The organism is Acidimicrobiia bacterium (genome assembly GCA_040878325.1).
In the GTDB taxonomy this organism is placed as follows: domain Bacteria; phylum Actinomycetota; class Acidimicrobiia; order Spongiisociales; family UBA11373; genus JAUYIV01.
The window spans coordinates 180824-237210 of the sequence record JBBDMM010000012.1; the positions used below are offsets into that span (position 1 = coordinate 180824).

Annotated in this window: 65 protein-coding genes and 1 pseudogene (1 of these 66 cut by a window edge); 40 read left to right on the forward strand and 26 right to left on the reverse strand. The window is 68.2% G+C overall.

From position 1 onward, the window contains the following. Window positions 1-262, reverse strand: partial view of a division/cell wall cluster transcriptional repressor MraZ gene (gene mraZ, locus WD184_07675; GenBank protein ID MEX0826607.1) — the 5' portion only. It extends 170 nt beyond the left edge of the window; the window shows 262 of its 432 coding nt (coding positions 1-262); its start codon is at window positions 260-262; its stop codon lies beyond the left edge, outside the window. Window positions 263-516: 254 nt separating this feature from the next. On the opposite strand from mraZ, the gene WD184_07680 reads away from it, so the two are divergent. Continuing rightward, window positions 517-1242, forward strand: a complete 726-nt coding sequence (locus tag WD184_07680; protein ID MEX0826608.1) for an SDR family NAD(P)-dependent oxidoreductase — start codon at window positions 517-519, stop codon at window positions 1240-1242. Between the two features lie 8 nt (window positions 1243-1250). Here the strand turns inward: WD184_07680 and WD184_07685 are convergent, their stop codons facing one another. The 4 genes from WD184_07685 to WD184_07700 form a co-directional block, all read right to left on the reverse strand. Beyond that, entirely contained in the window at window positions 1251-1766 is a 516-nt protein-coding gene (locus tag WD184_07685; GenBank protein MEX0826609.1) for a recombinase family protein, read from the reverse strand. Between the two features lie 205 nt (window positions 1767-1971). Further along, complete coding sequence (locus WD184_07690; GenBank protein ID MEX0826610.1) at window positions 1972-2472, reverse strand: HNH endonuclease; 501 nt, start codon at window positions 2470-2472, stop codon at window positions 1972-1974. A gap of 54 nt (window positions 2473-2526) precedes the next feature. Further along, window positions 2527-2841, reverse strand: coding sequence for a hypothetical protein (locus tag WD184_07695; protein ID MEX0826611.1), 315 nt, complete (start codon window positions 2839-2841; stop codon window positions 2527-2529). Between the two features lie 36 nt (window positions 2842-2877). Beyond that, window positions 2878-3627 (reverse strand): hypothetical protein, encoded by a 750-nt coding sequence (locus WD184_07700; protein MEX0826612.1) that lies wholly within the window; start codon window positions 3625-3627, stop codon window positions 2878-2880. A gap of 197 nt (window positions 3628-3824) precedes the next feature. On the opposite strand from WD184_07700, the gene WD184_07705 reads away from it, so the two are divergent. Genes WD184_07705 through WD184_07715 form a run of 3 tightly spaced genes read left to right on the forward strand, consistent with a single transcriptional unit; the run spans window position 3825 to window position 8325 of the window. Further along, window positions 3825-4790 carry an AAA family ATPase gene (locus WD184_07705; protein ID MEX0826613.1) on the forward strand — a complete coding sequence of 322 codons (966 nt, stop codon included), beginning with the start codon at window positions 3825-3827 and terminating at the stop codon, window positions 4788-4790. Continuing rightward, the gene (locus WD184_07710) at window positions 4790-5959 is read left to right on the forward strand and encodes a DUF58 domain-containing protein (protein ID MEX0826614.1); all 1170 of its coding nucleotides are present in this window, start codon (window positions 4790-4792) and stop codon (window positions 5957-5959) included. The genes WD184_07705 and WD184_07710 overlap by 1 nt, the downstream gene beginning before the upstream one ends. After that, window positions 5944-8325: a DUF3488 and transglutaminase-like domain-containing protein gene (locus WD184_07715; protein MEX0826615.1), complete on the forward strand. Its 2382-nt coding sequence runs from the start codon at window positions 5944-5946 to the stop codon at window positions 8323-8325. Before WD184_07710 ends, WD184_07715 begins: the two co-directional genes overlap by 16 nt. Window positions 8326-8360: 35 nt before the next feature. On the opposite strand, the gene WD184_07720 is transcribed toward WD184_07715, so the two are convergent. Continuing rightward, window positions 8361-8849 (reverse strand): MerR family transcriptional regulator, encoded by a 489-nt coding sequence (locus tag WD184_07720; protein ID MEX0826616.1) that lies wholly within the window; start codon window positions 8847-8849, stop codon window positions 8361-8363. A 75-nt stretch (window positions 8850-8924) separates the two neighbouring features. Continuing rightward, window positions 8925-9257: a DUF3040 domain-containing protein gene (locus tag WD184_07725; GenBank protein ID MEX0826617.1), complete on the reverse strand. Its 333-nt coding sequence runs from the start codon at window positions 9255-9257 to the stop codon at window positions 8925-8927. A gap of 168 nt (window positions 9258-9425) precedes the next feature. On the opposite strand from WD184_07725, the gene WD184_07730 reads away from it, so the two are divergent. The 3 genes from WD184_07730 to WD184_07740 all read left to right on the forward strand — a co-directional run bounded on the left by WD184_07730 (window position 9426) and on the right by WD184_07740 (window position 11228). After that, window positions 9426-10058, forward strand: coding sequence for a histidine phosphatase family protein (locus WD184_07730; protein ID MEX0826618.1), 633 nt, complete (start codon window positions 9426-9428; stop codon window positions 10056-10058). A 130-nt stretch (window positions 10059-10188) separates the two neighbouring features. Next, window positions 10189-10950 carry a hypothetical protein gene (locus WD184_07735; protein ID MEX0826619.1) on the forward strand — a complete coding sequence of 254 codons (762 nt, stop codon included), beginning with the start codon at window positions 10189-10191 and terminating at the stop codon, window positions 10948-10950. After that, window positions 10947-11228, forward strand: coding sequence for a hypothetical protein (locus WD184_07740; protein ID MEX0826620.1), 282 nt, complete (start codon window positions 10947-10949; stop codon window positions 11226-11228). The genes WD184_07735 and WD184_07740 overlap by 4 nt, the downstream gene beginning before the upstream one ends. Before the next feature lie 39 nt (window positions 11229-11267). On the opposite strand, the gene fabF is transcribed toward WD184_07740, so the two are convergent. The 15 genes from fabF to WD184_07815 form a co-directional block, all read right to left on the reverse strand. Then, on the reverse strand, window positions 11268-12524 hold the full coding sequence (fabF, locus tag WD184_07745) for a beta-ketoacyl-ACP synthase II (protein ID MEX0826621.1): 1257 nt from the start codon (window positions 12522-12524) through the stop codon (window positions 11268-11270). 1 nt (window position 12525) lies between these two features. Then, entirely contained in the window at window positions 12526-12771 is a 246-nt protein-coding gene (gene acpP, locus WD184_07750) for an acyl carrier protein (GenBank protein ID MEX0826622.1), read from the reverse strand. Window positions 12772-12794: 23 nt separating this feature from the next. Further along, a complete protein-coding gene (gene fabG, locus WD184_07755; protein ID MEX0826623.1) occupies window positions 12795-13538 on the reverse strand; it encodes a 3-oxoacyl-[acyl-carrier-protein] reductase in 744 nt (247 codons plus the stop codon). After that, window positions 13535-14605 carry a beta-ketoacyl-ACP synthase III gene (locus WD184_07760; protein ID MEX0826624.1) on the reverse strand — a complete coding sequence of 357 codons (1071 nt, stop codon included), beginning with the start codon at window positions 14603-14605 and terminating at the stop codon, window positions 13535-13537. Before WD184_07760 ends, fabG begins: the two co-directional genes overlap by 4 nt. Before the next feature lie 54 nt (window positions 14606-14659). Beyond that, window positions 14660-15592, reverse strand: coding sequence for an ACP S-malonyltransferase (gene fabD / locus WD184_07765; protein MEX0826625.1), 933 nt, complete (start codon window positions 15590-15592; stop codon window positions 14660-14662). A 7-nt stretch (window positions 15593-15599) separates the two neighbouring features. After that, a complete protein-coding gene (locus WD184_07770; GenBank protein MEX0826626.1) occupies window positions 15600-16283 on the reverse strand; it encodes a LiaF domain-containing protein in 684 nt (227 codons plus the stop codon). After that, window positions 16280-16648: a DUF1232 domain-containing protein gene (locus WD184_07775; GenBank protein ID MEX0826627.1), complete on the reverse strand. Its 369-nt coding sequence runs from the start codon at window positions 16646-16648 to the stop codon at window positions 16280-16282. The genes WD184_07770 and WD184_07775 overlap by 4 nt, the downstream gene beginning before the upstream one ends. Continuing rightward, window positions 16645-17556, reverse strand: a complete 912-nt coding sequence (locus tag WD184_07780; GenBank protein ID MEX0826628.1) for an ROK family protein — start codon at window positions 17554-17556, stop codon at window positions 16645-16647. The genes WD184_07775 and WD184_07780 overlap by 4 nt, the downstream gene beginning before the upstream one ends. A 115-nt stretch (window positions 17557-17671) precedes the next feature. Then, window positions 17672-17857, reverse strand: coding sequence for a hypothetical protein (locus tag WD184_07785; protein MEX0826629.1), 186 nt, complete (start codon window positions 17855-17857; stop codon window positions 17672-17674). After that, the gene (locus WD184_07790; GenBank protein ID MEX0826630.1) at window positions 17850-19022 is read right to left on the reverse strand and encodes a TRC40/GET3/ArsA family transport-energizing ATPase; all 1173 of its coding nucleotides are present in this window, start codon (window positions 19020-19022) and stop codon (window positions 17850-17852) included. Before WD184_07790 ends, WD184_07785 begins: the two co-directional genes overlap by 8 nt. After that, complete coding sequence (locus WD184_07795; GenBank protein ID MEX0826631.1) at window positions 19019-19468, reverse strand: SRPBCC family protein; 450 nt, start codon at window positions 19466-19468, stop codon at window positions 19019-19021. Before WD184_07795 ends, WD184_07790 begins: the two co-directional genes overlap by 4 nt. Window positions 19469-19525: 57 nt before the next feature. Continuing rightward, on the reverse strand, window positions 19526-20290 hold the full coding sequence (locus WD184_07800) for a metallophosphoesterase (protein ID MEX0826632.1): 765 nt from the start codon (window positions 20288-20290) through the stop codon (window positions 19526-19528). A gap of 8 nt (window positions 20291-20298) precedes the next feature. Beyond that, entirely contained in the window at window positions 20299-21402 is a 1104-nt protein-coding gene (gene queG, locus WD184_07805; GenBank protein MEX0826633.1) for a tRNA epoxyqueuosine(34) reductase QueG, read from the reverse strand. A 53-nt stretch (window positions 21403-21455) separates the two neighbouring features. After that, window positions 21456-21647 carry a hypothetical protein gene (locus WD184_07810; protein ID MEX0826634.1) on the reverse strand — a complete coding sequence of 64 codons (192 nt, stop codon included), beginning with the start codon at window positions 21645-21647 and terminating at the stop codon, window positions 21456-21458. A gap of 116 nt (window positions 21648-21763) precedes the next feature. Next, window positions 21764-22990 (reverse strand): NYN domain-containing protein, encoded by a 1227-nt coding sequence (locus WD184_07815; GenBank protein ID MEX0826635.1) that lies wholly within the window; start codon window positions 22988-22990, stop codon window positions 21764-21766. Between the two features lie 56 nt (window positions 22991-23046). On the opposite strand from WD184_07815, the gene WD184_07820 reads away from it, so the two are divergent. The 20 genes from WD184_07820 (at window position 23047) to WD184_07915 (ending at window position 43192) form a co-directional block, all read left to right on the forward strand. Then, window positions 23047-24519 carry a M1 family metallopeptidase gene (locus WD184_07820; GenBank protein MEX0826636.1) on the forward strand — a complete coding sequence of 491 codons (1473 nt, stop codon included), beginning with the start codon at window positions 23047-23049 and terminating at the stop codon, window positions 24517-24519. Window positions 24520-24573: 54 nt separating this feature from the next. After that, window positions 24574-26025 (forward strand): decarboxylating NADP(+)-dependent phosphogluconate dehydrogenase, encoded by a 1452-nt coding sequence (gene gnd, locus WD184_07825; protein ID MEX0826637.1) that lies wholly within the window; start codon window positions 24574-24576, stop codon window positions 26023-26025. A gap of 2 nt (window positions 26026-26027) precedes the next feature. After that, window positions 26028-27422: a glucose-6-phosphate dehydrogenase gene (zwf, locus tag WD184_07830; protein MEX0826638.1), complete on the forward strand. Its 1395-nt coding sequence runs from the start codon at window positions 26028-26030 to the stop codon at window positions 27420-27422. Continuing rightward, the gene (locus tag WD184_07835) at window positions 27404-27826 is read left to right on the forward strand and encodes a TIGR03668 family PPOX class F420-dependent oxidoreductase (GenBank protein ID MEX0826639.1); all 423 of its coding nucleotides are present in this window, start codon (window positions 27404-27406) and stop codon (window positions 27824-27826) included. Before zwf ends, WD184_07835 begins: the two co-directional genes overlap by 19 nt. A gap of 56 nt (window positions 27827-27882) precedes the next feature. Then, entirely contained in the window at window positions 27883-28998 is a 1116-nt protein-coding gene (locus WD184_07840) for an NAD(P) transhydrogenase subunit alpha (GenBank protein MEX0826640.1), read from the forward strand. Further along, window positions 28998-29297, forward strand: coding sequence for an NAD(P) transhydrogenase subunit alpha (locus WD184_07845; protein MEX0826641.1), 300 nt, complete (start codon window positions 28998-29000; stop codon window positions 29295-29297). The genes WD184_07840 and WD184_07845 overlap by 1 nt, the downstream gene beginning before the upstream one ends. Beyond that, window positions 29294-30664: an NAD(P)(+) transhydrogenase (Re/Si-specific) subunit beta gene (locus tag WD184_07850; GenBank protein MEX0826642.1), complete on the forward strand. Its 1371-nt coding sequence runs from the start codon at window positions 29294-29296 to the stop codon at window positions 30662-30664. The genes WD184_07845 and WD184_07850 overlap by 4 nt, the downstream gene beginning before the upstream one ends. Beyond that, the gene (locus WD184_07855) at window positions 30664-31236 is read left to right on the forward strand and encodes a nitroreductase family protein (protein ID MEX0826643.1); all 573 of its coding nucleotides are present in this window, start codon (window positions 30664-30666) and stop codon (window positions 31234-31236) included. The genes WD184_07850 and WD184_07855 overlap by 1 nt, the downstream gene beginning before the upstream one ends. Window positions 31237-31310: 74 nt before the next feature. Then, the gene (metK, locus tag WD184_07860; protein MEX0826644.1) at window positions 31311-32495 is read left to right on the forward strand and encodes a methionine adenosyltransferase; all 1185 of its coding nucleotides are present in this window, start codon (window positions 31311-31313) and stop codon (window positions 32493-32495) included. Window positions 32496-32509: 14 nt separating this feature from the next. Beyond that, window positions 32510-33613, forward strand: coding sequence for an ATP-binding cassette domain-containing protein (locus tag WD184_07865; protein ID MEX0826645.1), 1104 nt, complete (start codon window positions 32510-32512; stop codon window positions 33611-33613). Next, the gene (locus WD184_07870) at window positions 33610-34275 is read left to right on the forward strand and encodes an ABC transporter permease (GenBank protein MEX0826646.1); all 666 of its coding nucleotides are present in this window, start codon (window positions 33610-33612) and stop codon (window positions 34273-34275) included. The genes WD184_07865 and WD184_07870 overlap by 4 nt, the downstream gene beginning before the upstream one ends. After that, complete coding sequence (locus WD184_07875) at window positions 34275-35003, forward strand: ABC transporter permease (protein MEX0826647.1); 729 nt, start codon at window positions 34275-34277, stop codon at window positions 35001-35003. Before WD184_07870 ends, WD184_07875 begins: the two co-directional genes overlap by 1 nt. Window positions 35004-35107: 104 nt before the next feature. Then, window positions 35108-36031 (forward strand): ABC transporter substrate-binding protein, encoded by a 924-nt coding sequence (locus WD184_07880; GenBank protein ID MEX0826648.1) that lies wholly within the window; start codon window positions 35108-35110, stop codon window positions 36029-36031. Between the two features lie 91 nt (window positions 36032-36122). Then, on the forward strand, window positions 36123-36746 hold the full coding sequence (locus tag WD184_07885) for a DUF1684 domain-containing protein (protein ID MEX0826649.1): 624 nt from the start codon (window positions 36123-36125) through the stop codon (window positions 36744-36746). Further along, a complete protein-coding gene (locus WD184_07890; GenBank protein ID MEX0826650.1) occupies window positions 36743-37102 on the forward strand; it encodes a nitroreductase/quinone reductase family protein in 360 nt (119 codons plus the stop codon). Before WD184_07885 ends, WD184_07890 begins: the two co-directional genes overlap by 4 nt. A 37-nt stretch (window positions 37103-37139) precedes the next feature. Further along, complete coding sequence (locus WD184_07895) at window positions 37140-39470, forward strand: TPM domain-containing protein (protein ID MEX0826651.1); 2331 nt, start codon at window positions 37140-37142, stop codon at window positions 39468-39470. Next, entirely contained in the window at window positions 39467-40300 is an 834-nt protein-coding gene (locus tag WD184_07900) for an RNA methyltransferase (protein MEX0826652.1), read from the forward strand. Before WD184_07895 ends, WD184_07900 begins: the two co-directional genes overlap by 4 nt. Further along, window positions 40300-41121, forward strand: a complete 822-nt coding sequence (locus WD184_07905) for a hypothetical protein (GenBank protein ID MEX0826653.1) — start codon at window positions 40300-40302, stop codon at window positions 41119-41121. The genes WD184_07900 and WD184_07905 overlap by 1 nt, the downstream gene beginning before the upstream one ends. A 23-nt stretch (window positions 41122-41144) precedes the next feature. Next, window positions 41145-41510: a cupin domain-containing protein gene (locus WD184_07910; protein ID MEX0826654.1), complete on the forward strand. Its 366-nt coding sequence runs from the start codon at window positions 41145-41147 to the stop codon at window positions 41508-41510. A 53-nt stretch (window positions 41511-41563) separates the two neighbouring features. Next, window positions 41564-43192 carry a DEDD exonuclease domain-containing protein gene (locus tag WD184_07915; GenBank protein ID MEX0826655.1) on the forward strand — a complete coding sequence of 543 codons (1629 nt, stop codon included), beginning with the start codon at window positions 41564-41566 and terminating at the stop codon, window positions 43190-43192. 13 nt (window positions 43193-43205) lie between these two features. Here WD184_07915 and WD184_07920 read toward each other — a convergent pair whose 3' ends face one another. Next, window positions 43206-44177, reverse strand: coding sequence for a threonine/serine dehydratase (locus WD184_07920; GenBank protein MEX0826656.1), 972 nt, complete (start codon window positions 44175-44177; stop codon window positions 43206-43208). A gap of 81 nt (window positions 44178-44258) precedes the next feature. Here WD184_07920 and WD184_07925 point away from each other — a divergent pair, with 81 nt between their 5' ends. The 10 genes from WD184_07925 (at window position 44259) to WD184_07970 (ending at window position 51735) form a co-directional block, all read left to right on the forward strand. Beyond that, window positions 44259-44747 carry a thioredoxin domain-containing protein gene (locus WD184_07925; protein MEX0826657.1) on the forward strand — a complete coding sequence of 163 codons (489 nt, stop codon included), beginning with the start codon at window positions 44259-44261 and terminating at the stop codon, window positions 44745-44747. After that, window positions 44747-45439, forward strand: coding sequence for a prolipoprotein diacylglyceryl transferase family protein (locus WD184_07930; protein ID MEX0826658.1), 693 nt, complete (start codon window positions 44747-44749; stop codon window positions 45437-45439). The genes WD184_07925 and WD184_07930 overlap by 1 nt, the downstream gene beginning before the upstream one ends. 44 nt (window positions 45440-45483) lie before the next feature. Further along, a complete protein-coding gene (locus WD184_07935) occupies window positions 45484-46131 on the forward strand; it encodes an ABC transporter ATP-binding protein (protein MEX0826659.1) in 648 nt (215 codons plus the stop codon). Continuing rightward, entirely contained in the window at window positions 46131-46790 is a 660-nt protein-coding gene (locus tag WD184_07940; protein ID MEX0826660.1) for a heme exporter protein CcmB, read from the forward strand. The genes WD184_07935 and WD184_07940 overlap by 1 nt, the downstream gene beginning before the upstream one ends. After that, window positions 46787-47494 (forward strand): cytochrome c biogenesis protein CcsA, encoded by a 708-nt coding sequence (gene ccsA / locus WD184_07945; protein MEX0826661.1) that lies wholly within the window; start codon window positions 46787-46789, stop codon window positions 47492-47494. The genes WD184_07940 and ccsA overlap by 4 nt, the downstream gene beginning before the upstream one ends. Window positions 47495-47606: 112 nt before the next feature. After that, window positions 47607-48026, forward strand: a complete 420-nt coding sequence (locus WD184_07950) for a cytochrome c maturation protein CcmE (GenBank protein ID MEX0826662.1) — start codon at window positions 47607-47609, stop codon at window positions 48024-48026. Continuing rightward, window positions 48023-49987 carry a heme lyase CcmF/NrfE family subunit gene (locus tag WD184_07955; GenBank protein MEX0826663.1) on the forward strand — a complete coding sequence of 655 codons (1965 nt, stop codon included), beginning with the start codon at window positions 48023-48025 and terminating at the stop codon, window positions 49985-49987. Before WD184_07950 ends, WD184_07955 begins: the two co-directional genes overlap by 4 nt. Beyond that, entirely contained in the window at window positions 49980-50432 is a 453-nt protein-coding gene (locus tag WD184_07960; protein ID MEX0826664.1) for a cytochrome c-type biogenesis protein, read from the forward strand. Before WD184_07955 ends, WD184_07960 begins: the two co-directional genes overlap by 8 nt. Beyond that, a complete protein-coding gene (locus WD184_07965; protein ID MEX0826665.1) occupies window positions 50429-51157 on the forward strand; it encodes a hypothetical protein in 729 nt (242 codons plus the stop codon). Before WD184_07960 ends, WD184_07965 begins: the two co-directional genes overlap by 4 nt. After that, window positions 51154-51735, forward strand: coding sequence for a redoxin domain-containing protein (locus tag WD184_07970; protein ID MEX0826666.1), 582 nt, complete (start codon window positions 51154-51156; stop codon window positions 51733-51735). Before WD184_07965 ends, WD184_07970 begins: the two co-directional genes overlap by 4 nt. Window positions 51736-51745: 10 nt before the next feature. Here the strand turns inward: WD184_07970 and WD184_07975 are convergent, their stop codons facing one another. The 3 genes from WD184_07975 to WD184_07985 all read right to left on the reverse strand — a co-directional run bounded on the left by WD184_07975 (window position 51746) and on the right by WD184_07985 (window position 54330). Then, window positions 51746-52462: a hypothetical protein gene (locus tag WD184_07975; protein ID MEX0826667.1), complete on the reverse strand. Its 717-nt coding sequence runs from the start codon at window positions 52460-52462 to the stop codon at window positions 51746-51748. Window positions 52463-52578: 116 nt separating this feature from the next. Further along, window positions 52579-53133 (reverse strand): AAA family ATPase, encoded by a 555-nt coding sequence (locus WD184_07980; protein ID MEX0826668.1) that lies wholly within the window; start codon window positions 53131-53133, stop codon window positions 52579-52581. A gap of 45 nt (window positions 53134-53178) precedes the next feature. Beyond that, window positions 53179-54330, reverse strand: a complete 1152-nt coding sequence (locus tag WD184_07985; GenBank protein MEX0826669.1) for a DUF222 domain-containing protein — start codon at window positions 54328-54330, stop codon at window positions 53179-53181. Between the two features lie 103 nt (window positions 54331-54433). Between WD184_07985 and arr the strand changes: the two genes are divergently transcribed. The 3 genes and pseudogenes from arr to WD184_08000 all read left to right on the forward strand — a co-directional run bounded on the left by arr (window position 54434) and on the right by WD184_08000 (window position 56196). Continuing rightward, the gene (gene arr, locus WD184_07990) at window positions 54434-55057 is read left to right on the forward strand and encodes an NAD(+)--rifampin ADP-ribosyltransferase (GenBank protein MEX0826670.1); all 624 of its coding nucleotides are present in this window, start codon (window positions 54434-54436) and stop codon (window positions 55055-55057) included. A gap of 95 nt (window positions 55058-55152) precedes the next feature. Then, entirely contained in the window at window positions 55153-55995 is an 843-nt protein-coding gene (locus WD184_07995; protein ID MEX0826671.1) for a hypothetical protein, read from the forward strand. Window positions 55996-56049: 54 nt separating this feature from the next. Then, window positions 56050-56196: pseudogene (locus tag WD184_08000) on the forward strand (NAD(+)--rifampin ADP-ribosyltransferase). Window positions 56197-56387: the final 191 nt, after the last annotated feature.

Here is a 56387-nt window from a genome sequence, read left to right on the forward strand (position 1 = left end):
GCACCCGGCCCTGCTTGTCCATCTGCTGGTCGGTGGCCGACCCGAAGAACGACCGCGCGTAGTTCCGGTTGCGGTGGTTGGTCCGTGGCAGTCGGTTGATCCGCGCCACCTCTTCCTCCCATCGGTCCATCGGGAATACGTAGAGACACCGCTCCTGGCCCTTGGTGACGACCAGGCCCCGCGACAGGCGATCGCGAAAACGGGCGGGCATGACCACCCTCCCCTTGTCGTCCACGCTGTGCTGGTACTCGCCGAGGAACACTCGGTTTCTCCGTCCTTCGCACCGTCATCGCCTCGCTTCCGAGGGCGCTGGGCTGACCGGGCAAGGAACAAGTCGTGCTCCGCTTCGGAGATCGACTTGTTCCCGTTCTCCACGTTGTCCCACTTTGGACCACTCTAACCCACTTGTCAACCCATTTGTGACACTTCGGGGCCAATTCGAACCCCCCGGGGGATATCCGGTGGGACGAGCCGGCGCCCCGGCGTCGCCCCGACCGGCGCATCTAGCCTGGTCGCATGCTGCAGGGTCGCAACATCCTGGTTACCGGCGCGTCGAGCGGAATCGGGCGCGGGTTGGCGCTCGAATACGCCGTCAACGGCGCCCGGGTGTGGGCGGTGGGGCGCCGTTCCGCGCCCCTCGAGCGGGTGGCGGAGGAGGCGTCGGGACTGATCACCCCATTGGCCGTCGACCTCACCACCCTTGGCGGCCGGCGGGCGGTCGCCACCGCCATCGAGCACGACGGCGGCCGCCTCGATGTCGCAGTCCACGCCGCCGGGCTACTGGGCCCGGTCGGGATCGATCTCGCCCAGTACCCCGAGGACGAATGGCGCGCGGTGTTCGAGATCAACGTCACCGCAGTGCACCTGTTGCACCAGGACCTCCAGCGTCACCTCGACCGCGGGGTGGCCCCGGCCGTGATCGGGTTGGCGTCCACGGTCGGACGCAAGCCGCGGGCGGGCTGGGGGATGTATGCCGTCTCCAAGCATGCGCTCGAGGGATGGCTGGGCACACTCGCCGCAGAGTGGCCGGCCGGCCGGGTCTACTCGGTGAACCCGGGCGGGACCCGCACCCCGATGCGGGCAGAGGCGCGCCCGGACGAGGATCCGGCGACCGTCCCCGCCCCCGGGGAGATCGCCCCACTGTTCCTCCGCCTCGCCCACCCGGCGGCACCGGAGCCCTCGGGATCGATTCTCGAAGCCCGGGACTGGATTGGACACGACCCGTGGGAGGGCCTCGGCTGAGACGGCTCTCAGTCCGCCGCCGCCGAGGCTTCGGCGGTGTCGGCGGTGATGATGTGGATCATGACGTCACCATCCGGGAGGATCCCGGGTGGGTCGATGCGATGGGCTCCGATCGATCGAGCGTGCTCCCCCACCCGCTCCAGGACGTCGCGAATGATCATCCGGCTGGGACCGGGCCCCTCCGCTGCATCGAGGAGTGGCACATCGGCTGGGTCCGTGGAGATCACCCGAACCCCGCGTCCCCGCAGATCCCACAGCATGATCTCCTGGACGATCTGGTCGGAAGACAGCACCGACACCCCCGGCACGATCACGGCGTCGGCGGCGCCCGAAGCGATCACCCCCAGCAGCCCGAGATAGCCGTCACGGCCGAGCGCCTCGCCGGCTACCCGGGCGTCGAGGCAGACGGCCACGATGGACAGCCCATGCTCGAGCGCATGGCGGCGGATCGCCTCTTGTTGCTCGAATGCCGAGTGTCCCGCCGACGGGTCGGCGGACTCGCGCACATACCCGACGACGCGCACAGAACCTCCTCGCACCAGAGGCTACCACTACGGAACGTGCGTTATTAGGTCACGGATAGTGCTCGTAGCCAGGCCCCTGCTCCAGCCCCAGCCACGGCCAGAAGCGCGGAACATCTCTCATGCCGACCTCGCTGGAGCCGGAGCCGGATTGGCTGGAGCCGGAGCCGGAGCCGGGGCTTGGGGGCCCCGTCTGAGCCGCCTCGGCTCAGACTGCGGCCCCGAGATAGGCATGCCATGAGGGATGCGGCGGGGACCCGAGGCCAACCAATAGCCAGCCGTGCTCGCGGGGGGCACCGGGGGCGCCCCCCAGGCTCATTCCTGCTTCGTGGGGAGTCCGGTCACCCTTACGGGTGTTGCACCGGCGGCAGGCGGCGACGACGTTCTCCCAGGTATGGGTGCCGCCCCGGGACCGGGGCATCACGTGGTCGAGGTTCTCGGCGCCGTGACCGCAGTACTGGCAGGTGTGCAGATCACGGGCGAACACCGCGCGGCGATTCAAAGGGACCCTCCGCCGGTACGGCACCCGCACGTACCTGCGAAGCCGGATGACGGTAGGCACCTCCACCTCGAGATGCTCCGACCGCCACACCTGGTTCTGCGAGTGGATCAGCTCGGCCTTCTCTCGCACCACCAGGACGACGGCGCGCCGCGCCGACACCACCGAAAGTGGCTCGAATGACGCGTTCAGGACGAGCGCTTGAGCCATGCGACGCGCGACGATAGGCGAGCCGCGGACGGCATGCAGCGGGCAGCGACCCGCCTAGTCCCCTTCGACCGAGTGCTTCCGCAGCACGTCGCGTTCGCCGGCCATGCGGCGGCGCCGACGGCGCCACGATCGCCACAGCCAGCCGAGCACCTTGCCGCCTACCAGCCCTGCCACGAAGGTGGCGCTCAGCACCAGCCACTGGGGCGCGCTCCACTCATAGTTGGCCCAAGCCAGGGTGGCGGTGTCGGTATTCGAGACGATGAGGATCACGATTGGGGTCAGGATCACAACCAGGAGGATCAAGGGCCCGAACCATCGTCTGGGCTCTTCGACTGTCTGCTGCTGCGTGTCCGGTCGATCGTTGGTCATCCGCCGATGATACGGATGTTGGAGCCGGGTTGGGGCTCAGCTGCGGAGCGCGACGTAGGCGGCGCGGGCCACCGCGTAGGCCTTGGCAGCTCTGACGATGGCAGCGCCGGCTACACGCGACCCGTCCGACTTCTCCACGACCACGGTCACCACCTCGGATCCGTCCACGGTCGCCGCCGACACCCACAGCATTCGCTGCGGCTTGCCTTCGGCGAGTGCGCCCACCGCGGCCACGATCGCTGCGGCCACGGCCTCGTCGGTGGTCGCCGCGGCGCGGCGACTGAACCGCTGACCGTCCGCGGCAACCGCAGTCACCGTCACCCCGTCAGCCGCCTCCTCGTAGGCGAGTGCGGCCAGAGTGCGGCCACTCCCGGAGGCGTCCTGGGGCCGACCTGGGGAAGGAGCAACCGCCGCGGGCGCGGACTCGACGACAGGAGTCGAGGGCGGTTCACTCCTGACATCCTCAGCGCGAGGTGGATCGGCTGCAGGCCGTGGTGGTGCGAGCGCCTCTGGAGTGGGCGGTGGGGCTTCTGGACGAGGCGGGACCGCCCCGGGGGAGAACGGCAGGCTCACCACCGGAGCGAGGTCGTCGTGGTCTCCCGCCACCCGCGAGCGCATGCCATGTGACGCCAGCACCCGCTGCACCATCGCTCCGATCGCCTGTGGATCGGCGTCCGGACGCAGCCGAACCCGGACACCGGAAGGCGACCCGCCTTCGGCGTCCACCTCGGCATCGGCGATGCCGGGCAAGGCCATCAATTCATCACGAAGGCTGTCGGAGGCCACCGGCCACTCCCTCTGCTGTTCCCCGTCGATCGATCCTGGTCACAGAGAGTAGTCACATCTACCACACTCTGTCACGGGGTTCTTCGACCCGGACCGCTCCCCTGCCCGCCCGGGAGGCGTGTCCATTCGCAATGCGCATCCTCCGGCCACTGATAGGCTCTCCCGCCACGAGACGAGGAGGCTCAGTGACGTCCCAACTGGCCCAGGACGAACTCGCCTGGTTCGCCGATCGGTTCGACGCGGTCGCCGCGAACATCGAACGCGTCATCCAGGGGAAGCGCGAGGCCGTCGACCTGGTGGTGATGAGCATGCTGTCGGAGGGCCATGTGCTGATCGAGGACGTCCCCGGAGTCGGCAAGACGCTGCTGGCCAAGTCGCTTGCCCGAAGCATTCACTGCGGTTTCACCCGCATCCAGTTCACCCCCGACCTGCTGCCCAGCGACATCACCGGGGTCTCAGTCTGGGACCGGGAGCGCAGCGGCTTCGTGTTCCGCGCCGGACCGGTGTTCACGAACATCGTCCTCGGCGACGAGATCAACCGGGCGAGCCCGAAGACCCAGTCGGCGCTGCTCGAGGCCATGGAGGAGCACCAGGTGACCGTCGACGGCACCACCCGGGAACTGCCGGCTCCGTTCATGGTCATCGCCACCCAGAACCCGATCGAGCACGAGGGCACCTATCCCCTGCCCGAATCCCAGCTCGACCGGTTCATGATGCGGGTGATCATGGGCTACCCCTCCCGGGCCAAGGAGCTCGAGATCCTCGAGACCCACGGACGGCAGTCTTCCTATACCGACCTGGAGCCGGTGGTGACCGCGGACGACGTGCAACAGATGATCGGTATCGCTCGGCGGGTTCATGTCTCCGATCCGGTGAAGGAGTACCTCGTCGACACGGTGGAGGCAACCCGCCACGACCCCGACCTCCTGCTCGGCGCCTCACCGCGAGCCACGCTGTACCTGCAGCGGGCGGCGCGGACCCGGGCGGCGGTTGCTGGTCGAGGATATGTGACGCCGGACGACGTGAAGGCGATCCTGCGCCCGGTGCTGACCCACCGTTTGATCATGCGGCCGGAAGCGCAGATGCGAGGCTCCGAAATCGACGAGATCCTCGACGGCGTCGCCGCCGGGATCCCCGTACCGGGGAGCGGGGTCAGGGCCTGATGCCGACGGGCCGGGGCTGGTCCGCCATCGGAGTATCCGCCAGCCTCTTCGTCCTGTGGGCGGCGTTCGGTGAGAACGACCTGATGACCACGGCGGTGTTCTTGATCGCCGCGGTATTGGTCGGCCTGCTCTTCGTGCGCATGGTCACCCCGGAAGTAGCGGTGTGGAGGCGGATCACTCCGGCCCAAGTCCACGAGGGCGACACAGTGATCATCGACATGGATTTGATCGCGGCACGCCGCCTCCGCAACGTCTCTCTCGAAGACACCGTCCACGGGCTGGGTACCGCACGCTTCGCCGCCGGCTCCGCGCGTCCCCGCGAGCCGCTGACCGGACGGTACGAAGTCCGCTGCCGCGGCCGGGGCATCTTCCCGGTAGGGCCGCTGGTCCTTTCGGTCTCGGACCCGTTCTCGCTGGCGGAGCGTCGCTCGAGCATCGGCGAGGTCGACCGCCTCACGGTCTATCCGCGGATCGAAGCGCTCGTCGGACTGCCGGTGGTGAGGGGACTCGACCCCACGGTCAACTCGACCCGGCCGACGTCGGCCCCCTTCGGCGGAGAGGACTTCTTCACCCTCCGCGAGTACCAGGTTGGCGACGACCTTCGCAAAGTCCATTGGCCCAGTTCGGCGAAGCGCGACGAGTTGATGATCAAGCAGCTCGAGGTGCCGTGGCAGAACCGGGCGCTGGTGCTGCTCGACACTCGCTCTCACCGCTATCCGATCCCGGAGGCCTTCGAACAGGCGGTGCGAGGAGCTGCCTCCGCGTTTGTCCACCTCCACCGGGCCGGATTCAGCCCCGAGTTATGGTCGGGCGTCCGCACGCGCAGCCGGTCGTTGAATCGCTACGCCGAGGCGATGGAGACACTTGCGACCATCCATGCAGGTGACCGCCTCGACCTTCGCAACACAGTGAGCCGGCTTCTGCGGCACGGCGGCGGAGGCGGTGCCCTGGTCCTGGTGACCGGTACGCCGGACGAGGGCTTGCGGGGAGCCCACCGGTTGCTCGCCGGCCAGTTCAGCCAGACGATCGTGATGGCAGTCACCGACGATCCCGACACCGCTTCCTCGCGGCTCCTCGGCATGAACGCGGTGACCGTCACCATCGGGACCCAGGGCCGCTGGGCGCCCTCGTGGCGGGCGGCGATGGAGGTGACATGGGCTACCGCCTGACATGGGTGGCAGGGGTCGCCGCCATCTCTCTCGCGCTGGCACGGGTGGCGCGCCTACTTCTTCCCTCGTCGAGCGGGCTCCCCTGGGAGATCCTGCTCATCGCCGCCGCGGTACTGGGGGCAACGATTACCTGGGCGGCGGCGGCCTACCGGGTGCCGGGGGCGTTGCTCGCCATCATCCACCTCGCCGCGATGACGGTAACGGTCGTCCGGGTGGCGGTTCCGGACACGACCTGGTTCATCTTCCCGACCCGCGCCTCCTTCACCGCGTTGGGCGCCGAGCTCACCTTTGCGCGCGATGTGATTCGGGCGGGCATCGCTCCGGTCCTCCCGCTCGCCGGGCTCGTCGCCATCCTTGCCATCGTGTTCTGGGCGATGGGCGCCCTCCTCGCGTGGGGCCTGCTCACCGGCCGACCCTACGTCGCGGTCCTGACCCCTCTCGTCGTGTATCTCGAGTTCGCGGTCCTCGACAGCCGCATCGGCGGCTTGTGGACCACGGGATACATGGCGTTGATCGGCTTCACCCTCATCGCGGTGACGATCGACCATCGGCGGGAAGGCACCGGCCTGTTGAAATCGGCCAGGCGGGGAGGACGCCTCCGACGAACGATCCCGCTCGTCGGGCTGACGACGCTGCTCGCCACGGTGCTGGTGGCGAGCAATGCCAGCCAGGCGATAGCCGACCTCGTGCCACGGAGAGGATTCCTCGACTGGCAGGGCACCAGCAAGCTGTCCGGCGATTTCTTCGGCAGCATCGCCTACAACCCGTTCGTCGGCATCCAGCAGAGCCTCGTCGCCCAGACGAATGTGCCCGTGTTCGTGTTCGAGCCCGAGTCGGGGCACCCGGCCGACCAGGTGTACTGGCGGCTGTTGACACTCGACGCGTTCGACGGAGATCAATGGCACGCGGGCAACTCCCGCCTCGAGGGATTCGACGAGGTGGCGACCTTCGAGGCTCGGGGCGCCGCCTTTGCCGGACCCCGGTCGAGCTTCCGGGCCACGGTGACGATCCTCGCCCTGCAAATGGATTGGCTGCCGGCGCCGTACGCCCCGGTGTCTCTCGACACCGACGAGGACTCGGTACGCAGCGGAATCCGCTTGCGTCCGGGCGACGGGTCGATCCACTTCGACGCCCTGACCTTCCGGGGGATGGCTTACACCGTCGAATCGGAGATCCCGCAGCCGAGCATCGACATCCTCAGCCGGCTTGACGATGGCACCCCCTCGACGATCTTCCGTTCGGCGATCGAGACCGGAGACTTCGGTCTCGTCGGAGTCGACCTGCCGACGATCGTGAACCGCTCGCTGCCCGACGCTGAGGCGCATCTCGAACTCCCCGACGAACTCGACCCGCGCATCCAACTGCTCGCCGAGTCACAGGTCGAGGGCCTCGAGACCGACTACGAACGAGCACTCTCTCTGGAGAACTTCTTCCGGAGGCGGGGGAACTTCGCCTACTCCCTCGAGGTCCCTCCCGGTCACGGCGCCGCCGAACTCGTCAATTGGCTGCTCGAGCCTGATAGCGCCAACTACCGCACCGGCTACTGCGAGCAGTTCGCCACGAGCATGGCTGTGATGGCGCGCACCATCGGGATCCCCAGCCGCGTCGTGCTCGGGTTCACCCCGGGGAACACGCTCGAGGACGGGCGCCTCGTGATCCGCGACCGTAACGCCCACGCTTGGGTGGAGCTGTGGATGCCAAGCCAGGGCTGGGTGAAGTTCGATCCGACGCCCCGCACCGACGGGATCAACCCTCCCGCCGCCGATGACCTTCCGTTCCGGGCGGCCGACCATCTCGACGCCGCCCAGGCCGAGACCCGTCCTCGCCCCGAGCCCGGGGGGACCCCCGTCACGACGGTCCCCACCACCGTCCCGTTCTCGCCCGACGGAGGCCTCGGCGGAGAGACTCCGATCGACCTGCCGGCACGAACCCGTTCGCTGCTGATCCCGTTGCTGGTTCTTGGTGTCGCCCTGGTGCTGGTGCCGTCGATCAAGTTCGTGCGCCGGCGCCGCCGGATCACGCGGCTCCAGCGCGGTGACGTCTCGGGTGCCTGGCAGGAGATCGTCGACCAGCTGGCCGATCTCGGCACCGAATTGCATCGCTCCGAAACCCCCTCCGAACTGGCGGCCCAGGTCGGCTCGGTGCTCACGCCGCTTGCCGACGTGTACTCGGAGTCGGCCTACGGTCCCGGCGCCCCGCTGTCCAGCCGCCGGATCGCCACCGCCTCCCGCTCCCTGACGGAGACGGAGGCCGAGCTGGCCAGAGAGAACTCGATCTTCAGGCGAATCGGCGCGAGGTACCGGGTGAGATCGCTCTTGCGCAAACGCAATACGCAATACGCAATACGCAATACGAAGGAACGCTGAGAACTCTGGCGTATCGCGAATCGCGTATCGCGGGCCTACCCCTCCGCCTCCGCCTGGACGTCGTCCTCGACGCGGCGGAGCATCTCGAGGAAGTGCTCCCGGTCGAGCTCGAAGCGGGTCACGTCCTCTTCGACCTGTCGGGTGATCTCGTCGATGGCCACGAAGAAAGCCAACTGGCCCTCTCGCAACGCGTCGACCAACTCCCCCTCGTCGCTGGCCACCTTGAAAATCGACTGACCGTCGGTGACGAGCTTCACCTCGGCGAGGTGCTGATCCATGTCGGCGGTACGACGCAGGTAGTCCCACGCCCGACGCACCCGCTGGACCGACATGCCGTTGTCGAGCAGGCTCTTGACAACACGCAAGGCGACGAGATCGCGGAACGAGTAGAGGCGGCGCTTGCCGGGTCTGCCCCCGGTGCCCTGGATCGAGGGCTGTATCAGCCTGACACGGTCCCAGTATCGGAGTTGATGCGCGGTGCAATCAGTGAGACGGCATGCCTGCTGTGCGGTGAACCCTTCCAAACCTTCCTCTCTCCCTCCAAGGTCGTCCACCTAACGCAGCGGCCGACGACTCAGTCTCCCCAGAGGTTGGCGACTCTAGCGGCTGCGCCAGCGCCGCCGCATCCGCCCCACCATCGACCCGGGTGACGCGGCACCAACTCCCGAACGCTTCCTCAAGATCGCGACCATCCACGCCGCGCTCATCACCATCCCGGCGAATCCAAACAGTGCGACGAGGGTCAGCCGCGTGAAGAACGCGAGCATCAGCACGAACCCGACCACCATCCCCAGGAACGCCCACTTCAGTCGACCGCGCGACACCGAAGCCAGCGTCGCATCGCGCACGGTCTCGGCGAGACGAGGATCCTCCTGATAGAACTGCCGCTCGATCTCTTCGAGGATGCGCTGTTCTCTGTCATCGAGGGGCATCGCGTTCTCCGGCAGGTGGGCGGCTGAGTATACCGAGCGTGCCCTGTTTGGCACCGAGTGATCGAGGCGGATCTCCCTCGGCATCGAGCGGACAAGCGCGCGCCACCGCGGACGATCCGAAGGGCTCCACTACCCCCCGGCACTTGCCGCCACCTACACTCCCCCGCCGTGCTCGAACGCCTTCATCTGGTGCGCCACGGCGAGGTCGCGAACCCCGACGGGGTGGTGTACGCCGACCTGCCGGGGTTCTCGCTGTCCGCGGCCGGACGCGCCCAGGCTGCGGCCAGCGCCCGCTACCTCCAGGCCCGTGGGCCCGAAGCAGTGGTTTCTTCTCCGCTCGACCGCGCATTGGAAACGGCCGGGGCGATCGCCGACTCGATCGGGGTGGCGGTGACGACCGACGACCGTCTGCTCGAATGGCGATTGTCCGGACGGTGGGCCGGGGTTCGCTGGGACGACCTCCCCTCCAGGTTCCCCGGAGAGGTCGAGGCCTACCTCGCCGCCCCCTACGACCTCGCCTTCGCGCCGGAGAGCATCGACGAAGTCGCCGCACGCATGGCCGCTCTGGTGATGTCCCTCGATTCCGCCGATCTCAAGGACGCGGTACTGGTCTCTCACCAGGACCCACTACAGGCGCTCCGGGTATTCCTCGTCGGCGGCACCCGGGAGTCCTTTACCACCGGCAAGCCGGGCCATGCTTCGGTGACGACCCTCGAGCGGGTCGGAGGACGCTGGCACGAGGTCGGTTACTGGGAACCGGAGGTCGACACGATCCCCTTCCCTCCACCGGGGCCCCCTTGATTCCCGGGACGGCCACGGCGGGGCTGGGGACCCCGCTCGTGGAGGAGGGCCGACCGACGTCTGTTCGGCCCGAAGGGCCGAGGTCGGCCCGGGAGTCAATTCGGCCACGGTCCGGCGGCATAATGCGCCGGTGCTCCCCGCCCCCCTGATCGTCGCCACCGCACTCGGCGTTGCTTCCCTCACCGGGGCGATCCACCTCGCCGTCGACGAGACACCCTTCGCGCCGGGGGCTGCAGGTTTGATCGCCGTCGGGATGATGATCCTCGCCGTAACCGCCGTCGCCGGGGTGCTGCTTGCCCGCAGCCGCTGGTCGAGGCTCGCGGCTGCCGGCGTCGCCGCGGGGTGGATCGCCATTGCTGGGTCGAGTTCGGTATCGGGGTGGTCGGTTGCGACGATCGCCTCGGCCGGTCTCGCTCTCGCTGGGTCTCTAGGTCCGTGGCTGGCCAGGTGGCTGCGGCACCGGGCGTCGGCCGACGGGCCACCGCCGGCTGCAGTCGTCGCCCTGCTGCTGCTGCTCGCCACCCCCGCCGCGGTCGGCCTGGTCTCGGCAGGCGAGGTCGGGCTGCTCGGCTGGGTTCTCGCCGGCTGGTCCGTGGTGCTCGCCCTTGCACTCGCTCGGGCGATGGCGGGATCTCTCACCGTGGCCCGGGTGGTTCACCCGGTCCTGTCGGTTACCGCCGGTGTCACCGCCGGAGTCGCCGGGGCGGTGGTCCTGGGGCTGCTCGGCCTGGCGGTTGCGGGTCTCGCCTGGCGGCGGGAGGTGTCGATATCGGTGACCCCGCGCATGGCCGGCGGCGGACAAGGTGCGCTACGGATTCCACCCGAGCTCGCCCCGCCCGACGTTCTCGACGCGGCCGGGGCGGATTCGACCGGCCGGGTGAGGCGGCCATGAGACGGTTGCCCAACCCGTGGGTTGGCGTTCCGGCGCTACTCGCCGGGATCGCCGGCGGGATCGTCGCCTTCATCGTCACCGAAGCCTCGTGCGCTCCCGGGAGCTGCGCCGCGGTGGCTTCGATCAGTGCCGTCGTCGTCGGCCTGGGCATCGCCGCCGGAGTCGGAGTCGTGGCGGTACTCGCCTTGAAGTCGATCGACGAACATCGGACTCATCGCGAGCGGATGGTGCTCACGATGCTCGAAGGCGACACGCGACCCGAGGAACCCCCGGAGTGACCCCCGTCTAGGGGGAGAGCGAATAGGCACCTGACTTCATCAGGTCTCGGCGGTTTGGTGCGCCGCGAACACGAGGGCGGCGTTGTGGCCGCCAAATCCGAAAGAGTTGGTCATCGCATTCCGTACTGGCACCGCCCGGGCCTCATTGGGCACGTAGTCGAGATCGCACTCAGGGTCGGGGTTCTCGAGGTTGATCGTGGGCGGCACGATCCCGTCGCGAATCGAGAGAATGCACACCAGCGACTCGAGGGCGCCAGCCCCACCGAGAAGATGGCCGGTCATCGACTTGGTCGACGAGACGGGCGTCTTGTAGGCGTGGTCGCCGAAGACGGCCTTGATCGCCGCAGTTTCGGTCGAGTCGTTGGCTTGAGTCGATGTCCCGTGGGCGTTGATGTAGTCGATCGACTCGGGGCCGAGCCCGGCGTCTTCGATGGCGTTCTGCATCGCCCGGGCAGCGCCACCTCCCCCGGGGCGGGGCAAGGTGACGTGATAGGCGTCGGCGGACATCCCGTAGCCGACGATCTCTGCGTAGATCTTGGCCCCCCTGGCCAGGGCGTGCTCGCGCTCCTCGAGGATCAGCGTTGCGGCCCCCTCGCCCATCACGAACCCGTCGCGCTCGGCGTCGAAGGGGCGGCTGGCCCGCTCAGGCTCGTCGTTGCGGGTGGACAGGGCGCGGGCCTGGCTGAAGCCGGCCACGGCGAACTCGCAGATGGGCGCCTCGCCTCCGCCGGCAACCATCACGTCGGCGGCGTCGCGCTTGATCAACTCGGCCGCATCCCCGATGGCGTTGGCCGAAGCGGCGCAGGCGGTGACGATGCAGGTGTTGGGGCCCCGCAGGTTGAAGCGAATCGACACCAGACCGGCGGCCATGTTCGAAATGATCTGGGTGATCGCCAACGGGCTCACTCGATCGGGGCCGCGTTGGCGCATCGTGTCGACCCCTTCCTGGAAGGAGATCATGCCGCCGATGCCAGAGCCGACGACCACGCCCGCCCGATGCGCCGCCGGGTCGTCATCCTCGTAGGCGATTCCCGCGTCCTCTATCGCCTGCTGGGTGGCCGCCCAGAAGAACTGGTCATACCGGTCGAGGCGGCGGGCCTCCTTGCGCTCGATGTACTGCTCGGGGTCGAAGTCCTTCACCTCGGCAGCGATGGTTGCCTTGTACCCGGAGGTGTCGAAAGCGGTGATCTGGCCCACACCAGATCTGCCTTCGAGAGCGGCCTTCCAGAACGACTCGACGTCATGCCCGAGCGGGTTGATCGTGCCGAGGCCGGTCACCACGACCCGCCGGGTCATGTCAGCCACCGAGCTTCTGCATCACCAGGTCGACGGCCTGTCCGACCGTACCGATCTGCTCGGCCTCCTCATCGGGGATGCTCACCCCGAAGTTGTCCTCGAGCGCCATGAGCAACTCGACGACCCCGAGCGAGTCGACTTCGAGATCCTCTTCGAAGGAGGCGGACATCGCGATCTTGTCACGATCGATGCCGAGCTCGTCGACGAGCAGGTCGGTCATCTTCGCTTCGACTTCGGATCGGTCCATGCTGGCTCCTTTGTTCTCAAGGCCTAGAACGACAGTCCGCCATCGACCACCAGCACCTGGCCGGTGACGTAGGAGGCCTCGTCCGAGGCAAGATAGCCCACCGCCGACGCGATCTCGACAGGCGTCCCGAACCGCCCTACCGCGATGGAGGGCAACACCGCGTCGCGCACCTCCCCGCCCAGAGCGTCGGTCATGTCGGTCTCGATGAAGCCGGGGGCGACCGCGTTGACGGTGATGCCGCGAGACCCCACCTCCTTGGCGATGGACTTGGTGAACCCGATCAGCCCGGCCTTGGCGGCGGCGTAGTTCGCCTGCCCGGGGTTGCCGGCGATGCCGGCGACCGAAGCGATCGAGACGATCCGGCCCCACCGCGCCTTGAGCATGCCTCGCAACGCCGCTTTGGTGGTCAGGAACGCCGAACTCAGGTTGGTGCGGATCACCGCGTCCCAGTCCTCGGGCTTCATCCGCAACAGGAGGCCGTCCGCAGTGATCCCGGCGTTGTTGACGAGGATCTCGATCGGGCCGAACGCCTCTTCGACCGCGCCGAACATCGTCGCGACGGCCGCGGCGTCGCCGACGTCACCCTCGACGGCCACAGCCTCCCCACCACCGGCGACGATCGCCGCGACCGTCTCTTCGGCAGCATCTCGCCGTGACCGGTAGTTGACGGCCACCCGATGGCCATCGGCTCCGAGCCTTTCGGCAATCGCCCTGCCGATGCCGCGCGACCCGCCGGTCACCAGTGCGGCCCGCCCCGCCACCGTCAAACGCCCTTGCCGTGAACGGCGACGTTGGGCTGCAGCAGCTCGAGGGCAGTAGCGGTGCTTGGAGGCAATTCAGCATATGAGGTACCACGGGGCGTGGTGCGTGCGCCCCACCTGTAGACGCAGGCGGCCCAGGTGAAACCCCCACCGAACGCGGCGAACACGAGGTTGGAACCGCCCTGAATCCGCCCTTCCTCGAGCGCCTCCGTCAGGGCGATGGGAATCGTTGCCGCCGAGGTGTTCCCGTAGGAGGCGATGTTCACGTACACCTTGGCCGGGTCGAGCGACAAGCGGCGGGCGGTGGCATCGATGATCCGCACATTCGCCTGGTGAGGGATCAGCAGGTCGATGTCGCCGACCTCGAGCCCCGCCTTGGCGATCACCCTGGTCGAGGAATCGCCCATCGCCACGACTGCACGCCGGAACACGTCCTGGCCCTCCATGAGGATCGAAGGCGCCTGCGAGTCGAGGGGGTTGCCCTCGGTCCCGGTTCCGGGAACGCAAAGCAGATCGCCGGCCGTGCCGTCGCTCCCGAGCTCGAAGGCCAGCAAGCCTCCTTCCTCGTCGCTCGCCTCGATCACCACGGCCCCGGCGCCATCGCCGAACAAGACGCTGGTGGAGCGGTTGGTGAAGTCGAGCCAGTAGGAGAGCTTCTCGGCACCGATCACCAGAATCCGCCGCATCGATCCCGCCCGGATCATCTGGTCGGCGGTCGAAAGCCCGAAGAGGAATCCCGAGCACGCCGCGTTCAAGTCCATGGCCGCCGCCCGGGTGGCGCCGATCTTGGCCTGCACCATGGTGCCCGCGCTCGGGATCAGCCGGTCGGGGCTGCAGGTCGCCATGATGATGAGATCGATGTCCGTGGGTTCGAGACCGGCCGCGGCGATTGCGTGCCGGGCAGCCACCGCAGACATGTCGGATACCTCGACGTGGGAGATCCGGCGTTCCTTTATGCCGGTGCGGGTCGTTATCCAGTCGTCACTCGTGTCGGTCAGCGTCTCTAGATCGCTGTTGGTGAGGACGGCGGGAGGCAAACACTTTCCCCAGCCGGTGATGATGGCGTTAGGCACCGTGCACTCCTCCAGGTCTCCGATTCATGAGGCTACGCGGATGGCTGCGCTCTGTCAGCCTGACGGCTGCAGACGGTCGACCACCGCGGCGATCCCGTCTAGCGATGACACCGCGATCGCGTCGGCACTCTGTACCGACCTCTTCGCCAGACCTGCGGTTACATCGCCAGGGCCGACATGCACGAACACGTCCACACCGGCCGACTCCATTGACAGGATGGACTCGGCAAACCGCACCGGGGCGGTGAGTTGAGCCACCAACATCGGTCCCACGTCGTCGCCGTGGGGCTCCGCGGTCACATTCGACCACACGGGGAAAGCCGCCGGCCGGGTGGTCACGGCGGCGACCGCTTGATCCAGCTCGCGGGCTGCCGCGGCCATGAACGGTGAGTGAAATGCGCCCGCGACCTTGAGCGGAATCGCTCGCCTGATGCCGAAGCGGGCCACATTCGCCTCGGCCCACTCGATGTCCTCGGCTCCCCCGGCGACGACGACCTGGCCCGGAGCATTGAGGTTGGCCACCCACAGCCGCCCGCCCTCCTCGCGTCGCGCCCCCGCCAACGCCTCCGCCGTCGCCGGATCAGCCCCGATGAGCGCTGCCATCCCCGACTCCTCATGGTCGGCCGCCGCCGCCATCGCCTGCCCTCGCGCCGCCACGAGGCGGAGACCATCGAAGAAGTCGACCACCCCGGAGGCGGCAAGGGCGGTGTACTCACCGAGGGAGTGCCCACCGGCGGAGACGGGAGGGCGGGCGAGCCGCGTTTCTAGTTCCCTCCACAGTGCGAAAGCCACCGCGTACAGGGCGGGTTGGGCGCGCTCGGTGCGGGTGAGCGCCTCTTCGGGGCCCTCGAGGCACATTGCCTGCAGCGACCATCCCAGAATCTCGTCGGCGGGTGGACCGAGGAGGTCGGGATTGCGCTCGAACAGGTCGGCCCCCATCCCGACGACCTGGCTGCCCTGGCCGGGGAAGAGGACCGCGTAGTTCATACCCGCCTCACTTCCAGCGCGAGGCGTGCTTCACCTCGAGGCCGCCGAGCGCGCACAGCGCCTGGATCTCGAGGCGCGGTGCGCCCGCGCCGCCGAGCGCCCGCTCGGTGGTGTCGTCCCACCCCCCCATCAACGGCAGTCCGCGGATCTCCACGACCCAGCCCCGCGGGACCATGATCACCACGCTTCCGAGGATCGCCGTCACCGAGATCTCGGCCCCCTCGGCCGTGGGCAGCGCCTCGTTCAGGTCGAGCGTCACCCCCCCGAGTACGGCCGTCAAGCTGGCGCGACGAAAAGACTTGGAACGAGTCGTGTGGAGGGCCGACCCGAGAATCGCGATGCCGTCGATCTCGTCGTCGTCGGCAGGACGCCGACCGAGCCGCTTCCCCCAGCCGACCATCAGCCAGAGCCCGATGAGCACCAGGGCGGCCGGCCAGACGTAGCCCCAGGCGTCATCGCCCAATAGGCCGGTGGTGACGCCGAGCAGGGCGAGTCCGATGCCGATGAGCGCCAGTGCCCCGCCGGTCACCCGATTGCCCGAGATGGCGTGAAACACCCCAAGGGCGGCGATCGCCGCAGGCCACCACCCGGCGACGGCGTCGCCCGCGTCGAGTACATCCACCGAATCGAGAAAGAACAGAACACCGACGGCAGCAAGCACGCTCCCGGCGAGCAGCCTTCCGGCGTTCACCGCGCCACCGCCCTGGCGGCAAGGCGCAGACGGCTCGGCACGAAGCGACCCGCCAGGGCGAGGGCACCGAGCAATGCATCGAGCGCAGCCGGGGACCCGTCCCAGTGCTCCCGCACGATGTCGTCGCCGGCAGCCTCCACCAGTCGGGTGAGCGCCAGCACCGCGATGGCGGCGTCGTCCACCTTGCCCAGCACCGGAATCCGGTCGGGGATCAGGTCGATCGGCAGTACCGCGTAGGCGAGAGCCAGACCTGCTCCGACCCGATGCTTACGATCGATTCGTTCGTCCCGCGCCAGCCGCACCACGAGCTTGGCAAAGGCGGGCACCGCGGTCACTGCCTGCCGGGCGGTATCGACCCAGGTCATGCTGGCGCTCCTGCAAGAAGGGCTGCGCCGACGATTCCGGCACGATTGCCGAATGCCGCCGCTACCACCGGCGTTTCCGGACGATGACGCTGCCCACTGAGGGATTCCTTCAACGCGGCACGCGCCGGTGCGAGCAACGGCTCACCGATCGCACCGACACCGCCACCAACCACTATCACGTCAGGGTCGAACACGACCACCATGTTGGCCAGACCCCGGCCAAAATGCACGGCGAACTCCTCGAACGCCGCGCCGGCCGGCCCGTCACCGGCAGATGCCGCCTCGGCGAGGTGGCGTCCCGAGGGAACCGCAGCACCGGCCAGACCGGCGACCATCGAGGTCGGATCGCCCGCGGCGAGTGCCCGCGCCGCCCGATCGAGCGCCGTTCCCGACGCAAGCGCCTCCCAGCAGCCGAAGTTGCCGCACGAGCACCGGGGCCCAGCGGGATTCATGATGACGTGGCCGATCTCTCCGAGAAACCCCCGGCCGTGTTCGATACGACCGTCGATCACAAGACCTCCGCCGATTCCGGTGCCGATCGTGACCATGAGCACCATGCGGTGGCCCCTACCGGCGCCAGCGGTGGCCTCGGCCAGTCCGGCGACATTGGCGTCGTTGTCCACCGCGACGGGCACCCCCAACGCCGCCGACACGGGCGCGGCGATCGGCGTCCCGGCGTCGCGGTGAGGCATCCACACGAGGTCTCCATCTCGGATCAACCCGGCGATCGACACTCCCACGGCGGAGAACCCCACTCCCAGCCCGGCCACAACGCCGGCGATCGTCGTCGGAATGTCGGCGGCGTGTGCCGGGGTGGCCACGGTCACCGGCGTGGACCGGTCGGTGGCCCGCTCGACCAACGCGGCCGAGAGGTTGGTGCCTCCACAGTCGATTGCCACCACTGCCATGCGTGTGGTCCTCCCACCGGGAACCCGAGAATATTCGCCGGCCCGCCAGATGATCCTCGTCGCCCCGACGTATCCAGATGAATGCGGATGTGAACTGAGCGGTGGTTGGTGCCGGCTATTCGACTTCGATGTGCTGGGGCCCGTCGTCCCGTCCGGGATCCCCGTCGTCGCGCACCTTCCCCACCTCTTCGAGAAAGGCGCTGAGCCCGGCGACGACCTCGATCGCCGCCTTCATCAGATGAACGGCGGCGCGCTGCGCGCCCCGGCGGGCGGCGTCACCGAGGTCCTCGGGTTCATCCACGGGGAACCCCGAAGCGCACCCATAGCTCGCCTTCCATCAACTTGGCTCCTACCACCTCGCGCCGTCGCAGCGAGTCGGGCAGCACCAGCGACCGGCGGTAGGGCCCGACAGTTATGTAGACCTCATCGGCACGGCGCATCACATCCACCTCTCCCTTCTCGGCGAACGGCAGGAACAGCGCCAGCACGACGTCCTCACCCTCCTCGAACACCCGGAACGGCGTGCTGGTGGCAAGCCGATCGGTCGGGTCGAGGTCTGCGTAGAGCTCCTCGGCCAACAGACGTAGCTTGGCGACGCCGACCATTTCCTCATCGAAGAGGCGCAGGCGCAGCAACGACAGGTCGGCAAAGGCCTCCTCGACGGTCTCGAGGTGCTCGGCCTGCAGCTCGCGCCACCGCTTGAAGTACGGATCGGTGACAGCCTCCGGGATGATGCGGTTGACGATGGCGGCATCGACGGCGTAGCCGAAGAGGCCCAGGTAGGTGTAGGTGCGCCGTGCCTCTGCGACGACCATCTTCTCAAGGTTCATCACCAGGCGGGCGCTGGTGATCTCCGGGTCCACCAGGACGCGGCGAACACCCTCGATGCGCGCGTAGAACCCCTCGCCCGCCTTGAACACGTCGTCTCCGGGGATCGGCATCGAGATCACCCTCGACAGCACCGGCCGCACCACCTTGGCGACCCGCCGCTCGAGCGGAAACAGCTTTTCCATGTACCAGCCGAGCGCATCGGGCAGGCTCAACAGCCGGAGAGTCTCGGCGGTCGGGGCGCAATCGACCACGATCACGTCGTAGGTCCCCGACGCGACATGGTCCTGGACCTCGGCGAGGGCGAACAACTCGTCCATGCCGGGGAACACCACCAGTTCTTCAGCGGCGATGCCGCTGGCGCCGCCCCAGTCGAACAGGTCGGCCAGATAGTCCCGCACCGTGCCCCAATGGCTTTCGAGGCGACGCTGGGCGTCGATCTGCTGCCCGTCCAACCCCGCCGAAATCGCCGTCGGCTCGTCGCCGAGCGGGACGTCGAAGGCGTCGCTCAGGCTGTGGGCGGGATCGGTGGACATGACCAGGGTGCGATGCCCCAGGTCTGCCGCCCGCAACGCGGTGGCGGCCGCAACCGTCGTCTTGCCGACGCCACCCTTGCCGGTGATGAGGAGCACCCTCACCCGTCGGCCTCTTCCATCTCCTCAGCCCGTCGACGCAGGCCGCGCAGCGCCGCCTGGACTATTTGCTTCTCCGCCTGCCTGCGGAGGAAGCCGGGGACCACGAAAGCCGGCTCGACCCTGAGTGCGTAGACGATCTCGGTACCGCCCTCTTCACGAAGGTTGAACTCGTAGTACCCCTCCATGTCTTTGATATCGGGTCCGGGAACCGCGTTCCACGACATCCGGCGGGGTTCGTCGTACTCGTACTGCAACTCGTACGAGATCTTCTTGATGTACCCGTCGACCTCGAAGCGGGCCCGCCGCGGCCGCCCGGCACCGTCGACCTCGAGAATCTCGACGGCGGACACCCCGGTGGCCCATTCCGGGTAGGCAGCCAGGTCGGCGGCGACGGCAAAGACGCGCTCCGGCGGGGCAGATGCCTCGGTCGAGCGCACGGTTCCTTCCATGGACGCGACACTAGCGATGGCAGGTGACTGCCTTTCAGGCGATCGGCGCCCGGCCGATCACCGCACGTCCGGCACATGGCGAACCGGGCTCTTGGTGGCTCGGAAGTACCCGACGTTCCTGCACCAGGTCGACCCGACCCGCCACGAGATCGCCTGCGGCTGGTGGATGTCGCCGAAGTAGTGCCACCGGGGACGGTGCTCGAGCAGGTAATCCAGCACCGCCGCCGACTGTTTGGGCCTCCCCCCAACCACGTCCTGACTCAAAGGACGCACCGCCGGGGCGACATGGGTGCACAGCATGTCGACAGGACCAAGGGAGTCGAGCTTCCGGGCGAGGGCCTCCTCCTCGATTTCACCGGGGACACCGATCGAGGCAATGCCTCCTCCGGCGAAGCCGACGCGGAGGCCCTCGAGGTCGATCACCTCACCGTCGACGAAGCGGGACCCGGGAGGCAGGCAATCACGGAGCATGTCGGGGCGGTCCACGTTCCCGTAGATCACATACGACTCACTGCCTTCGAGCGCGGCGCGCGTGAGCAGGTAGTCGGCTGCGATCCGCTCGTCATACCGCCGGCGGATCGTGTCCTCCTGCCCGGCGGTAAAGCCTCGCCACAGTGCTCGGGCCGCCTCGTGCTCCCCCTGCTCCCGCAGGTCGGTCAATTCGGCCACGAACTCGCGTCCGGCGATGTCGGCGAGCATCCCCTCCAGGGTGCGGTAGTCGACGAAGTTGAGGAGGTCGCCGAGGATCAACAGGGGCTCTCCCCGCGCCGCCACCTGCGCCAGAGCCTCGAATTCCCCGTGGACGTCGGATACCAACAGCATCAGGGCCCCTAAGAAATAGCCGACGCGCCGGCGCGAGACGCCTCGACCGATCCGGCGTCGACGGCCGCCCGGAGGGCGGCATCGGTGGCGGCTCGGAGCGCGGCAGCGGCTCGGGCACCGCCGATCCGCCCGAGCGCCCACGCCGCGTGCTCCCGGAGCATCGGGTCGCGGTGCGCGGCGAACCCCGCCAGCACGCCCACGGCGTCCTCTCCCCCGGTGTTGCCGAGGGCCACCAGGGCGTTTCGCCGGAGATACTTCACATCGTTGCGGGGCACGTAGAAGCGTTCATAGCGCGTCCGCAGCGTCTGGTCATCGGAACCGAGGAGGGTGAGCAAGTCGACCCTGCCCCGCCCGGCAGCGCCGCCGGCGATGGCGCGATGTCCCGGCGGGCACGCCTCGAGGCAATCGTCGCATCCATAGACCCGATCTCCCATCGGCTCGCGAAGCTCGGTCGGGATCGAACCCGGTGCCTGCGCCCAATGGGCGAGGCATCGACGCGCGTCGAGGATTCCGGGAGCGACGATCGCTCCCGTGGGACAAGCGGGAATGCAGGCATCGCAGGTCCCGCAGTCTCGCCTCATTGGTGAGTCGACATCCAGGGACGCGTCCGTGACCACGCTGCCGAGCAGCACCCAGGGGCCGGCACCTGGGACGAGCACCATGCTGCTCTTGCCCCACCACCCGACGCCGGCGCGTACGGCGGCCGCTCGATCGACCAGTCGGTTGTCGTCGACCAGCACCTCGGCCCGATGCCCCTCCGCCCGCAACATCGCCGCGATCCCTCCCAGCACCGCTCGCAGCGGGGCGTAGTGATCGTCCTCGGCGAATCGCGCCACCCGGCCCGTTCCCCGGGTCGGCGGTCCCGGGCTGCCTGCATCCGCGGCGTACCGGTGGGCCCCCACCAGCAGGCGACGCGCCCACGGGAACGATCGGGTGGGGGCGGCGGACGTTGCCGGGTCGGCAAAGGTGAACTTCAGCTTTCCCGACCGTCCCGAAGCCACGGCCTCTTCGAGATCCTTCCCGGTGTCCTCGAACGGCGCTGCCTCACAGATGCCAAAGCCGGCCAGCCCCGACTCCAGCGCCAATGCCCTGATCCGTGCTCCGAGTTCCACAGGGGCGAGGGTAGGGAGTCGCCAGTCACCAGTCACCAGTAGGAGGGCCCCGCCTACTCGTTGGAGGCTCGGCGGATCAGGCGTAGTTCGGGGACCAGGCCTACGTCGGCGAGGACCTCGAGGGCGGCTGCCTGATCGAGGTCGACCTCGATCGGTCCCAGCATGTCGCCGAGGAGCATGGTCACCACGCAGTCGTGACACGCCGCGGTGTGCTGCGCCACGCACTCGTTGCAGTCGATCAACATTTCGGCCTCCTCCATGTCGCCACGAGGAGAAGATACGAAACGGGTATGACAAGAACGGGGGGTGCTACGCCCCCTTGTGCCACCTACTACCTACTCCTGCTACCTGCCACCTGCACTCAGCCCCGCTTTCGTGCCCAGGCGACCAGGGCGTCGGACCACAGGGCGAGGGCGCCGGTGCGTTCGGCTCGCTCCCGAACTGCGCGGTCGTTGGTGATCACCACACAACGACTCCGCCGGGCGGCGATGTCCACCACCACGTCATCGGCCTCGATCCCGGCCGGGGCGAAGACCACCTCGATTCCACCCCCCGGCTTCCGAGAGCCTTGTTGTTCGGCTTTCGAATCCCACACCACGGTGACGGTCATGGCGGGACCGCCGAGGGAACGCAGCCGGCGAAGATGGGGCTCGAGACGAGACCGGACCTCGGCCGCAGTCCCCGGCCCGAGGGCGAGGCCGGCGTTGTAGCCGTCGACGATGACCGCCACCCGACCCCCCATTCGGGCCACCGCGTCGATCGCCTCGGGTGAATCGGGCCCGACCCCGACCGGAAGCTGCAGTCTCTCCTCGGCGGGCAAGGGGCCTGGGTCGGTAGCACCCACCCGCCGTGACCGCGCCATCAAGTCGTCGAGGTGCCGCGCCAGGTCGATCGGATCGGTTCCGAGCCACCCCGGCCCGGTTTCGGCCTCTACCGCCCTCGCCTCGGAGTCCCCTGCGGAACGGCGCAACCGGCGGACCTCCTCGCCGGCGTTCTTCACCTTGTTCTCCAGGTCGGTGATGAGCCGCTGGAGCTGCTCGACTTCGGCGGCGTGGTCTGTCTCGGCGCGCCTTCGCGCCGCGGTCTCCTTCGCACCGGCCGCCTTCGTGGCTCGATCGGGAGCCCGCACCGCCTTCTCGGCCTTGGCACGTTCGGTCGTCGCGGTCTCCAGCTTCTTCTGGAGATCACGGGCCTTGGCCTTCCAGGCGTCGCGGTCCTTGACCAGCTCGTCACGCCCACCGTCGCTCGGCTCTCGGCCCTCCCCCACGGCCGACGCCACCGCCTCACCCACCACCCCCACCAGGTCGGCCGCCCATCCCTCGGGTCGGACGAGAAAGAGCGCCGACGCCCGGTGCGGACCCGGCTTCACCGGGTCGGCATCCGGCCACTGCTCGAGAGCCCGCGTTCGCAGCCAGTCGATCCGATCGAGTTCACGGGTGAGGCGGCGGGCGAGGTCGGGAGTGAAATCACCGGCATGACCCACCACCTGCCGCAGCTTCGCCGGCACCTGGTCGGCGTCGAGATCGGCGAGTGCAGCCCGCGCCGAGTCGAGCGCCTTGCCCAGCACCGAAGTCAACTTGAAACGCACCGGGCCGACGCTACCGGGCGTAATGGTGTACCGGGGGCACCGGTATTGTCCGGCGAATGGCCCGTCTCCCCGTCGTCGTCTTGCTGGGCGCGCTCGCCCTTCCCGGCTGCGGCGACGACGGTGCTGTGACGTACACGCCTGGCACCCTCCCCACCACCCTCGCTCCGGCCACGACGACCTCGAGCACCACATCCGGCAGCACCACCACATTGCCCGGTGAGGTCGGGAGCCGCGGAGTCGGCGATTCGTATTTTCCCAACCTCGGCAATGGGGGCTACGACGTCGAGCACTATCTAATCGAGACCACCGTTGACCCCGAGACCGGTGAGATCACCGCCGGCAGCACCACCATCACTGCAGTGGCGACGGTGGACCTCGCCGGGTTCTTCGTCGACTTTCGCAGCCTGGAAATCCTCGATCTCCAGGTCGACGGTGGCCCCGCCGTGTACGAAGTGGTGGGGGCCGACGTCAGGATCACGCCCGCGGCGACGATTCCGGCAGGCGAGGAGTTCGTCGTCTGGTTCGAGTACCGCGGCCGACCCGGACTCACCGTCTTGCCCGGCCTCGACCTCGACTCCGGCTGGATCTTCAACGCCGAGGGCGTCTACGTCGTCGCCGAGCCTGACGGCGCCCACACCTGGTTTCCCGGGAGCGATCATCCCCGTGACAAGGCCCGTTTCACGATCATCACCACCGTGCCCGAGCCCTTCGTGGTCGCGTCGAACGGTGTTCTCGTCGGCGAAAGCAGCGCCGACGGCATGACCACGTTCATCTGGGAGATGAACCACCCGATGGCCACCTACCTGGCCACGATCGTCGTGGCCGAAATGGTGCGAATCGAGTCCGACCCGGTCAATGGGATCGAGATCAGGGATTACCTGCCCACCGACATCTCCGGCCGCCTCCCGCAGGCGTTCGAACGGACCGGGGAGTGGCTGGTGCTCTTCGAGTCATGGTTCGGGCCTTATCCCTTCGATTCATACGGTCATGTGGTGGTGTCGGACTTCGGCGCCGCCCTCGAGACCCAGACGATGACCGTGATGGACCGGCGGACCCTGAAGGAGGTCGTGGTGGTCCACGAGCTCGCCCATCAGTGGTTCGGCAACTCGGTCTCGGTCGACTCGTGGCACGACATCTGGCTCAACGAGGGGTTCGCCACGTTCGCCGAGCTCCTGTGGATAGAGCACGAACTCGGACGCGAGGCGATGGAAGCCGAGGCCGCCACCCGCTATTCGATCGTCCAGGAGCGCACCTATGACCCCATCGCCGACCCGGGAGCCGACAACCTCTTCGGCCTGGCGGTGTACTGGCGCGGAGGACTCGCCCTCCATGCCCTGCGGGTGGAGGTGGGCGACGAGGTGATGCGGGAGATCCTCCAGACTTATGCGGCGCGTTTCGCCGACGGCAACGCTTCGACGGAAGATTTCATCGCGCTCGCAACCGAGGTGTCCGGGAAAGACCTCGCCGCCCTCTTCGATGCCTGGCTCTACCAGACCGACCTGCCACCGCTCCCGTCGCTCGAGGGATGAACGAGGGGTGAACCCCCGTGTGTAACTTGGCCTCAGCCGCAAGCGAGGAGAAGCGTGCCCGACCAAGGCACCATCGGACTCATCGGGCTGGGTGTCATGGGACAGAACCTGGCCCTCAACATTGCCGACCACGGCTACCGCATGGTGGCGCACAACCGGTCGGCTGAGGTCACCGCGGCATTCCTGACCGGCGAAGCAAACGGCAAAGACATCATCGGCGCCGATCACCTCAGCGAGTTGGTCGCTGAGATCGATCGCCCCCGGCGCATCCTGCTGATGGTGACTGCGGGAGCACCCGTCGATTCGGTGATCGGACAGCTCACACCGCTCCTCGACCCGGGCGACGTGATCATCGATGGCGGCAACAGCCACTTCGAGGACACCGCCCGACGGGTCGAAAGCCTTGAGACAAAGGGCCTCCTCTTCGTGGGCGCGGGGATCTCCGGCGGCGAGGAGGGGGCCCGCCACGGTCCCTCAATCATGCCCGGCGGATCGACCGCGGCGTGGCCGCTGGTGCGCGGTGTGCTGCAGTCGATCGCCGCCAAAGTGTCCGACGGCACTCCGTGCTGTGACTGGATCGGGCCAGGCGGCTCGGGGCACTTTGTCAAGATGGTGCACAACGGCATCGAATACGGCGATATCCAATTGCTCGCCGAGGCCTATCACTTCATGCGTGCCGGCCTCGGGATGACCGCGGATGAGATGGCCGCCGTGTTCGCCGAGTGGGACCGCGGGCGGCTCGACTCGTACCTGGTCGAGATCACCGCGGCGGTTCTACGGCTCCGCCGTGACGGCGAGCCTGTCCTCGACCAGATCCTCGACGCGGCGCAACAGAAGGGAACCGGCCGGTGGACGGTCGAGTCGGGGCTCGCCCTCGGCGTTCCGGTCACCCTCGTCGCCGAGGCCGTGTTCGCGCGGGCGGTGTCTTCGCTCAAGGACACTCGGATGAGCGCGAGCGACGTCCTCCCGGGCCCCTCCGGCCGGATCGACGGCGCCCGGTCGGCCCTCCTCAGCGACCTCGAGCATTCCCTCTACGCCTCGAAGATCGTCTCTTACGCCCAGGGGTTCATGCTGTTGGAAGCGGCTGCCGCCGAGTACACATGGCCGCTGGACATGGGGGCCATCGCGATGATGTGGCGCGAGGGGTGCATCATCCGGGCGGCCTTTCTCGAAACGATTCGGGACGCCTACCGGGACGACCCCCAACTCTCCAACCTGCTCCTGTCTCCGCCCTTCGCAAACGCGGTTTCGGCGGGTCAGGAGGGGTGGCGACGCACGGTCGCCCGAGCGGTGGGAGCGGGAATCCCCGCCCCCACCTACTCGTCAGCCCTTGGCTTCTACGACTCGTTTCGCACGGCCCGCCTCCCCGCCAACCTCATTCAGGCGTTGCGGGATTACTTCGGCGCTCACACCTATGAGCGGGTCGACTCGCCGCGCGGCGAGCACTTCCACACGGATTGGACCGGCGACGGCACCGAGACCTCGATCCCACGACACGGAGGCTGACCGTGGACCGGCATCTGTTCGTGGTGCTCGGGGCGACCGGGGACCTCACCTTGCGCAAACTCCTCCCCGCCCTCTATGACCTGATGCGTGGCACCGACGACTGCGTAGTCCTCGGCGCCGCCACCGCCGACCTCGGGGACGATGGGTTCCGCAAGCAATGCGTCGAGGCTCTGGTCGCCGCCGACGTGGCAGCCGCCGAAGCCGAGGAATGGGTGGCGACCCACATCTACTACGAACGGGTGGAACGCGAAGGCGACTACCAGGGACTGGCTCGCCGGGTCGAGGACCTCGAGCGGCTGCTCCGTCTCCCCGGCAACCGGGTGCTGTATCTCGCGGTTCCCCCAGACGTAGTGTCCGCTGCCATCCAGCGCCTCGGCGACGCCGGACTCGCCGGTAGCCCCGGGTGGACCCGGCTCGTCGTCGAGAAGCCGTTCGGGCGCGACCTCGACAGCGCCCAACGACTGAACCATCTCGCCCACCTCCATTTCGGTGAGCAGGACGTCTACCGGATCGATCACTATCTCGGCAAGGAGACGGTCCAGAACCTGCTCGTCTTCCGCTTTGCCAATCCGATCTTCGAGGCGTCGTGGAATCGCGATCGGGTCGAACGGGTGGAAATCACCGTCGCCGAGTCGATCGGGGTGGGTTCGCGGGGCCGCTACTACGACGAGACGGGTGTTCTCCGGGACATGGTGCAGAGCCACCTCACCCAGATCCTCGCGCTCGTCGCCATGGAGTCACCGACCCGATTCACCCCACAGGACGTGCGCGACGAGAAGGTGAAGGTGCTGCGTTCCATCCAGCCGATCCGACCCGACGACGTCGTGCTCGGCCAGTACCAGGGCTACCGCGAGGCGCCAGGGGTAGACCCCGGCAGCGGCACGCCCACCTATGCCGCGCTGCGGCTGTCGATCGACTCATGGCGGTGGCAAGGGGTTCCCTTCTTCCTGCGCACCGGCAAGGCGGTCCGCCGGCATGAGACGGCGGTGGCGGTCACGTTCCGCGGTCCGCCCGTGTGCCTCTTCCATGGAAAGCCCGACGACTGCATGTCGGCGGGGAACGTTCTCTACCTGAAGTTGCAACCCGAAGAGGGTTTCTCCCTCGTGATCGAGGTCAAGGAGCCGGCCGACATGTTCACGGTGCGGCGGATCCCGCTCCACTTCTCCTATACGGAGGCATTCGGGGAGATTCCCGAGGCCTACGAGACCCTGCTGGCCGACATCGTCGAAGGCGACCCGACCCTCTTCGTGCGTTCCGATGAGGTAGAGGAAGCCTGGCGCCTGTACTCCCCTCTGCTCGACGCCGGGTTGGCGGTCCATGCCTACGACGCGGGCTCGTGGGGTCCTGAAGAAGCGATGGCTCTCCTGGGTGGCGACCCGTGGGCGACGGGAGACTGAACCCGCGCGAGCGCGCCGGGACGGTCCGGGTGGCGCGGCTCGCCACGGTCGGCGCTTCCGGGGTACCCCATCTCGTCCCCGTGGTGTTCGCACTGGAGGACGACCGGATCGTCACCCCGATCGACCACAAGCCGAAGCGGTCACCGCGCCTCCAGCGCCTCGTCAACATCGCGGCGGAACCACGGGTGGCGGTGCTGTTCGACCACTACGACGATGACTGGTCCCGACTCTGGTGGGTGCGGGCGGACGGGGTTGCGACGGTGCTCACCCCGGGCGATCCACGGCATCAGGAGGCGGCCGGGCTGCTGGCCCGACGCTACGAGCAGTACTCGGAGCACCCGCTCGACGGGCCGATCATCGAAATCGCGGTTACCCGGTGGTCGGCCTGGGCCGCCGCCAACTGACCCGGACTCGAGCCCGACGAATCCGCCGCCCGGCGGGTTAGTTACCCTTCCGCCTCGTGCAGATCCGACTTCTCCGAGAGACGCGTCCCGGTGAGCGCCGCGTCGCCCTCACCCCCCGGGGTGCCGCCGCCCTCGTCGCGAAGGGGCACCAGGTGCTGGTCACGCCGGATGCCGGCCTGGCGGCCGGGTTCCCCGACGCGCAGTACGTCGCAGCGGGGGCCGAGATCGCCGGAGACCCTCCGACCAAGGTCGACCTGGTCGTGGGCGTCGGGCCCCTCACCCTCGACGATCTCGGACCGACCGGGGCCGCCATCGGCTTTCTCGATCCACTCGGCGCTCCGGCCGAGGTCGAGCGAATCGCCCGGGCCGGCATCACCGCGATCGCGATGGAACTGATCCCCCGAACCACCCTGGCCCAGAGCATGGACGCCCTGTCGAGCCAGGCCACCGTCGCCGGGTACGAAGCAGTGCTGCTCGGCGCCTCTTCCCTCCCCCGGATGTTCCCGATGCTGATGACCGCCGCCGGCACCATCCGCCCCTCCAAGGTGCTCGTGTTGGGGGCTGGCGTTGCCGGCCTTCAGGCCATCGCCACCGCCAAGCGGCTTGGTGCGGTGGTGTCCGGCTACGACATTCGCCCCGCCGCCCGCGAGCAGATCGAGAGCCTGGGGGCGAAGTTCGTCGGCGGCCCCACTGCCCTGGAGGCGGAACAGGCGGGTGGGTACGCCACCGAAGTCGACGAGGCCACCCGCCAGGCACAGCAGGAGGCTCTCGCCGCCGCCGTCGCCGAGAGCGACGTGGTGATCACCGCAGCGCAGGTGCCCGGCCGGAAGGCCCCGATCCTCGTCACCCGGGCGATGGTGGACTCGATGAGCCCCGGGTCCGTGGTGGTGGACACCGCGGCATCAACCGGTGGCAACTGTGAAGTGACCCGCCCCGGCGAAATCGTCCTCCACGGGAGCGTCACTGTCCACGGTCCGCTCGACCTGGCGTCCCGCTCGGCCGGTGATGCTTCCGAGATGTACAGCCGCAATGTCACCTCTCTCCTTGGCCACCTGGTCAAGGAGGACGTGCTGACCCTCGACCCGGCCGACGAGATCGCCGGAGCCTGCGTCGCTCGCGGCGGCCAGATCGTCGACAATCGGGTACGCGCCGCGGCGGGAGGGGCGACCTGATGCTCGACCCGGTCGTCGTCGGCCTGATCGTGTTCGTGCTGGCATCTTTCATCGGTTTCGAACTGATCGCCAAGGTGCCACCGACCCTGCACACCCCGCTGATGTCGGGGTCCAATGCCATCTCGGGCATCACCATCGTCGGAGCGATCATCGCCACCGGCATCGAGAACGACACACTTGCCGCCGTGCTCGCCTTCGTGGCCGTCGCCGCGGCCACCACCAATGTGGTTGGTGGGTTCCTCGTCACCGACCGCATGCTCGGGATGTTCCGCCGTCCACAGCGGAAGGAAGGCGAATGAACGCCGAGTCAGAGGCGATCGTCTATCTGATCGCCGCGGTCGCATTCATCGTCGGCCTCAAGCGCCTCGGATCCCCGCGCACGGCCCGCTCCGGCAACGCCGTCGCCGCGCTCGGCATGCTCCTGGCGATCGTGGTGACCCTCGTCGACAACGAGGTCTCGTGGATGGTGCTCGCCGGCGGCGCCGCCGTCGGAACGGTGGTCGGGGCGGTGCTCGCCCTGCGCGTCCAGATGACCGCCATGCCGCAGCTGGTCGCCGCCTTCAACGGTTTCGGCGGACTCGCCTCTGCCCTGGTGGCCGGTGCGGTGTTCGTGTCGGTGACAGGGGAAGTCGACGCGGTGGACATGCTGACGATCACTCTGTCGGTGGTGATCGGGGCAATCACCTTCACCGGAAGCCTGGTCGCCTACGGCAAACTTCAGGGACTGATGAGCGGATCGCCGATCACCTACCCCGGCCAGAAGTCGGTCAACGCCGCGCTGATGCTGGGGCTGGTGGGCGCCGGAATCTGGAGTCAGGTGAGCCAGGAGCCGGTGGCATTCTGGGTGGCCGGCGGGATTGCCCTCCTCCTCGGCATCCTGCTGGTGATCCCCATCGGTGGTGCGGACATGCCAGTGGTGATCGCCCTGCTCAACTCGCTTTCAGGCCTCGCCGCCGCAACCACCGGGTTCGTGATCACCAACTCGGCTCTCATCATCAGCGGCGCCCTGGTGGGGGCGTCCGGGCTGATCCTCACCAAGTTGATGACCCAGGCAATGAACCGCTCGATCACCCATGTGCTGTTCGGGGCGTTCGGGACCGGAGAGAGTGCCGCCCCTGCCGCGGCCGGCGGAGGAAACGTGCGGACTACCAGCGCCGACGACCTCGCCATCGCGTTGTCGTACGCCAACCGAGTGGTGGTGGTCCCCGGCTACGGGCTCGCCGTCGCCCAGGCCCAGCACCAGATGCGCGAGGTGGCCAACAGCCTCGAAGGCAAAGGAGTCGAAGTGGTTTATGGCATCCACCCGGTGGCCGGGCGGATGCCGGGGCACATGAACGTCCTGCTGGCAGAGGCCGACGTGCCCTACGACCGGCTACTCGACCTCGAGGCATCCAATTCCCTCATGGCCCGGACCGATGTCGTGCTGGTCCTGGGTGCCAACGACGTGGTCAACCCGGCCGCCCGCGACGATCCCGGAAGCCCCATCTACGGGATGCCGATCATCGAAGTGGACAAGGCCCGGATGGTCGTGGTCGTCAAGCGGAGCATGTCGCCGGGCTTCGCCGGCATCGACAATCCGCTCTTCTATCACGACAACACCCTGATGCTCTTCGCCGACGCCAAGAAGGCCCTCGCCGACCTGGCGACTGCGCTCGAGACGGTCTGATGGAGCTGGGGGACGCGCTGCGGCGGCGGCGCATGGTGCGCAACTACACCGGCGAGCCGGTGGCCCCGGAGGCTCTCGAGCGCATTGTCGCCGCCGGTCTGGGCGGCCCTTCCGCCGGCTGGTCCCAGGGCATCTCCGTCGTCGTGGTCGACGACCCCGGACGGATCACCGAGATCGCCCGGCTATGTGGCGAGAGCGAATACGTGACGATTGGATTCGACCCCTGGCTCTCGTCCGCCGGCGCCCACATCCTGCTGTGCGTCGAGCCGGCGGTGTACCGGGCCCGCTACTCCGAGCCCGACAAGAATCCGGCAGCGCTCGAGGGGGTGCCGTGGTGGTGGGTCGACGGTGGGGCGTCGATGATGGCCATGCTCCTCACGGCAGTCGACGAGGGCCTCGGTGCCGGAATCCACGGCGCCCGGGGGATGGCAGAGGTCCGGTCGCTGCTCGGCATCCCGGTCGATATCGAGGTTCTCGGGTTGATGACCATCGGCCACCCGGTGCCCGACCGACGATCAGGATCGCTCGCCCGGGGCCCCCGCCCGGGGCGTGTCCACCGTGGTGCCTGGTGAGCCAGATCCACCGCCCCGTGGCGCCTACCACTACGCTGCGGGTGCCTCCCACCCCAGCCTGAGGAGCCATCAGGGTGCAGCCGCGCCGCCACCTCTTCACCAGTGAATCCGTGTCGATGGGTCATCCGGACAAGGCCGCCGACCAGGTAGCCGACTCGATCCTCGACGCCGTGCTCGCCCAGGATCCCGATGCCCGGGTCGCCTGCGAGGTCCTGTTGACCGACGGCATGGCCGTCATCGCCGGCGAGATCACTGCCGACGTCGAGGTCGACTACGCCGGGGTCCTGCGCGAAACGATGCGCTTCATCGGGTACGACGATCAGGCCGTCGGTTTCGATGCCGACTCGGCGGAGGTCCACGTCGCCATCCACGAGCAGTCGCGCGACATCGCCATCGGGGTAGATCGTGGTGAAGAGATGGGCGCGGGCGACCAGGGGCTGATGTTCGGATACGCCATCGCCGAGACCCCCGAGTTGATGCCGCTGCCGATCACCCTCGCCAACAAGATCATCGCCGCCCAGGCGGCCGCCCGGGTCGCGGGCACGGTCCCCCACCTGCGTCCCGACGCCAAGAGCCAGGTATCGGTGGTGTATGAGCGGGGCGCACCCCGGGGGCTTGCCTCAGTGGTCCTCTCCACCCAGCACGGGCCTGAGTGGAACGACGACATGCCCGGACTGCGAGAAGCGGTCGTCACCGAGATCCTCCGTCCGGCGCTCGGCGAGTGGTGGGCGGACGACATCGCCATCCATGTCAACCCGACGGGAAGGTTCGAGACGGGCGGCCCTGCCGGTGACACCGGGCTCACCGGCCGCAAGATCATCGTCGACACCTACGGCGGGTGGGCCCGACACGGCGGCGGCGCCTTCAGCGGAAAGGACCCGTCGAAGGTCGATCGATCCGCCTCGTACATGGCCCGCCACGTGGCAAAGAACATCGTCTCGGCCGGTCTCGCCCGCGAGTGCGAGGTGCGGCTCGGCTACGCCATCGGACTCCCCTTCCCCACCGCGGTCACGGTCGATTGCCGGGGCACCACCGACTTCGACGAGGAGGCCATCGAGGCGGCCGCCATGGAGGTGTTCTCATTCACCCCCAACGGGATCATCGCCGCCCTCGGCCTCCGCCGGCCGATCTACCGGCCGACCTCGTACCACGGCCATTTTGGCCGCACCCCCGACGATGCCACCGGGGCCTTCTCGTGGGAGCGGACCGACAAGGCCGAGGCCCTCCGCGACGCGCTCGGCGTCTCCGCCAGCGCCTGATCTAGGCTCGGCCGGTGGACCCCGAGCCGATGATCCGCCTCGACGCCGTCACCAAAGTGTTCCCCGGCGAGACGAGCGCGGCGGTCTCCGGCCTCTCGCTCGACGTCGCGGAGGGCGAAATCGTCGTGCTCGTCGGCCCGTCCGGCTGCGGCAAGACCACCACGCTGAAGATGATCAACCGGCTGGTGGAGCCCACTTCGGGCCGGATCACGGTCGCCGGCGAGGACATCATGGCGGTGTCGGCCCCGGAGTTGCGGCGACGGATCGGCTACGTGATCCAACAGATCGGGCTCTTCCCCCACCGGACCCTCGCCGAGAACGTCGCCACGGTCCCCCGGCTCCTCGGCTGGGACCGCGCCCGTATCGACCAGAGGGTGGACGAACTGATCCGCCTGGTCGACCTCGAGCCCAGCATGCGCAACCGCTATCCCCGTGAGCTTTCGGGTGGGCAGCGCCAGCGGGCCGGGGTGGCGCGGGCTCTCGCCGCCGACCCCCCTGTACTGCTGATGGACGAGCCCTTTGGCGCCGTCGACCCCATCGTCCGCAGCCGGCTCCAGGACGAGTTGCTGGATCTCCAACGGCGGCTTCGTAAGACGATCGTCTTCGTGACCCACGACATCGATGAGGCGATCAAACTCGGAGATCGGGTGGTGATCCTCAACGTCGGGGGAATCGTCGAGCAGTACGCCCCGCCGGCCGAGATCCTGCGAGACCCGGCCAACGGGTTCGTCGCCGAGTTTCTCGGCTCTGATCGAGGAATTCGGCGTCTCTCGCTGATCCCCATCAGTCAGGTGCCGCTCGAAGAGGGGCCGATGGTCGACCGGGGGGCATCCGTCGAGACGGCCCGGGCCCGAATGGACCGTTACGGGGTCGACTGGTTCGGGATCCTCGACGGCGGGCAGCTGCTCGGCTGGGCCTGGGCAACCGAGCTGGAGGGTGCCACCGTCGCTGCCATCGACCCCAAACCCTTCGAGGTCCGCCTCCGCCTGGGGGCCTCGTTGCGCGAGGCGTTGGACACGATCATCACCTCCCACACCGGAGTGGCTCCGGTGTATGACGGGGACCGCTTTGTCGGCACGATCACCGCCGAGGCGATCAGCCGGGAGTTGGCGCGATGATCGCCGCCCCCTTCTTCCGGTGGGACTGGGTGTTCAACCATCTCGACCTCATCCGGGACAAGGTCGCCGAACATCTGGTACTCACCGGGATCGCCCTCGGAGTCGGGCTTGCCATCTCCGTGGCGCTCGCCCTGGTCGGCTTGCGGTTCCCCCGCCTCTACCCCCCCATCACCTGGGTGACCGGCGTGCTGTACACCATCCCCTCCCTCGCCCTGTTTGCGTTCCTGGTCCCGATTACCGGGTTCACCACCCTCACCGCAGAGATCGGGCTGGTCTCCTACACCCTGCTGATCCTGATCCGCAACATCGTGGCCGGGATCCAGGGGGTCGATCCTGCGGTGCGCGAAGCGGCCCTCGGGATGGGCTACGCCCCGCGCCGGCTGTTCCTCGAAATCGAACTCCCGTTGGCGCTGCCGGTGATCCTCGCCGGAATCCGCATCGCCGCCGTCACCACGATCGGTCTGGTCACCATCACTGCGCTGATCGGAAAGGGCGGGGTGGGCTTTTTCATCCTCGACGGGTTGAGCCGGTTCTTCCACACCGAGATCGTGCTCGGCACCGCGCTCTCGGTGATCCTGGCGGTGGTGGTCGACCTCTCCCTCGTGCTGGCCCAACGCCTCCTCACCCCGTGGGCCAGTCGCCGGACCCCGGTGGCGGGCTGATGGACTTCTTCGTCGACCTGATCCAGTGGTTCGGGGACAACTGGAGCGGAGACACCGGATGGGTGGCGCGCACCTGGGAGCACCTCTGGATCTCCGGAGTGGCAGTGGTGGCCGCAATGGCGGTGGCGATCCCGCTCGGCGCGTGGCTGGGCCACACTGGCCGCGGTGGCCTGATCGCAGTGTCTGTCGTCAACATTGGACGCGCCCTCCCCTCCTTCGGGATCATCGCACTGGCGCTTCCGCTCACCATCTGGCTGGCGCGGACGACACCATTGATCGACAGCGGGATCGGTTTCGCCCCCACGGTGGTGGCTCTGTTCTTCTTGGCACTGCCACCGATCTTCACCAACACGTACGCCGGGGTCCGCGGGGTCGACGCCGACATCGTGGAGGCGGCGCGGGGAATGGGGATCGGTGAGCGGAAAATCGTCACGGAAGTCGAGATGCCGATCGCGTCACCGGTGATTCTCACCGGAATCCGGGTCACCGCGGTCCAGGTGGTGGCGACCGCCACCCTCGGCGCCCTCGTGGGATTTGGGGGCTATGGACGGTTCATCGTCGATGGGATCGCCACCCAAGATCGGCTCGAATTGGTGGGCGGGGCGGTCCTGGTGGCGTTGCTGTCCATTCTCACGGAGGTGGGGTTCTCGGTACTCGAACGGGTGGTGATTCCCGGAGGGATTCGACGCCGGAGGCGCTCCGATGTCGACCCATTCCTGGCCACCTGAAATCGGGGAGAGCTGGAACAAGAATCGCTTCCCGAGAGTTTCTTGAGCAACGAGTGGGGGCCCCGTGGGCGCATCCACACAAGCGACCGGAAGGAGAAAAACCCATGCGGAGACGATTCCGCAGTCGGGTCGTCGGGGCGGCCCTTGTTGCCACATCCCTCATCGCGGGGGCGTGCGGCGACGATGCCGGGCCGGGTGACGACACCAAAGAGGGGCCGACGATCGTCGTCGGCTCGACCAATTTCGGCGAGCAGCTGATCCTCGGCGAGATCTACGCGCAGGTACTCGAGGCAAATGGATATTCGGTGGAACGCAGGTTCAACCTCGGCCAACGCGAGATCGTCAACCCGGCGCTCAAGGACGGGGAAATCCACCTCCTCGTCGAATACACCGGGACGCTGCTCACCTTCGAGGGGGGCACCTCGACAACCGACTCCGCCGCGACCCATGCCGCTCTGCAGGCGGCGCTCGCCGATTCAGGGCTGGTTGCCCTCGCCTACGCCCCCGCTCAGGACAAGAACGGGATCGTGGTGACCGCGGCGACCGCTTCCGAATTGGGGCTGGCGGCGGTGAGCGACCTGGCCGCTCACAACGGCACCCTCGTATTCGGCGGTCCCCCCGAGTGCCCTGAGCGGGCGTTCTGCCTGATCGGCCTCCAGGACGTCTATGGACTGGACTTTGCCGACTTCGTGCCGCTCGATGTGGGCGGACCACTCACCGTGGCCGCGCTCGAGGGCGGGGCGATCGACGTGGCGTTGCTGTTCACGTCGGACGGCGTGATCGCCGCCAAGGGATTCGTATTGCTCGAAGACGATATGAACCTGCAGCCGGCCGAGAACATCGTCCCCGTGGTCCACGGCGACATCATCGATGCCTATGGCGATGAGTTCATCGCTCTGCTCGACTCGGTGAGCGCCCAGATCACCACCGCCGAGCTCTCCGAGCTCAACAAGCAGTACGGCATCGATGCAGTCGACGCAGACGTGCTGGCGGCCGGTTGGCTGACGGAGAAGGGCTTCCTCCCGTAATCGGCCACGGCGATCCCGCCCGACCGGATCTCCTCGATCATGAGGCCCGGTCGGACGGGTCGGCGCTCGGGGCCTCAGAGGCGCAGGCCCGGTGACCGATCTGCTGACCTCCTCGATCGACGTGTGGGACTGGAGGCGGAGGGTCACCGACCTCTACGGCGCGGTGCGATCCTCTGAGCCGCAAGCCGGATGGTGGACCTGGCGCAACGAGCGAGACCGGCTCTTCGCCGACCATCCGCAGAGCCCGCTACCCGTGGCGGAAAGGTCAGACTTCACCCGAATCCCGTACTTCGACTACTCCCCGTCGATGCGGGTGCTCGCCGAAGTCACCACCGCCCCCGAGCCGACACCCTTCGGTCTGCCCCACAGCGGCAATGGAACCACCGACGCGATCGCGTTCGGGATCGCTGTCTTCGAGATCGAGGGTCGGCAGGCCACGCTTCCCATCTATCGCCTCCTCGAATACGGAGACGGGTTCTTCTTGCCGTTTCGCGACCGGACCAATGGCTCGGAGACCTACGGGGGCGGGCGATATCTGATCGACACGGTCAAGGGTGCGGATCTCGGGTTCGAGAGCAGCCGGCTGGTGCTCGATTTCAACTTTGCCTATCACCCGTCGTGCGTGCACTCTCCAATGTGGTCATGTCCCCTCGCTCCTCCCGGGAGCACTCTGGCGGTTGAGATCCGGGCTGGAGAGCGCCTGGTGGGCACATGACCCCGCAGCATGCCGACGCCACCAACGGGTATCTACAGACCATCGGTCGCGTCTCCGGCCAGCCGCACGAAATCGAGATCTGGTTCGCGGTGGACCGAGGGGTGGTGTACCTGCTGTCGGGATCGGGCGGGAACAGCGACTGGTGCCGGAACCTCGACGCCAACGCTGCCGCCGAGTTCACGATCGACGACACCGTCTATCCGGTGCTCGGCCGGCGAGTGAACGATCCCGATGAGGCCGCCCGCGCCCGACGCGCGGTCTTCGACAAGTACTCCGAACGCTACGGCGGCGACCTGGTGGAGTGGCGGGACACTTCCGCTCCATTTGCCCTCGACCCCATCAGGGCCGGCCGATAGGTCACGGGCGCTACCCGATGATCCCGGGCCGCGCCGGATGCGCGATCATCTCGCCATGCGCGCCTCCCTCAGCAGCCTGGTCGCTGGATCACTCCTCCTCGCGTCAGGTTCGGCCGCTGCGCTCCAGCCGGCGACCTGCCCCCCGTACCAGGGCATCGTCTGCGAGGGGTGGGTCACCGACGCCGCCGGTGTGATCATCAACGACGAGACCGTCGAAGCGGCGGCCGGACGACTCGTGGCCGAGCACGGACACGAGATCGCCGTGGTCATCGTCGCCACCACCGGATCGATCGAGCCAGATGAGTTCGCCGCGGGGATAGGGAACACCTGGGGAGTAGGCGACGCCGAGGACGACGACGGCATCGTGGTGCTGATCGCCCTCGCCGAGCGCCGCACCGAAATCGTCACCGGCTCCGGCCTCCGCATCGCCAACCTCAACACGATCGCTGGCGCCGGCAACTCGTCATTTGCAGCCAACGACTTCGACTCGGGGGTGGTCGCCATTCTGTCGGCAATCGAACTCGCGTTGGAAGGCGGCGGGGTCACGCTGCCGGGCGGGGAAGATCCGGATGGCGGCTCGGGCTTCGTCGGCACCATCGCCCGGGTGCTGGCGTCGCTCGGCATGGTCGGCGCGGGATGGGCACTGGTGGCGCGGGGCCGCAGCAGCCGCGCCTCGCGGACCAAGATCAGCCGGGCCTCGTTCGTCGACGACGCCCTCGACAAGTTGGAACCGGCAGGCCACGAACTGCCGACCCTCGGGGACTACGCGGTGCCGGCGTCCCCGAACGCACCCGACGTCCCCACCGGCAGGGCCATCGAAGCGATCATGGCGATCGGAGGCCGGCGACCATTGGCTGACCCCGAAGCCTTGGCCGCCATCTGGCACGCCGGCACGATCGAATTGGTCGACCGCGAGCGCCTGCTGGCAGACGCCGTGGAACCCCTCGAACTGCGGGTGTCCGAGGAGAAGGAAATTCTCGAGGAGGCGACGGAGCAAGCGAGTCGGGATGCACTCGCCGTGGGCCTGCGAAGCGGCGACGAATTCCGTGCCCGAATGCGCGAGCTCGAGAATCTGGTGAACGCCCTCCGGCCGCACCGGGTGGCATACGCCCGGCAGAAGACCGCCGAGAGCCTGGTCGACTCGCTGGTCGAGACGCCTGCGGGCTGGGCCGGCGTCACCGACTTCGGAGCCCGCCTGCTGCGGGCAGCCCCGGCCCTCGACCCGGCGGCGACACTCAGCGAGTCGGTGCGGGAGATCGAAGCCGCTCGGGCGGTGGCCGCCGAGAAGACCACCCGTCTCGAGGCGCTGTACGACGAACTGCCCGCTTCGACGGCCCGTCCGGCGGTGGCGGCGGCGCTGGCCGATCTCGACGACGACGTCGACGCCGCCGTTGCCCGGTTCGAAGCCGTTCGCGCGGCCCTCGAAGATGAAGGCGACCTGCTCGAGCGCGACGGTCTCGATGTGCCTGCCATCGCCGCGCTGTTGTTGATGAACCGTGACGAGGGCAACGTGAAGCAGTTCGTGCGGACATATCGGGCGCGTCGCAATGGTGGGGCCGAGCCGTCTGCAGCGGTCGAGTTCGCCCTCGCCGGCCTCCGCGACCCGGCCGAGATCCGGAGGATCCAGAAGGAAGCCGGCCGGCTGGGGCTACCGGTGTCCATCACCGCGGCTCTGCTGCGGCGCCGCGACGACGGGCCTGAGGCGTATCAGGCGATCCTGGACGAATTGGCGGGACACGGGATCAGGGGCGAGACGCGCCGCACCATCGCCGGGGTGCTGGCCATCTCGCTCGAGCCGAGCCGGGCGGTGGAGCGTTGGGCAGCGGCCCTCGCCGCGCTCGAGGCGCTCGGCCTCGACGGGGACGGCTCCTATGCGCAGGTGGCCGCCGCCTTCGGGGCGTCGGATGCCCGGGGACCGCGGGCCTTCGCCCTCTCCTACGCGGCTCAGCGAGAGCAGCTCGCCGTCTCGACCGTGGACGACGCCGAGAGATTCGCCCCCGAGCTCGCCCACGAAGGCACCTCCCGACAGACGGACTCGTGGACCGGCGACCCGATACCACCGGACTACGGCTCCTTCGATCCGTTCACCTTCTTCTACTACCACTGGGTGATCACCCGGGGTTCGGCCGGCTCGATGGGCTGGGAGCCGATCCACAACGACCGGTCGTGGAGCGGTGACCGTTCCTCGTGGTGGGGTGGGTTCGGCGGTGGGGGCGGATTCGGCAGCCGCACCTCGTCGTCCGGCGGGTCCTCCTGGGGGTCGTCAGGCAGCACCTCGTTCGGTGGGTTCGGCGGGGGCGGGGGGTTCAGCGGCGGAGGCGGGGGCGGCGGTGGAGGCGGGGGCTCGTCGGGCGGGAGCGGTTGGTGACCGATCCGATCAAGAGCCCCAGCAACCCCCGCATCAAGGCTCTGGTGCGGCTGAGAAATCGTCGGGAACGGGATCGGTCGGGAAGATTCCTGGTCGAGGGGTACCGCGAGTTCTCCCGTGCTCTCGGTGCCGGCATCGTCATCGACGAGCTGTATGTCGCCCCCGGGTTGTTCCTGGGGCACAACGAGGCGGCGCTCGTCGCTCGGGCCGCCGCCACCGGAACGGAGATCATCGACGTGGCTGACGCGGCGTTCGCCCGCGCTTCGTACCGCGACCGGCCCGAGGGCCTGATCGCCGTGGCCCGGCAATTCCCGACTGCCATCTCAGACATCGATCTCTCGGGCAACCCTCTGGTACTGGTGGTCGAAGCAATCGAGAAGCCCGGGAACCTGGGAACGATGCTGCGTACGGCCGACGCCGCTGGAGCGACCGCGGTGATCGTGGCAGACCCGAACACCGACCCGTTCAACCCCAACGTCGTACGGGCGTCGTTGGGGACGCTGTTCACCGTGCCCATCGCGGTCACCGACACCGCATCCGCGATAGACCAGCTACGAGCGAACCGGGTGCGGGTGCTAGCGGCGACTCCATTGGGCGCAATGCCCCATCACTCGGTCGATCTCACCGGCCCGATCGCCCTGGTGGTGGGCAGCGAGCAGTATGGCCTCAGCGACGCCTGGCTCGAGGACGCCGATGCCCGCATCGTCATCCGCATGCCTGGTTCGGTCGACAGCCTCAACGCGGCGATGGCGGCCGGGATCCTGTTGTTCGAGGCCGTCCGTCAGCGGGAGCATCTAGCGTTGCCCGATCGGGGCGGAGAGGAGCACTGATGAACCCCCTCGGACTGGTCGGAAGCCTGCTCTTGCTGGGGGCAGTGGGCTGCGGTGTGGCGGCGATCTGGGTAGACGGCGAGGGCCGCAGCGCCCTGATCATCACCGCGTTCTCACTCCTGCTCCCCGCATTGATCATGCGCGGCCTCGGAAGGCGCCTCGGCAAGATGCTGGGGGTCCAGCCCGACTTCATGGCGAGCGGCCAACGCGGCACCGCCACGATCACCAGCGTCGGCGACACCGGGGTCACCATCAACAACGACCCGGTACTCATCTTCGGCCTCGACGTCGACGTGCCGGGCTCCCCCGCCACCGCCGAGATCCGCCAGCGGACGCCGCGCTTTGTCGTCGGTGCAGTCATCCCGGGCTCCACGGTCCAGGTGGTGGCCGATCCCAAGGATCCGTCGGTGGTGGCGATCGACTGGACTCAGGCTCCGCAGCCCGGTGCCGGCGTTGTCGGCGGAGTGGGTCCAGGGATGGACGAGATCTCAGAGCAGATGGGAGAGCCGGTGGCCGGGGTGGGCAGTGCCGCCGAGTTGCTGCGCAAGGGCCGCCGGGGCACCGCGGTGATCCGGTCGGCCACCGATTCAGGGGACATCTCCGACCTCGGCTTGGTCGATTCCACCGACGCCGGGCGCGACGATCGCATCTACGTCTTCGACCTGGAGGTAAAGCTGCCCGGACGCTCGCCCTACCAGGCGCGGGTCGGGCACCGGGTCCCCGAACGGCTGTACGGAAAGGTGGCCCCCGGGATGGAAATCGAGGTCGCCGTCGACCGGGACAACGACCAGGAAGTCGCCATCGATTGGTCCGACATCTGATGGCCCACCAGCCTGCCGAGTCAGTGAATTGGCATCCGGCCGGTTCCGACCACTTCACCGGGGACGTTTGGTTCGGCCCGATGCACTCGGCCGCCGACGCCGACGGATTGAGCGTCCTCGGGGTGTCGTTCGCCCCCGGAGCCCGATCGGACTGGCACAGCCATCCCGGCGGGCAGGTCCTATATGTCGTTGCCGGCGTCGCCCGGGTACACGCCGAGGGCGGGGCGACGGTCACCGCCGGGCCGGGCGACACCGTCCACGCCGAACCGGGAGAGCTCCACTGGCACGGGGCGGCACCCGACAGCCCGATGGTGCACCTCTCGATCACCGCCGGCGGGGCCACCGAGTGGCTTCTGCGCAAAGTGACCGACAAGGAGTACGAGTCGTAAGGGCCGTCGGCCTCTTCCTTGAATCGAACATGTGTTCGCCCTAGCCTCTGTGGATGGCACTCGGGATACAGCGATCGTTCGATGACCTGGGGGCACCCATCTCCGAGGTCCCCTTCTGCGTTCTCGACCTCGAGACCACCGGTGGCGCCCCCGCCGATCTCGGCATCACCGAGATCGGCGCGATCCGCTACCGGGGCGGCATCCGCGAGGGAACGTTCCACTCACTGGTGAATCCCGGAGGCCCGATCCCCCCGTTCATCACCGTGCTGACCGGTATCACCCAGGCGATGGTCATCGAGGCTCCCCGCCTCCCCGAGGTGCTCCCCGCCTTCCTCGAGTTCCTCGGCGATGCGGTGGTGGTGGGGCACAACGTCCGCTACGACCTCGGCTTCCTGAATGCGGCCGCCACTGCCCACGGATACGGTCCGCTGCCCAACCGCTCGGTGGACACCCTCAGCCTGGCCCGGCGCTTGGTGCAGTCGGAGATCAGGGACTTCCGCCTCGGCAGCCTGGCGGCGTACTTTCGCTCGCCCGTCACCCCCACCCACCGGGCGCTCGAAGATGCCGCGGCCACGGCCCATGTCCTGTGGAGCCTGTTGGAACGAGCCGGGACGATCGGGGTGACCCATCTCGACGATCTCCTGGCGATGCCCACCGCCCGCGGGCGGGCGTCGTACGGCAAGCTCAAACTCACCGAGGGGTTGCCTCGCCGACCCGGGGTCTACATGTTCCGCGATCGCCGCGGCGAGATCATCTACATCGGGAAGGCGAAGGACCTGCGCACACGGGTCCGCTCTTACTTCTACGGGGACACCCGCCGGTCGATCGAGCAGTTGCTGCGGGAACTCGACTCGATCGACCACCGGGTTTGCTCCACGGAGTTGGAGGCGGAGGTGACTGAGCTTCGCCTCATCGCCGCCCACTGCCCGCGCCACAACCGGAAGTCGAAACCACCGAAGTCGTCTCACTGGGTGCGGCTGACTTCCGGCCCCTTTCCCCGCCTTTCCCTCGCTCGCACGGTTGCCCCTGATGCCCTGCTTCATCTCGGACCCTTCCGCGGCACCGCGTCGGCCCGGGCGGTGATCGAGGCGATCTGGGATGCGCTCCCGATACGGCGGTGCTCCAACCCGCCGGGCAGCCGCAGCGCGCCATGTGCGTTCGCCCAACTCGGCGCCGCACTGTGCCCCTGCGATGGGTCGCTCACCGCAGCCGAATACGCCCCGGTGGTCGAACGCCTGATCGCCGGAGTCGAGAGCCACCCGGCGCTGTTGCTCGAGCCATTGGGGCGCAAGATCGCCGATCACGCCCGCGCGGCCCGCTTCGAGGAGGCGGCGTGGGTGCGCGACCGTCACCGGGCCCTTGCGCGGGCGCTCGACCGGCGCCGGGCATGGACGGCGATGCAGCGGGCCGGGACGGTGCATGCCACCGGGCCCGACGGCGGAGCACTCATCGAGCGGGGCCGCCTGGTCGCCGCCTGGCCCGACGGGGATCGTCCCCCCCTCCTTCCCGCGATCCGAACCGAGCACCCCACCGAGGAAGCCGCCCGGTCCGTGATCGATGCCGAGGAGGCTCACCTGGTGTGGCGATGGTTGATGAGCGATGGGGTCGCATTGGACGAGGCCGACGGACCCCTGGGGCTTCCGGTCCACCCGGTCGAAGCGCTGGAGCGCATCGCGGTGTGACCCGCGGAGGTGGCTACGCCCGGTCGAGCACCATTGCCGGGTCGACATTGCCGCCGGAAAGCACCACCACCAGGGGGCCGCTACCTGGTGCCCGGCCGGCCAATGCGAGGGCCAATCCGACCGCCCCCCCGGGCTCGACCACCAGCTTCAGCGTTTCGAACGCGAACCGCATCGCCTCGCGCACCTCAGAGTCGCTGACGGTCGCCGACCCCGCCACGAGGCGCCGGTTGATCTCGAATCCAATGGCGCCGGGGGTGGGCGCCAGCAGGGCGTCACAGATCGAGCCAGCCGTTTCGGCAACGACGACCCGTTCACCCGATCCGAGCGAGCGCGCATAGTCGTCGAAGTCTTCCGGCTCAACCGTATAGACCTCGGCCCGCGGCAGATCGACGGAGAGGGCCAGGGCGATCCCGGCGGTCAGCCCTCCCCCGCCGGTGGGTACCAGCACGACCGGATCCTCGACGGCAAGGGCGCGGCACTGTTCGGCGATCTCGAGACCTGCGGTTCCCTGGCCGGCGATGGTCCACGAGTGCTCGTACGGGGGGACGATCACCGCACCGGTGCGTCCTGCCCTCTCACGTGTCATTTCGACCCGGTCATCGGTGGCCCGGTCGTAGGACACGATCTCGGCGCCTCGGGACCGGGTCCCCTCGGTCTTGGCGGCAGGGGCGTCGGCCGGCATGACGATCGTCGCCGGGACGCCGTAGTGGGCGGCGGCCGCCGCCACTGCCTGGCCGTGGTTGCCACTGGAATAGGCGGCCACCCCGTTGGCCCGACCCTCCGGCCCCAGCTGCGAGAGAAAGGCCATCGCCCCCCGGTACTTGAACGACCCGGTGCGCTGCAGTGTCTCCAGCTTCAGCAGCACCCGACGACCGACCCGGGCATCGAGGTCAGGTGAACCGACCAGCGGAGTGCGCACCACGAGGCCGGCGATCCGGTCGGCGGCGGCTCGAACGTCGTCGATCGTCGGCGGTGAGGTATCCACTGTTGCCGACGCTACCGCCCCCCAGGGGCTTGTGTCGCGCCGCCGGGTCGACTCCGCCGGCTCCGTACACTCGAACAGGTCGTGAAGCCGCCCCCGCTCGCCGTTCTCGCACTCATCGCCATCGGGGCATGCAGCCAGGGGTCGGTGCCGGCCGGCGAGGTGCCCCCACTCGAGCCGACCACGCCGAGCGCGGTCCGGGAGCTGCTGGCGTCTTCCGACCGGCCGGTGGTGGTGAATGTCTGGGCATCGTGGTGCATTCCGTGCCGCTCGGAGGCTCCTCTGCTCCGCCAGGCCGCGGCCGCACATGGCGGTGAGATCAGGTTCGTCGGAATCGACGTTCGCGACACCCAGGACGGGGCGCGGTCGTTCATCGCGGAGTTCGGCCTCACCGCGCTCGAGCACTACTTCGACCAGTCCGGCGCCGTCCCGGGTGATCTCGGCGGGCGGGGGGTGCCCCTCACCTTCTTCTTCCGTGCGGGAGGTGACCTGGTCTCCGTCCACCACGGGGTGATCGACGAGCGAACGCTGGCCCTCGGAATCGACGAGCTGCTCCTTTCCGGGAGCGGGTGATGGAGTTCGGGCTCTTGGCCGCGGTAGCGGTTGCATTCGGGTCGGCCTGGGCAGTCCTCCGGCTCACCGTGGCGAGGGAGGAACGGCGGCCCGCGTTCGACCGCCTGATCTCCGCGGCGGTGGTCGGTCTGGTCGCCGGACGGATCGCGGCGATGGCGCTCGCGGGCACCAATCCGATCACCCGCCCCCTCGACGTCCTCATCGTGCGCGGAGGGGTCGACACCGGTTTCGCCGCGTCGGCGGCGTTGGCCTGGCTCGCCTTTGGCGGGCGAGGCGACCTGTGGAGGAGCCTCGACGCGGTGGCGCCGGCAGCCCTCGCCGGGCTCGCCGGGTGGCACCTCGGATGCCTCTTCTCAGGCACCTGCCTCGGGACCACCACCTCCCTGCCCTGGGGAATCACGGCAACGGGCGGGATGGTGACGCGGCACCCGACCGAGATGTACGCCGCCCTCGCCTTCGTCGCTGCCGCCGCGCTGGTCGCCGCGGCGCGCCGGCAAGTGACAATTCCGGGAATCCTGGCGGCGGCCACGCTTGCGGCCGCAGCTCTCATCCGGCTGGCGACCGAGCCAATGCGGCTCGGGATCGGGACGGGGCCAGAGTGGTGGTACGCGTCCGGGATCGCCGTCGGGGTAGGCATCGTTCTGTATCGGGTGGTGCGCGCCCGCCGGCTGCGACGCCCGGCCCCCTCCTGAGCCCGCCCGCCACCGGGGCGGTACCGCCTTCGTACACTCGCCATATGCCCGACCAACACATCGTCGACCTCCGCGGAGTTGGTGTCCGCCGCTCCGGCGCGTTGATCTTGCGTGAAGTGAACCTTCAGGTCGCTTCCGGTGAAGTCATCGGGTTGTTCGGGGCGAACGGGTCGGGTAAATCCACACTGTTGCGGGTGCTGGCGACGCTCGAGCGACCGAGCGCGGGCGGTGGCACGGTGCTCGGCGCCGCCCTCGGCACGGACGCGGAGGAGGCGGTACGCCCCCGCGTCGCCCTCGTCGCCCATGAACCGGCTCTTCTTGCCAACCTCTCCCTGGAGGAGAACCTCCGTCTCTTTGCGGCCCTCGGCGGCCGCGCCTCGGGCCGGGTGATGCCCGCGCTCGCCGAGGTGGGACTAGCCGGGGCGGCAGGGCGACGCGCCGCGATTTGCTCCAACGGCATGAGGCGCCGCGCCGAGTTCGCCCGGGTGGCGCTCGCCGAGCCAGATCTGCTCCTGCTCGACGAGGCCCATGTGGGGCTCGACGTGGCCGCCGGGGCACTGATGGAGCGAATCGTCGACGCTGTCACCAATCGCGGTGGGGCTGTGATCCTGGTGTCGCACGAGCGGGAGCGCGTCGAGCGGCTGATCGACCGGTCGGCGACCTTGATCGACGGCCGGCTGGAGGTCGCGTGATGAGCATCTTGCGGCAGATTGCGATCCTCTTCCGTTTTCAACTGCGCGACGAGATGCGCACCGGCGAAGTGATGGCGGTGATCGTCCCGTTCGGGGCGATCGCCCTGCTGGTGATCCCGATGGCGGTCGGCATCGAGACCACGCTGCTCAGCCGTATCGGCCCGGGCTTGTTCTGGGCAGTGGTGCTGTTGTTCGGCATCGTCGTGACCCAGCGCCGCACCGCGGCGGCGAGCCCGGCTCATGGCGATGCCCTGTCGCTGCTGGGCGTAGACCCGGCGGCTCGGTTCGCCGCCACCGCGCTTGCCAGCGCCATCCTGCTGCTGGGCTTCCAGATCGTCACCGGGCTGGTGATGATCGTCCTGTACGACCCCGTCATCGTGGGCTGGGGTTGGCTGGCGATGGTCCTGCCGTTGGTGGCGCTCGGCCTGGGAATGCTGGGTACCGTCGCCGGATCGGTGGCGGAGGGCCGCGGCCCCCTTGCTCCGCTGTTGGTGGCGCCTCTAGCGATCCCGATTCTTCTCGGCGCCGCCCAGGCCTCGGAAGGCTTGCGGCTTGGGGTCGGTATCCTCCGCTGGATCATCGTGTTGGCACTGGTCGACGTCGTGCTCGCGCTGGTCGGTGTGCTGACCGCCCGCCCCCTGGAAGGGACTCCGAGTTGAGGCCGATCGAAATCGCAGCAGCCGGAACGATGCTCACCGCGCTGGTTGCCGGTCTCGTGGTGCCTCCGGACGCCGTTCAGGGCGACCTGCAGCGGATCATGTACGTCCACGTGCCCTCTGCCTGGCTGGCGTACCTCGCCTTTGCCGTGACCCTGGTCGCCAGCGTTGCCCACCTGGTCACCAAGCGGCTCGAATGGGATCGGCGCGCCGGGGCCTCGGCGGAGGTCGGCGTGGTGTTCACCGGTCTCGCCCTCGCCACCGGGATGATCTGGGGCAAGCCGGTCTGGGGCGTGTGGTGGACCTGGGACGCCCGACTCGTGCTGACCGCGGCGATGTTCTTCGTCTACCTCGCGTACCTCGGCCTCCGGCGGAGTGTGGACGACCCGGTGATCCGCGGTCGGAGAACGGCGGTGTTCGGCGTCGTCGCTGCCCTGCAGATCCCGCTCGTGCACTTCTCGGTGATCTGGTGGCGCAGCCTTCACCAGCCACCCACGGTGCTGCGACCGGGAGAGCCCCAGATCGATCCGCCGCTCCTCTTCGCTTTGCTGATGGCGGTGGTGGCGTTCACGGTGCTGTACGTGGCGCTGACACGGCGCCGGGTGGAGCTCGCCGCCGCCGAGGACCGACTGCTCACGACCGGAGGCTTCGACGAGTCCGTCGCCGGGGCGGCGGTTTCGGCTCCGATGACCGGGGAACAGCGATGAGCGACTGGGGCTGGGTGGCCTTCGCGTACTCGGTCGTGTACTCCACGCTGGCGCTGTACCTCGCTTCGATCGTGGTCCGGGCCCGGCGTGTGCGCCGCTACCTGGACGAGCGATGAGGCGGTATCGCTGGTTCATCGTGGCGGGATTGGGGCTGGTGGCGGTGCTGACGGGATTCCTCGTCGCCAACATCGGCGCCGACCTCGTGTACTACCGGACGACTTCGGAAGTCGTCGACGAGACCGACCCGGTGGGAAAAGGTCGCTTTCGCCTCGGCGGCCAGGTGGTGCCGGGCTCGATCGCAGCCGACGCCACCGGCGTCCAATTCGAGGTCACCGACGGGGTGGTGACCCTGGAGGTGGATCATCGTGGGGCTCCGCAGCAACTGTTCCGTGAAGGCATCGGGGTGGTGGTCGAGGGGACGTGGGACGGATCCACGTTTCACTCCGACTCCATGATCATCAAGCACGACGAGCAATACCGCACCGAGGACGGAGGCGTGTACACCCCCGACTCGAGATTCCCCAGCCCGTGATCGCCCTTGTCGGCTACGCCGGAGTGCTGGTCGCGCTCGCTTCGGCGGTCGCTCTGGTCGTGCAGGGTGTCAGGTCGTATCTGGATGGCGGCGCCGGAGCCGCAGACCGGCTGCGGTTCCCAGTGTGGGGCCTCATCGGCGGCGCCGTCATCGCCATGGGTGCGCTCGAGTTGGCGTTGCTCACCGACGACTTCTCGATCGAATACGTCGCCCGCAACCACGCCCGGGGGACGCCCCTGCTGTTCACCATTGCCTCCGCCTGGGCCGCCCTCGAGGGAAGCATCGTGCTCTGGGGCCTGGTCCTGGCCGGGTACGCCGTCTGGGTGTTTCGCAGCCTCGAGGACGACGATCCGATTGGTGCCACCGCTCTCGCCGTGATCGGGGCAGTGGCGATCTTCTTCTTCGGGCTGATGGCGTCGGCGGCCAACCCGTTCACGACGTTGGCGGTGGTTCCGGCCGACGGACTCGGCGCCAACCCTCTGCTCCAGAACCACATCCTGATGGCGATCCATCCGCCCATGCTCTACATGGGGTACGTCGGCATGACCGTGCCGTTCGCCTTCGCCATCGCCGCCCTCGCCGCCGGCGACGGGACCACCGCGTGGCTGGAACGGACTCGCCGCTGGGCGCTGGTCGCCTGGTCGTTTCTCACGCTCGGCGTCGTGCTCGGCGCCTGGTGGTCTTATGAGGTGCTGGGGTGGGGCGGTTATTGGGCGTGGGACCCGGTGGAGAACGCGTCATTCCTCCCCTGGCTGACGGCGACCGCCTTCATCCACTCCGCGGTCGTCCAGCGCCGGCGGGGCATGCTCCAGGCGTGGAACGTCGCCCTGGTGATCGGGACGTTCGCCCTCACCATCCTCGGCACGTTCCTCACCCGATCGGGGGTGGTGGCGTCAGTGCACTCCTTCACCCAATCTGCCGTCGGGCCTGCCCTGCTGGGCTTTCTGATCGTGATCCTGATCGGTGGATTCGGCCTCTTTGCCGCCCGGGGTCACCTGGTGGCATCTACCCCGCGCCTCGACTCGCTCGCCAGCCGCGAAGGGGCCTTCCTGCTCAACAACCTGCTGCTCACCCTGTTCGCCTTCGTCGTGCTGCTGGGGACGATCTATCCCATGATCCTCGAGGCGTTCACCGGGGATCGGGTCTCGGTGGGTCCGCCGTGGTTCGACCGCACCGCGATCCCCATCGGCCTGGTGTTGCTGTTTGCGATGGGCATCGGGCCGATCGTCCCTTACCGGGCTGCCCGGGCGAGCGTTGTGTGGCACCGATTGCGAAGCCCGCTTCAGGTGACCGCGGTGGTGTCGGCGGCGGTGGTCCTCTTGGGGCTGCGCTCGGTCACCGCCCTGCTCACGGTGGCCCTGGCGACCCTGGTGGTGGCGGCCATCGTCCGCAATGCCCACGTGTCCGCCAAGGCGCGCCCCCACGGCTACCTGCGTTCGCTCGGTGGACTGTTCCGCGCCGATCCGGGCTTCTGGGGCGGGATGATCGCCCACACCGGAGTGGCGCTCGTGGCAGTGGCCATCTCCTTCTCGTCGTCTTTCGACACCCGTACCGAGATCACCCTCTCGGCAGGCGAGTCGGCACCCTTCGATGGGTACACGCTCACCTATGTCGCCCCGTTCGCGCGGGAAGAATCGAATCGCGTTGTCATCGGCGCCGAATTCGAGCTCTACCGGGGCACTCGCCACCTCGCCACCCTTCACCCCCGCCTCAACCAGTACGACAACCAGGTGCAGGCGATTCCGACGCCGGCGGTCCACACCGGGCTGCGCGAGGACGTCTACCTCAGCCTGGTGCGCATCGAACAGGGCACCAGCGCGGTCACCATTGACGCGATGCGCTTTCCCTTGATGTGGATGCTCTGGCTCGGAGGCCTGGTGGTGGTGGCCGGCGGTGCCTGGTCCTTCACTGCCAAGCGCCGTACCCGCGACCTCAGACCCGCAGAGGTTTCTGGTGTCTGAGCGGGCTCGCACCTGGATCGCTCTCGCCGTCATCGGCGCCTCGCTGGCCACCATCGGCGCGGTGCTGGCCACCGACGAGCCGTCGCCTCGAGATCGCGCCCATGCACTCGCGGCTCGCCTCAAGTGCCCGGTGTGCGATTCAGAGACCATCGCCGACTCCCCCACCGATCTCGCCCGGGACCTCCAGGACCTGATCGCCGAGCAGGTCGCCGACGGCTGGACGGATCAGGAGGTGATCGACTTCTTCGTCGCCACCTACGGTGAGCAGGTACTGCTCGACCCGCCCACAGGAGGACGCACCGCCCTCCTGTGGATCGCCCCGCTGGTGGTGGCGGCCGCCGGTGTCCTGGTGATCATCGGACGCCGCGCCAAGCGATCGACCCGTGAGCTCACCGAGGAAGAGCGCCGCGCGGTCGAGGCGGCCGTTCGCGGAGCCGAGAGATGACCGGGCCCGAGGTACGGCTACTCGAGGAGCGCCGCGACAGGATCGTCGCCGATCTGCGGGCGATAGACGGCCAGATCGCCCTCGAGGAACTCGACCGTGCCACCGGGGAGGAGCTCCGCCGCCGATCCGAGGTGGCGCTCGCCGACACCCTCGCCGCACTCGAGATGGCGCGGGCCGAGCGCCCCCGGGGACGCTCGCCGCAGCGGATCGCCATCGGCCTCGCCGCATTCACGGTTGCTGCCACCGCTGCGGTGATCGGGCTGGCGGGGGCAGTGAACTCCAGCCCGACAACGACGGCCGGCGGCATCGACCTTGCCAACGTCACCAACGAGGAGTTGGAGGAGGTCGTCGCCGCCAACCCGGACGTGGTTCCGATGCGCCTGGCGCTGGCCCGCCGATATGTCGAGGCGGGCGAGTTCTCGGCGGCCCTCCCCCACTACCTGTACATCCTCGAGAGAGAACCTGAGCCCGAGGCGTTGATGTACCTGGGGTGGATGACCTACCTGTCGGGTGACCCCGTCACCGGGGAGTCACTTCTCGAGCACAGCCTGGAGCTGCGGCCGGGCAATGTCCTCGCCCAGTGGTTCCTCGCCAACGTCCGCTACTTCGGCCTCGGCGACACTGCCGGCGCGATTCCGCTGCTCGAAGCCGTGATCGCCTCCCCCGACACGCCGGACGACATCATCGCCGATGCTGAGCAAATGATCGAGGAGGCCGAGTCGTGAGCCCCCGATTTCGCTGGATCGCCTTCACGGTGCTTGGCCTCGTCGTCGTGGCCCTGATGCTGATCTTTCTGCCCCGATTCGGATCGGATCCGCTGCTTTCGGACTCACCCCTGATCGGCAAGCCGGTGCCCGATGTGACCATCACCAACATCGACGACGACGCTCCGATCGCACTCCGCTCGCTGGAGGGGAAGATCGTGGTGGTCAACTTCTGGGCCCCATGGTGCGTGCCGTGCCGTGCGGAGCATGCGGTCCTGATCGCCGCGGCGGAGGCATTCGCTTCGGCCGATGTCCAGGTGCTGGGCGTCGTCTACCAGTCCGATGTCGGGGATGTGAATCGCTTTCTCGACGAGTTGGGACGGGGATACCCCGCGGCCATGGACCCCGGCTCGCGCGCCGCGATCTCGTTCGGCGTCCGCGGCGTCCCTGAGACGTTCTTCGTCGACCCCAGCGGCATCGTGGTGGCCAAGGTCACCGGGCCGGTAGATGGGCCCCTCCTCACCTCGACCCTCGAGGCGATCCTGCTCGGCGAATCGGTCGACAGCCAGGAGACCGGCGAAGTACAGCCGGCTCCGTAGCGGGCGGCCCTCAGGCGCGTTCGAGCAATCGACGGGTCCGCCGGAGCGCCGCCGGCAACTTGCCCTGCGAACGGACCAAGAACCGAATCATTTCGTCGGCCCGGGCCCGGCCGAGTCCGGCGCCGTCGACCGCCTCTGCGATGGTTCGCCTCGAGAGGTCGCGGAGTCGGTCGACCCAACCGCCGAGGCGTTCGAAGAAGCGCTCCCGGTCGGCCACGGGATGGATTGCCTCGCAGGTCGCATCGTTGTGCCTTCGCACTTCCAACGTCGTGGGATCGGCTTCCCACCGGATCACCCTCCAAGAGGGCACGTAGCCGTTGTCCGGCCCGGATTGGAGAAACTGCCGCAGCCCTGCATATTCGAAGGCCGACCCGTGGTCGAAGAACAACGGCACCCCTTCGATGTAGGCACGGTTGAATCCATGGGTGTCACGACGCCGAATCCACAGCGAGAACGCCAGTTCGGAGGCCACCGCCTCGTCGAGGTCCTGCACCGGCAGATCTTCCAGGGTGTAATTCTCGGCGAGGCGCACCAGCCCCATCCGCGGGCCCGGAGACTTCGGGGCGAGCCGCACCTCGGCAACGTTCACCATGCCGGCCCCCAACAGGTAGCCCAGCAGCTCCCTACGACCATCGGGCTTGACCACCCACCGTTCGCCGTTCACGTCGACGGTGTCCGGGACGTGACCCGACCAATTCAACAATTCCTCGTCACTGACCCGGCTCATCGCGCCCCCGATGTGCATGCAGACGGCCTGGGCGCCGCAGCCCGCGACCGCCCGGCGGGACAACCTAGTCGGCGGCGGGCGCGATCGTTGACGGAGGCCTAAGTGGCCGCGAGCCCCTAACCGGCCGGTGGCCGGTCCGTCAGGCCAGCGAGGAACGCCTTCGTCTGCCCGGCCGTACGCAACCGGACCACCTGCAGATGATCCCAAGTGCCGTCGACGAGCCGTCCCTCATACTTCTCCCTGGTCCCCTCGAACCGGGTCCACGCCCACACGATGATGTTCTTGTAGGGATCGCGGCTGTAGAGGTTAGTCCACGGCTCGCGGTTGCCGTTCCACAGCTCCTCGCGCGTGGCCACCCGGCGCAGGGTTCGGCCGACCACCCGGCGCATGACCACCGGGCGGGAGGGGTCGAGCCAGACCACCGCGTCGGCCCGGGGCCACACGATGTCGGCCACGCCGTGACTGGTGTAGTTACCGTCGACCACCCACCGGTCACCGGCTACCAGCCGTGCGACCTCCTCACGGAATTCAGGGTCGGGCTTCTGCTGCCAGCCAGGCAGATGGAACAGTGAGTCCAGTTCCACGTAGGTCAGGCCGAGCGCGTCCGCGACGGCGCGCGCCACCGTCGTCTTCCCCGACCCGCTCGAACCGATCACCGAAATGCGCTCCACTGGCCACCATCGAGAGGGGGCGGAAGGGTAATGCCCGCCCCGGGCTCAGTCCCGGCTGGGTAATCGGCCGGCTCTTTCAAGGACATGGTCGGGTAGTCGGGTCTTGCCTTCATGGACCATCGTGTGGTGGTGAGCACACAGCAGGCAGAGGTTCTCCGTCTTGGTGTCGCCACCGTGGAGCCAATGGACCACATGATGAGCGTCGCAATAGCGTGGCCGGGACTGGCATCCAGGGATCACACAACCCTGGTCCCGGGCGTTGAGAGCGACACGGATCCACGGGGGGATCACCCGGGTGGTCCGCCCCACATCCAACGGCATCCCGTCGGGATCGACCACCAGGCGGGTGATCGCCGCGTCGCAGGCGATCCGACGCAGCGTCTCGGGACTGATCACCCCACAATCCTCGAGATGGCCTCCCCCGCTGAGACCCTGAAGCGCCGCCAACGGAGCCACCACCGTCACCTGGGGACGGAAACCACCTGAGATCGGAGAATCGCCGTCGGCGAGATGATCCGCACACAACTGAGTCAACGCATCGGCGCGGCGCTGACCCGGAGACCTGGTGTCAGTGGGGTCGAGCTGTTGGGGATCGGCGATCGACCGCAACGCAGTGAGCACCGTCTCGCCCGCCACCGGATCCAACTGACCATCCACCCGCACCAACCCATCCAACATCGGCGACACATTCAGAAACCGCCGCTGCCGCAAATGCTCCGCATCGGCTTCGGCGGCGTCGAGATCAGCGTTCTGACGCCACAGATCCACTCCCTCCCGGAACTCCGCCATCGACAAACCCGAAAACGAATCCACCAGGACCTGCTCCGCCTCGGCGAAGAGCACCGGGTTGGCTTCCCGGGCCGCAGCCAACAACCGCACCCGCGGCTCATCCAACTCACCACGACCAAACGCCCCCCGCACCACCGGCATCTCCGCCAAAGACCGCGCCAAAGAAATCCACCGCTGCGCCATCCCCACCGAAACCCCCAACCGATCCACCAACAGATTCAACGGCGCCAAATACCCCGCCTCGGCATACGCCCCGGAGGCCACCAGCTCACCAATCCAGGCAAGCCGCTCAGCCTCCGCCCGGACCACCCGCCCATGAGCCCCCACCAGCCCACCGACAGGAGCACCCCACAGCGAGAAACCTTCACCTTCGAAATCGGCAAGCGGCCGATCCGCAGTCGTCGTCATTCAGACAAGGTACGACCCATGTGTGACACAAAACGATGAATGGGAACGCCACCGCCGCCGTCCGAAGGTCTTCTAGCCACTCCGACCTCCTAGCCTCGAAGTGGTGCGGTACTACCTGGGCACCAAGGACGATCTGAAGCTCGGCGACCTCGTCGAGCCTGATCTTTCCCCAGAAATCGGCCACGTCTATGTGACCAGCACCTTGGATGGCGCATCCTGGCAAGGTGAGCTGGCACCCGGCGACGGTCCCGGCAGGATCTACGAGGTAGAGCCGACCGGGCGCCTCGACGAAGCCGCCGATGCGGCCGCACCTCAGTATCCGGTTGCGACGAAGTGGTTCCGCACTCAGGACCCGCTGCGGGTCACTGGCGAATGCACAAACTCGAAGGGGCGGCCACGGCGGTTGTACCACGGTACGAAGGCTGACCTGAAGGTCGGCGACCTGATCGAACCCGGCTACGCCCCCAACTTTGGCGAAAAGGATCGGGTGACGAAATACGTCTATCTGACCGGCACCGTGGATGCGTCCATCTGGGGAGCGGAACTGGCCCTCGCCGACGGACCCGGAAGGGTCTACGTGGTGGAACCGACCGGCCCGATCATGGACGACCCCAATCTCACGGACCAGAAGTTCCGGGGCAATCCGACGAAGTCCTACCGCTCCCAGGAATCGCTGCGCGTCATCGGCGAGCACACCGATTGGGACGGGAATTGCCCGATGCGGTGAAAGCCATGAAGGACGGCCTCGAGCGGCTTTCACAAATGGGCGTCGAGCCAATCGACGACTGAACCACAACCCCACGTGTGTCGTACGATTGTCCGATGCCTAGGCAGATGCTGGCAGCGGTCGGAATCCTGATCGTCGCGGCGGCCTGTTCCGGGAGCGGCACCGAGCCGTCCACGACCGCCGCCTCCTCAACGGCGCCGACTGTTACGACGTCGTCGACTACCGCTCCGGTGAACCCACCGCTCCTCGGTTCGGTGAACGAGCCATTTAACCCACAGATCCGAGTCGTCGAGGACGCTGTCCTCCGCGTCGACGGGTCTTGCGTGACCGCCGAAACGGGCGACACGGCGATTCTTCTGGTCTTCGATCTCCCGGTCGAGCCGCCGCCAGGGGGAGGGCGGTACGTGTGGGTGCAAGGCGTCGAGGTCCACTTCGGAGACGTCGTTCCACCTACCCCGACTCAGGTCTTGTCATCTGGCGCCCGCTACCAATTCCGAGGCATCCCCTTCGATGCAGTCGATGGAGAGCTGGCCGAGCCGATGCCCCCGAGCTGCGTCTACGACGAGCAGCTGATTCTTCTCGGTGCCCTTGATGCGCCGGTTGGGCACGGGCTGACTACTCGCCCGGTCGAGGTGTTGGAAGGAATTCCAGCGATAGGTATCAACTCGACCACGATCACCATCGCCGGGGCTTGTACCACCGTCGGTTCCGGAGAGCATCAGCTGCTCGTCGTCTGGCCGGCGGGAACCGTCTCGCTTCTGGACGACCACACCATCCACATGAGCCGCTGGGAGGCACTCACCGAGGTGGTAGTCAGATCAGGCGACACCGTCAGCATCTCTGGTGGTTCCAGCGACGGCACTCCTGACGACCCACCCCCTGACTGCGAGTACGACGGAACATTCTCCGCCCAGGTCATTCGGCCCGTATCCGAGTAGGAGGTTCTCGGAGTGCGACCGAGTCCTACCCCACCTCTACCAGCGCGTCGATGCGATCTGACCGACCAGAAGTTTCGGGGCAACCCGACGAAGTCCTACCGCTCCCAGGAATCGCTGCGCGTCATCGGCGAGCACACCAATTGGGAAGGGCATTCCCCCGAAGCGCTAAAAGCCATGAAGAACGGCCTCGAGCGGCTCTAAAAATGGGCGACACCGTCGCGCTCTTTGGTGCGGGGAGCGACCGCACTCCCGACGACCCACTCCCTGACTGCGAGTACGACGGGACCTTCGTCGCCGACGTCATTCGGCCCGCATCCGAGTAGAAGGCCCTCGGAGGGCGACCTAGTCCTACCCCACCTCTACCAGCGCGTCGATGCGATCTGACCGACCAG

Excerpts from the sequence above, each read along its gene's own strand:
- acpP (MEX0826622.1), bottom strand. The coding sequence starts at position 12,771 with ATGGACCGATCCGAAGTCGAAGCGAAGATGACCGACCTGCTCGTCGAC.
- WD184_07915 (MEX0826655.1), top strand. The coding sequence starts at position 41,564 with ATGGCACTCGGGATACAGCGATCGTTCGATGACCTGGGGGCACCCATC.
- WD184_07725 (MEX0826617.1), bottom strand. The coding sequence starts at position 9,257 with ATGCCCCTCGATGACAGAGAACAGCGCATCCTCGAAGAGATCGAGCGG.
- WD184_07800 (MEX0826632.1), bottom strand. The coding sequence starts at position 20,290 with ATGCTGTTGGTATCCGACGTCCACGGGGAATTCGAGGCTCTGGCGCAG.
- WD184_07905 (MEX0826653.1), top strand. The coding sequence starts at position 40,300 with ATGAACCCCCTCGGACTGGTCGGAAGCCTGCTCTTGCTGGGGGCAGTG.
- WD184_07850 (MEX0826642.1), top strand. The coding sequence starts at position 29,294 with ATGAACGCCGAGTCAGAGGCGATCGTCTATCTGATCGCCGCGGTCGCA.
- WD184_07875 (MEX0826647.1), top strand. The coding sequence starts at position 34,275 with ATGGACTTCTTCGTCGACCTGATCCAGTGGTTCGGGGACAACTGGAGC.
- WD184_07820 (MEX0826636.1), top strand. The coding sequence starts at position 23,047 with ATGGCCCGTCTCCCCGTCGTCGTCTTGCTGGGCGCGCTCGCCCTTCCC.
- WD184_07930 (MEX0826658.1), top strand. The coding sequence starts at position 44,747 with ATGGAGTTCGGGCTCTTGGCCGCGGTAGCGGTTGCATTCGGGTCGGCC.
- WD184_07780 (MEX0826628.1), bottom strand. The coding sequence starts at position 17,556 with ATGGCAGTGGTGGCAATCGACTGTGGAGGCACCAACCTCTCGGCCGCG.
- WD184_07995 (MEX0826671.1), top strand. The coding sequence starts at position 55,153 with ATGCCTAGGCAGATGCTGGCAGCGGTCGGAATCCTGATCGTCGCGGCG.
- WD184_07845 (MEX0826641.1), top strand. The coding sequence starts at position 28,998 with ATGCTCGACCCGGTCGTCGTCGGCCTGATCGTGTTCGTGCTGGCATCT.
- WD184_07690 (MEX0826610.1), bottom strand. The coding sequence starts at position 2,472 with ATGGCTCAAGCGCTCGTCCTGAACGCGTCATTCGAGCCACTTTCGGTG.
- WD184_07715 (MEX0826615.1), top strand. The coding sequence starts at position 5,944 with ATGGGCTACCGCCTGACATGGGTGGCAGGGGTCGCCGCCATCTCTCTC.
- WD184_07985 (MEX0826669.1), bottom strand. The coding sequence starts at position 54,330 with ATGACGACGACTGCGGATCGGCCGCTTGCCGATTTCGAAGGTGAAGGT.
- WD184_07870 (MEX0826646.1), top strand. The coding sequence starts at position 33,610 with ATGATCGCCGCCCCCTTCTTCCGGTGGGACTGGGTGTTCAACCATCTC.
- WD184_07775 (MEX0826627.1), bottom strand. The coding sequence starts at position 16,648 with ATGACCTGGGTCGATACCGCCCGGCAGGCAGTGACCGCGGTGCCCGCC.
- WD184_07890 (MEX0826650.1), top strand. The coding sequence starts at position 36,743 with ATGACCCCGCAGCATGCCGACGCCACCAACGGGTATCTACAGACCATC.
- fabD (MEX0826625.1), bottom strand. The coding sequence starts at position 15,592 with ATGAACTACGCGGTCCTCTTCCCCGGCCAGGGCAGCCAGGTCGTCGGG.
- WD184_07895 (MEX0826651.1), top strand. The coding sequence starts at position 37,140 with ATGCGCGATCATCTCGCCATGCGCGCCTCCCTCAGCAGCCTGGTCGCT.
- WD184_07710 (MEX0826614.1), top strand. The coding sequence starts at position 4,790 with ATGCCGACGGGCCGGGGCTGGTCCGCCATCGGAGTATCCGCCAGCCTC.
- WD184_07880 (MEX0826648.1), top strand. The coding sequence starts at position 35,108 with ATGCGGAGACGATTCCGCAGTCGGGTCGTCGGGGCGGCCCTTGTTGCC.
- WD184_07810 (MEX0826634.1), bottom strand. The coding sequence starts at position 21,647 with ATGTTGATCGACTGCAACGAGTGCGTGGCGCAGCACACCGCGGCGTGT.
- WD184_07795 (MEX0826631.1), bottom strand. The coding sequence starts at position 19,468 with ATGGAAGGAACCGTGCGCTCGACCGAGGCATCTGCCCCGCCGGAGCGC.
- WD184_07940 (MEX0826660.1), top strand. The coding sequence starts at position 46,131 with ATGAGCATCTTGCGGCAGATTGCGATCCTCTTCCGTTTTCAACTGCGC.
- WD184_07855 (MEX0826643.1), top strand. The coding sequence starts at position 30,664 with ATGGAGCTGGGGGACGCGCTGCGGCGGCGGCGCATGGTGCGCAACTAC.
- WD184_07695 (MEX0826611.1), bottom strand. The coding sequence starts at position 2,841 with ATGACCAACGATCGACCGGACACGCAGCAGCAGACAGTCGAAGAGCCC.
- fabF (MEX0826621.1), bottom strand. The coding sequence starts at position 12,524 with ATGACCCGGCGGGTCGTGGTGACCGGCCTCGGCACGATCAACCCGCTC.
- WD184_07975 (MEX0826667.1), bottom strand. The coding sequence starts at position 52,462 with ATGAGCCGGGTCAGTGACGAGGAATTGTTGAATTGGTCGGGTCACGTC.
- WD184_07950 (MEX0826662.1), top strand. The coding sequence starts at position 47,607 with ATGAGGCGGTATCGCTGGTTCATCGTGGCGGGATTGGGGCTGGTGGCG.
- WD184_07740 (MEX0826620.1), top strand. The coding sequence starts at position 10,947 with ATGAGACGGTTGCCCAACCCGTGGGTTGGCGTTCCGGCGCTACTCGCC.
- WD184_07935 (MEX0826659.1), top strand. The coding sequence starts at position 45,484 with ATGCCCGACCAACACATCGTCGACCTCCGCGGAGTTGGTGTCCGCCGC.
- WD184_07680 (MEX0826608.1), top strand. The coding sequence starts at position 517 with ATGCTGCAGGGTCGCAACATCCTGGTTACCGGCGCGTCGAGCGGAATC.
- WD184_07965 (MEX0826665.1), top strand. The coding sequence starts at position 50,429 with ATGACCGGGCCCGAGGTACGGCTACTCGAGGAGCGCCGCGACAGGATC.